Raw genomic sequence first — 57,671 nt, forward strand, 5'->3', positions numbered from 1 at the left:
TTTTTTTTTACGGACTGAATCAACCATTTTTAGGAGTGAACCGCCTGTTTTTTGGGAGTGAACTGGGGTTTTCTTTATTCAACCATCAATCAAAATTCAATGCTGAATTAAGGCTTGAAAAGAGGATGTTTTTGCAAAAAACAATAACTTATCTGGCGGAAAATAGCCGCATTTAATGACCACACAAATGGAAAGCGCATTTGAAAAATACATCCAGTCTTATTTTGGAATTCCGCCCGAAACGGTGACGGAAATCGTCTCCTATTTTCAGCCAATGACTTTAGGAAAAGGAGAATATTTTCTGAAAGAAGGGGCAAAATGTGATAAAATGGGGTTTGTGCAATCGGGCATCATGCGCGAATACCTCATCGAAGAGCAAGGTCGAGAAGTGACCAAATGGATTTCGACCTCAGGTTATTTTGTAGTTGATATTGCTGCTTTTTTGTTTCGTGCTCCCGCCCGTTGGAATCTTCAAGCCCTCTCAGATTGTGAATTATTGGTCATTCACCAGAAAGATTACGCCCAAATCGGCCAAAAAATACCTCAATGGCCCGAATTGGAGAAGCTGTTTATTGCCCGTTGCTTTACGATTCTGGAGCAACGCATCGTGACGCACCTGTCTTTGACGAGCGAAGAGCGTTACGAACTGTTTTTTACCCATCATCGTGAGTTGTTCAACCTGGTACCGTTGCAGTATTTGGCTTCGATGCTCGGCATGACCCCCGAAACTTTCAGCCGAATCAGAAATAAATTGGCCAAACGCACTTCTTGATTTTTGTCAAGAGAGATGATATGAATGGGCGCGACCTTTGTATCATCAATCAACGCAAAAAATAAGTAAGACAATGAAAATCAACCCACATGCGCCCGTCAAACAAGCAAAACAAATCATGATTTATGCCGCACCCGAAAAGGTATGGGCCGTATTGACCGACATCAATCATTGGGTAAACTGGAACGACAAAATTACCCAAGCCTATGTAGCCCAAACTCCAAGCGTGGGCGTACGGTTTGATTGGAAAGTAAATGGGGCAAAAATCAAATCGATACTGCACACCGTCGAAATCAATAAAAGCTTTGGATGGAGCGGGACCACCTTTGGCGGTGCGGCCATTCATAATTGGTATTTATCTGTTCAAACTGGCGGAACTCTGGTAAACGTTGAAGAAAGCATGGAAGGGTGGCTAGTGTTGTTATTTAAGAACAAAATGAACAAAGACCTTGAAAAAGATATGCAGTTTTGGCTAGAAATGCTGAAAAAAGAATGTGAAAAATAGTCTTTTCGTGGTAAATACCCTACCAAATGGGGAGAATTTTGGCGCAATGAGTAATTTTTGGGTTAATAATCATTATGTAAATAAACGATAACGAACCTTTTAAAGCCTACTATTGCAATGCGACTAATTCAGTTTATAAATTCGGATAACCAACCCCGTGTTGGCATTGTCGGAGAGGACAAAATTCAAGTTTTGTCGGACATACATTCCGTCTACTATTTGTTTCATGATGCTGTTAAAAACAATCTAAGCCTGGAAGAGAGAGCAACAGAATTGGCTGGAAAACAGTATGTTGATTATGAAACTTTAGTAAAGACAAATAAACTTTTGCCGCCGTTGACCCATCCAGACCCTTATCATACGTGGATTTCTGGCACGGGGTTGACGCACTTAGGTAGTGCCGCTTCCCGCAACGCGATGCACGATAAAACCAACGTGACCGAGCTTACCGATTCGATGAAAATATTTAAGATGGGAGTAGAAAACGGGAAAATGCAAGCGGGTATTCCAGCCTCTCAACCCGAATGGTTTTTCAAGGGAAATGGTCTGATGGCGGTTAATCCGGGCGAGGAGTTAACGTCACCAGCGTTTGGAATGGACGGTGGCGAAGAGCCCGAAATGGTGGGTTTGTACATTGTGGATGCGCAAGGTACTCCGCAGCGTATCGGTTTTGCGGTGGGAAATGAGTTTTCAGACCACAAAATGGAGCGTATCAACTACCTTTATTTGGCTCATTCCAAACTGAGAAATTGCTCCTACGGGCCAGAGTTGTTGTTAGGCAACCTTCCCGAATCGGTCACTGGAACCAGTCGTATTATTCGTGATGATAAAGTGTTTTGGGAAAAAGAATTTTTGACGGGCGAGGCACACATGAGCCATAATTTGGCCAATTTGGAGCACCATCATTTTAAACACAAATTGTTTAGGCAGCCTGGAGATGTGCATGTTCACTTTTTTGGAACGTCGGTGTTAAGCTTTGCTGACGCCATCGAAACCCAAGAAGGCGATATTTTTGAAATCACGGCGGAAGGTTTTGGAAAGCCTTTACGCAACCGATTGATTATCGAAAAATAATAAGAATTTATTTTACTCAATAAGCTCAGTAAAATGAATTACTGAAAAAATACACCCATCCCTGATTTTCAATCTGAAACAACAAACGCGTCAAACCAAAGAATAATTTCTTTGATTTGACGCGTTGAATAATGGCCTTAATTGCCTTAAATCTTTGGTTCCCAGCCTTTTTCGTACTCACGTCCCCAGAGTTTCATGGCGTCGCGGTCGCGGATATGGCCGTTTTGAGGGTCAACTTCAAAAGATTTGTTGGTACGATATGCAATGTTGGCTAAGTGACAAAGCAAGGTGCTTTTAGCTCCCTCGTCGATGGGTGAGGCTTGTTTTGCCTTACCCCGTACAGCGTCAAAGAAATTGACCACGTGGCGCGTGGTCATGTCGCCGCCACCGCCCAAGGCCGTGCCTGCTTCTGAGCCAGTTGACTTGCTGTCTTTGATTACTTTGCCGTCGCGACTGAATAATTTATAGCCGTCGCGGTCAACGTACACGCTTCCGTTACTTCCATAAATAACCGTTCCTCGGTCGCTGCCGTAGGTTTTGTGACCGTTGCGGCTTTTCCCATCCCATTTGATTACTTTATTTCCAGGAAAGCGGAACATTGCATCCATGGTATCATACATGGTCCAACCGTCGTCCAAGAAAGAGCGTTTGGCGGCCTCCACCATGACAAATTCTGGGAATTCTACCTGCAAAGCCCAACGCGCCACGTCTAACTCATGGGTGGCGTTGTTGCCGCTTTCGGCAGTACCATAATCCCAGCCGTACCAGTGCCAGTTATAATCCCAAGTGTCGTGCGTGTATTCTCTGCGAGGTGCTGGCCCTTGAAACAATTCCCAATCCAAACCATCGGGAACGGGTGATTTTTTAGGAACAGGAACCTCACCGCGTGAGGCGGCGTAGAAAGCCACGGCTTTGTAGGCGGTTCCGATGGCACCATTATGGATTTGGTTAATGATATCAATCGACTCCAACGACGAACGTTGCTGATTGCCCATTTGAATCACTTTACCGTATTTTTTCTGGCATTCTGCCAAAATTTCACCTTCACGAGGGTTATGGCTACAAGGTTTTTCGACATAGACGTGCTTCCCAGCCTGCACGGCCATCCACGTACCCGGGGCGTGCCAGTGGTCGGGAGTTGCGTTTATGATGGCATCTACTTGTTTATCAGCGTATATTTTGCGGAAATCATTTTCTAATTTTGGCGCATAAGTAATGTGCTTTGAAAATTTTTGGGCCGCTGATTCGCGCTGTTTTTTCATGACATCGCACAAATAAATCAACTCTACGTTGCTGCTTTTGAGGCCAATAGGCTCATAATAAGCCCCTAAACGTCGCCCTAAGCCCAAAATAGCAAGGTTGATGCGGTCGTTGGCCCCGATGATTTTGGCGTAACTTTTGGCCGACATGCCGTTTGCCAACCCGCCAAAGGTTAAGCCAGCGGTGCTGAGTGCAGCTTTCTTTATAAATTCTCTCCTCGAATTTTCCATTTTAAATTTGGTTAAATACTTGTCTGTTAGCAATATAGATTATTTGAACCCAATGATTATGTCTACACTTTGCGTTTGCCTTTTTTGGAGGCTTCACAAACCCCTTTGAAGTACCCTACCGACTCGGCAATGCCCGCCAACGGGTCTTTCATGTCTTTTTCGTATTCCAGACTGCAACAGCCGTCGTATTTTACCTTGCGAAGCATAGCCACAAACGCAGGAACATCAATTACCCCACGGCCTAATTCGCAGGTTTTCCCGTCTTTTGAAGCGGCAGTTACGTTTTTAAGGTGAATATCAAAAATCCGTTTGTTGTATTTTTCTAAATCTGCAATAGGATCATCCCCAAAGCGCATGTCGTGGCCCATGTCAAAACAAAGACCGATACGCGGATCAAGATTTTTAACGGCATCAATCACCGACGAGGCATTGGGCCAAAGTTTAATGTCGGGGCCGTGAATGTGAATCGCATAACGCATGTCATACTCTTTCACTTTTTTGTCAATGTAAGGCAAAAGGTCTTCATTGGGAACCCCAACGATGAGTTTTACTCCCACACGCCGCGCATAATCGAAGCCGTTGTCGATTTCTTGCGTTGTTTTCATATAAATGGGCCCCACGGCGTAGCCCGTTACCCCAGATTTTTTTAGGGTTTCGTGAAAAGTCGTAATCTGCTCGGCGGTGCTATTAAAGGGCAAATGGAAGTCTTTGATACACAGGTAGTGAACGTCCACTTTTTTCATCATTTCGAGGGCTTGATCCAGCTTGAAATGCACGAAACTGTAGCCAGCAATTCCCAATTTAAACAGGTCTTCGTTGGCCTGAGCGTTGGTTTGAGATGCGCCAAAGGAAGCCGCTGCTGGGCTCGCCAAAGCGATGGTTCCCACGGCATTTTTAAGGAATGATCTACGGTTGGTCATGAAAGTGGAGTATTATGTGCCTGCGCACGGTTGATGGTTTTTTGGGTTCTTTAATCAATGCTAAAGTGTACTTTTGGGAATATGCCGTTTGAGCAACTCCTTATTTTTTTAAAGAAGGGGCTTGTTTTTCTCTACTTACTGGCATTTTCTATTATGGGTTGAATGAGTGAGAGGGTGTTGCTTACGCAAACGTTTTCGTTAAAAGGTTAACGTAAGCTATTGACTATCTGCGTGATGCGTAACTTGCAGAGTATGAATGAATACCCCCAATAATCGAATAGGTCTGTAAGTCGGGAAATTTTTTCTAATAATTCAAAAATATTTTTTTAAGTAGTGCTTTGTCCCTCATGGGTAGTAAGGCCGAATGGCTACGGGGGATTTGCTAAAAATCGTGGAATTTGATTTTCAGGGTAGCTGTACCTCTATAAATCCATCCGCTGTTGAAATGGTTTGATAAAAATAGTTAATTTTCAACAATTAACGCAAAACATCGTTTGTACAACGTTGAAAATATACATATCTTTAAAATGATTGAATCAAATCCATGAAGCTTCAACAGATTTCGCCTAGGCAAGAGATAACGCCGTCAGTGGGTACAGTGGTGTTAACTGTCAGTCAATTGATTAATTATTTTGAGGCTTCTTTAAAAAAGCCCAACAACTACCCGCGCATTGCCCGTGCCTATGTTGAGTATTGCCTACACAATCACTTTGGCATGGATGCCGTCAGCCTTAGTTTTTACGCTGCTGGAAAAAAAGGGAATCTGGTTTCGCCCGTTCGTAAGTTTTTGAAGTTTTATGCCGAACAAGGCCAGCCGCAAGTTGTCTTGGACCCGCCCACTACGAGTAAAATTTCGCCGGCTGCCAACGAACTGATTTTGGGTTATCTCAACGATGCCACCCATTTGCGCGGTGACCAAAGTCGGGAAAACTATACCAAAGCCCTAAACGCTTTTTTTGAATACATCGAAACAGAAACCATGTCTGGTCGGCCTGCCTCTTTTTCCAGTCGGACCGTTGGGCAATACGTTAACTTTCTGCGGACCAAAAACTTATCTGCTTTTACCATCAATTTTTATTTATCGGTGATTAAACAATTGACGGTTTGGGTCATCAAAAATCGCTCTCGGTTGGGGCTGTCGCTGGAACAATTGGAAGACTTACACGAAATTTCGGGTATCCGTGGACTGAGAATTGAGCGGGGTTTCTACAAGGAAAGTTTGAACGAAACCGAGCGTGCGGACTTGCTTGCCTCCATCCAAAATCCCACCGACCGTGCCATTGTTGCGTTATTGGGTATCGAAGGCCTCCGAACGGTCGAGGTATGTAGGTTGCAGGTTGGTGATTTTGATTTGGAGCGCGGTCAATTGTGGGTATTAGGAAAAGGAAAACATACCAAAAAAGTCATTAAACTCTTTGAAACTTGTGCAGAGGCGCTGCGCCAATATAGTATGTATATAGGCAAACAAGCCACCAAAAATACCCCCCTTTTTCCAGATTTAAAAACTGCACAAATTCGCTATCGGGTCGATAAATACTTGAAAGCTCTGGGACTGAAAAGACCCAAAATTTCGGCTCATAGTTTGCGTCATACAGTGGGGCAATTGTTGATTGAAAAAGGTGTTGAACCGATTCACGTTCAGCGGCATTTAAGGCATGAGTTGTTTGAAACCACTCAGTTTTATATAAAAAAACAAACGGAGAAAGACTATCTAAACAAAATGCCTGACTAGATAGGTACTCACGCAAAGTCGCAAACCGTTTTATTCTTCAAATAAGATAGAAAACAGTTGTTTGATATGTTTTTAATATAAAAACGAAATAATAACGATATAAAATCAAATCATAACGAATCAACGGTGAACAAGCTCATAAGCAAAATTAGGTTCAATAAGCGGAAGTATCACCTGAAACTTGGTTTCTTCCTGAAACACCGAAACGGCGGGCTGATTCAGAAGTTGATACTTCGCCATGATATTATTGAGACCAATTTTATTTGAAGCAACAGCTAGACGCTTTTTTTGAAGGTTATTCTCAACACACAAAGTATTTTCAGCCGCATAAATCCGAATATGCAGAGGTTTGGAAGCAGAAACAATATTGTGTTTTACGGCATTTTCAAACAATAATTGAAGCGTCAAGGGTGGAATAAGAAAGTACGAATACTGTTTTGGAATATCAATACTAAGTTCAATCCCTTTTCCGTGACGGGTTTTGAGAAGATTAAAATACGCTTTTATAAACGCTATTTCTTCCTCCAAAGCACACAATTCACGGTTGTTTTCCCGCAGTAAATAGCGATAAACCGACGAAAGTTCGTCGATAAAGTCACTGGCTTTTTCTGGACTTGAATGCACCAGAGACGAAATAGAATTTAAACTGTTAAACAAAAAATGTGGGTTAATCTGGGCCTTCAACGAATCAAGTTGGCTTTGTAAATTGGCCTTTTTTAATTCCTGTGCTTCTTTGTAAGAAACCTGCCATAAACGATACAAATAAAAGCCCTCAAAAACCGTAGCAATCTGAATCGTGCCGACTAATGACACCAAAGCATTGAAAAAATAGGGCTTGAAATGGGTATAATCTACATAGTCCCACACAGCAAACAGTTGATAAAAATACGTTTGTACCACCCGAACCGCAAAAGAGCCAATGGTAAACCAAACAGCTTGATACAAAATACGTTGGCGGGTATGAATGAGTTCTGGAAATTTTCGGCGTGAATAAATAATCCCGATGCGGTTTACTTCCCACACAAAAACCGCCCCTATAACAAAGAAAAAAGGGATTTTCCAGTCATCTGCGTAAGGCACATTGGTGTAACCGTACATGACCCATTGCCCAAAAAGAGCAATAAGCGGAACACCCGCCAAACGGGTCCATTTATCGTTGAGTTTTTTCATCAATTTCCAGTTGATGCCCCTATTTGCCCATCCATTCTTTAAAATCGCCCACACGTTCACGGCTTACCGTTACTTCTTTCTCGACGGAAGGTTTTAGGTCCAGTTTAAGTTTTCCATTAAAATAATTATGAATTTGAACCACCGATTTTATTCCCAAAATATACTGACGATTGATTCTGAAATAGTATTTAGGATCGAGTTGTTGTTCGAGTTCATCAAGGGTGTAGTCAATCAAATGTTTAACCCGGTCGCGGGTCATTAAAAAAGTAATCCCTTCTTCAGTGTAAAAATAAGAAATATCCGTGATTTCAACTGGAATCAGCCGTTGTCCGAGTTTTACCAAAAACCGGGAACGATACTCACGGAGTTGGTTATGACGCTGCAACTCCGAAACCAGTTTAGAAATATCAATCGTTTGCGTTTGGGCACTGTTTATCTGCTCATATTTTCGCAACGCCCTTTCGAGTTCTTCTTTCTTTATGGGTTTAAGCAGATAATCGACGCTGTTTACCCGAAAAGCCTGAATGGCATATTCATCGTAAGATGTGGTAAAAATAACCGGACTTTTTACCTCCATTTGGTTGAAAATCTCAAAACTTTGCCCATCGCACAGTTCAATGTCCATTAAAATCAAATCAGGATTTGGGTTGGCTTGCAGCCATTCAACGGTGCTTTCAATACCGTCAGTTATACCAGAAATTCTGAGTTCAGGAGCAACTTCAAGCAGCAATTTTGATAATTTTTGTACTGCTAAGGGTTCATCTTCAACGATAAGCACGTTCATGGATTTGTTCATTTGAGAATGTAAAATGACACAAAATTACCGCAACAGTAAATAGTGGAATGATTGAAGTGTTAAAAAATGCCAGTAAAATAAATGAAAACTCACTTGAATTGAAGGACGTTTAATACTTGAGAGTCAGTAAAGTCTTAAAATTCGTTACCGAACGTTGATGCGCAGTTTATCTGGTTGCACCACCCGAAAACCCTGAGGGGTGACTTCGATAAAACCATCATGCTTGAATTCACTGAGCGTTCGAATCAGCGATTCAGACGTCGTACCAATCATCGCGGCCAGATTTTCGCGGGAAAGCTGAATTGCGCTTTCGGGTTGTTGGGCCTGTAACACCAGCAACGTATCAGCTACGCGGCGGCGCAAAGAATTGTAAGCCATTCCAAGCAGTTTTTTTTCGTGGTCACTTACGCGGCTAGACATCAACTTGATAAATTTTAGGCTTACCTCCAAATCATCAGATATCACTTTTAAGAAATCAGCTTTAGGAATATAAATTAATTCTGAGTCAACAAGGGTCACGGCCGAATCGGTGTAATCGGTGTGCATAAATAAGGAAAGATACCCAAAGAAATCGCCAGGATGATAAAGCCCCGTAATAAACTCTTTGCCGTCACCATTGATACGAACAGTTTTTACTTGCCCTGATTTGAGATAAAACAATCGAATAGGCTCATCGCCCTCCAAATAAACGTATTGCTTTTTGGGGATAACGTGCGGCTTTCTGTCGGTTATGAAGCTTTGAAATTTACCTTCATGGTATGTCTCCTGTAAAAAACGGTTTAGATTATCCTCCTGCACAGGGGGAACAGGTACGGGATTAGCCGACGGTTTGAGATGAGCAATCTTGTTCAATCGAACCTCAATAGACCGCAGTAAATCACTTTCGTCAAAGGGTTTCATCAAATAATCATCTGCCCCCAAATCCATGCCTTTGCGCAAATCAGTGCGTTCAGTTTTGGCCGTCAAAAAGATAAAAGGGGTTCCCGCCAGTTCAGGATTTTGGTTGAAAATTTGCAACACTCCGTAGCCGTCCAATACAGGCATCATAATATCACAAATCACTAAATCGGGCTTAACGGCAATGGCTTTCTCTACGCCAACTTTTCCATTCTCGGCCACATAAACCTGATAACCAGCCAATTCAAGAATATCGGCGGTATTTTCACGAATGATTTCGTTGTCTTCAATCAACAAAATGGTTTTCATAAGGTAAGGTTATGGTAACGGTCGTTCCTTGATTCAAGACACTGGTCAGTGTAATATGTCCTCCCAAAAGATTAACGTATTGATTTACAATATGTAACCCCAACCCAGTACCAGAAATATTGGCGGCGTTTTTGGCTCTGAAGAAACGTTCAAATAAATGTTTTTGGTCTTCTTCCGAAATGCCGATACCGCTATCCTGCACGGTAAGTGTCAGCAGACCGTCTTTACAAGCTCCCTCCACCGTAATGCTCGATTCAGAATCAGAGTATTTTGCGGCATTTGTCAGAAGATTCAGAATGATATTACGCAACAGCGTAGCATCAATAATGATGATATCGGTAGGAGAAAAATGAGACTTAATCGTCTGTCCTGGCTTCAATATCCCTTGCATCACCTCCATAATTTCATCCACTAGTTGGGCCAAGTTTACGCGGTCGGTATGAATTTCTACTTTTCCCTCTTCTAACCTGCCCAAGGATAAAAACTCTTCTAGGATTTCGTTGAGGTGGTTTACCGATGCACGAATTCTCACCAAATGTTTGTGGATTTTATCCTGATTAGCTCTGTCGACGTACTTTTCAACCAATGTTGTGGAGGTTAAAATCGCCGTTAATGGTGTTCTGAACTCATGGGAAGCCAATGAAACAAAACGCGATTTTAAAGCACCCAATTCACGTTCCCTGTCCAAGGCTTTTGCGAGTTCTTCTTTAGATTTTTCAAGTTGTCGGAGCGTGTTAATGAGGGCGTGGGTTCGATTGGCCACCTTTTGTTCCAGCTCAACGTTAAGTTGGTTAATCAGTTCATGTTGGGCCTTCAGTTGCAGCTTGGCTTCTTTCTTAAAGATAATGTTGTTAATAAAAGCGATGGCATACAGCTCATCATTCAGGCGAAAGTAACTTAGGCTTACCTCAACGGGGAAGTCAACGCCCTCTTTAGTGACGGCTCTCAGGTCATACCCGTTCCCCATTTCCCGCGTTTGGGGGTTGACGTTAAAGTTTTTGCGGTGTTGCCGGTGTACATCGATGCGGTCGGAGGGTATCAATTGTTCAATGTCCATTGTCGTAAATTCATCCTCCGAATAGTGGAACAGTTTTTCTGCCATTTTATTGGCCGAAATAATCTGTCCATTTTCATTACAAACGATGATTCCGATGGTCGCATTCGAAACAATGGTTTCATATTGACGGATAGATTGCAAAAGGGCAAGTTCAGCTTCATACAATCGATTCAGATTGACAATTCGAACCAAGGCGTTATTTGTACCTCGGATAAGCGTAATTGTAATACCACCCCGAAATACCTGCCCCGAAAGGCACTTTACCTCAACTTCTTCATAATGATGCTCCGATTCCATGAGCTTTGCTATTTTTGTAGCAATCTCTGTATCTTCATCATGCGCCGCACGAAACCAAGGATCCTTGAAATCTGAAAATTTTTGATTCCCCGAAAAGCCCATTAATCTTATCCCAGAATGATTAATCCGTAGAAAATGAAATCGTTGTAGATCATAAATTCCTAAGAAATCATTTTCCTGTTCAAAGAGTAAATTCGATAAGTCATTAAAAAGCATATTCCTTGATTTTCAAGTGGTATTTTTCAGAAATTTCTATCTAAAAACGATATTATAACGAAGAAGGCGCGGGTAAAACACAGGGGCAGAGTTGACCAAAATCAATTTCGAGGGGCGAGAAATCACTACCTTTGCCCAAGTTAATGATTCGTTTTTATTTTAAAAATAAGCAGGCATGGAGTTCACGGTTTCGCATCCGATTCAGATTCCCTCGCAGTCCGCTGATTTACTTATTTTTATGCCTTCAGCACCGGGAGAAAACACCTTAATTGCTTCGCTAGACTCCTTAGCCGATTTGCTACAAAATCTGCTGGGTACTAGTGTTCATGTCTTCAAAATTGATGAAATGACGTATCCTGGAATTGTTAAGAGTTTTGACATCTTCAAAACTCCCACCTTTGTACTAGTGCAGCGAGGCGTTGAAGTTTGGCGTCAAGTCGGTATGACAGATGCCCAGACAATTATCAAAGCGGTAAAAAATCAGTTGACCGACTAGAGCCTGAGACTACGGCCTGCTTTTGATTTGATATGAATTCGGTACACGATAGGGTGCACTGTTTTCTCGGTTTCAGTTGATGTTTGATTTAAAGTTCCAGGTTTTTCATTGGCAAACACTGGCACTTTTCGGTTTTTGAGCAAATAAAGGGCGGAGTCGCGCAGTTCATCATGTAATTCCTCAAACTCTCCTTCAATCAAAACACTTTGCCAAACGCCAGGGTTAATCATTTCATCAATTTCGAAAGCTACATTCGGATTTTTTTTTACCATATCAATTTTGGTTCCTGCCCGCGTAATACCGTAAATGTAAAGCCCATCGTAAAAAAACATGACTGGTTCTATCAAAATCCTATTTTCAGCCGAGCAGCCAATTCGCCCGAAATATTGATTGTGCAGCATGTGGTCTATAATTTCCGTTGAAAGTTCAGTCAGCATGGTAGATGGTTTTTTGTAATAGGTTGTATCAAATTATGACTTATAAAGTCGTTCGTAATACTCCGTCGCCAACCGAAGCGCATCAAAACGCGGGCTTATTTCATTGATTCCCGCTTTTACAATGGTCCACCAAGCATCGGGGGTTTCGTAATAAAGCGGCAAAATCTTGTTTTCAAGGTATTCAAACAGGTTTTTGGCATCAAAATCATCTTGCTCGTGGGTCGGGTTGTTTACGTCGGCTTCAGGTAATATAAATGCATTCTGGCCGTTCAAGGCAAATTCAGGTACCCAGCCATCGTTCGTTGAACACATCAACGCACCGTTCATAATGGCCGTCATGCCGCTGGTTCCTGAGGCTTCGTGAGTGATGCGCGGCGTATTCAACCACACGTCTCCTCCCCTTTTTAGCATTTTTGACAATGACAACTCGTAACCTACCAAAACAGAGCAGTTTACGTAGCGCTTTGACAAATGCACAAGTCGGTCAAATTGGCTAATGCCTACATAATCATAAGGGTAAGGCTTACCCGCCCAAATCAATTGGATGGGATAGCGGGTATTGGAAATCAAACGCTCGAAGCGCTCCAAGTCATTGAGCAATAAATCGGCTCGTTTGTATCCTGTCAGTCTTCTTGCCCAAACAATCGTCAGGATGTTGGGGTCATATATTTCGCCCGTTTGGTCGGCTACCACTTCAAACAACTCCTTTTTCCAATCCGCTTTTTTTTTCTTTAAGAATTCATCATTACCCGTTTTTGCGGCTTCAATGAAAGAATTATCCACCCAATACACCTGACTTTGGGCGTTGGTAATGTGAATAATCGGGCTTATGTCTGCCGTGTGTTGCCAAATAGATTTACTTATTTTCTCGTGCATCGCTGAGACGGCATTACTGAGTCGAGCCAGTCGTAAAGCACCCAACGCATGATTGAAAGAATCTCCCTCTACCCCCGTCAAACTCCTTACTTTGTCTAAAGGCAAATAGTAAAAAAAACCCATGCGGTCAAGTAAGCGAATATCCGACTGCGGATTGCCGGCTTCTTCGGGTGTGTGCGTGGTAAAAACAACGCGCTCTTTGACCAACTCAACGCTGCTGAATTTTGAATACAAATAAAAAGCCAACGGCAAGGGGTGGCTTTCATTCAAATGATATACCTCAGGTGTTAAATTGAGGGCATCTAGCAACTTTGCGCCCCCAATACCCAGTACCGTATAAGCCGCAATTCGGGTTTCTGGATTGGGGTCATAAAGTCGGTGCGTAATGGTTTGGGCCAAATAATCATTTTGTGGCAAGTCTGTGGTCAGCAGAAAAAGGGGGGCAGTTCCAAACACCGAAGGGGGCAAATAGTACGCCCCCACCCACACGGGTGCATTGTTAATCAGCACCTGCACCGTAACATTTAGTTTTACGAGAAAACCATAATGTTTCTCCATAAACAAAACATCCATGGTCTGGTCAGCTTTTCTGATTTGATCATAGTAGCCGTACTTCCATAAAATACCAACTCCGATAAGGTTTTGCTTAAGCGCATAGGCCCCCCGCAGGTGCGAGCCCGCCAAAAAGCCCAACCCTCCTGAGTACGTTTTTAAGGGTTGATGAATGGCAAATTCCATCGAAAAATACGCAACGCGCTTAGAATACTCGGCCGTAAAGCCAATGAAATCGTCCGCGAAACCTGATAATGAATAAGTACTCATGCTATTTTGGCACAGGTTTGAAACTGGTAAAAGTGTCCAAATTCGATTTTCAGAAAAGTAAATTACTAAAATAGAAACTTCCTTCACATGAAGCTAATCACCGAAAAAACTGATTTTTCTCACTTCTAAAAATCAGTTTTTTGAGAAGTACTAAATTCAATTTATCGTTTATTTAACAGGGCTTCGAGCTATCCATCCAAACTTTATTTGGCCTCATTCTTCTCGATATTCAGCATAAAAAAGGGGCTTAACATGGGGATTTCATTGCGCAATGAGGAATATTTTACCCACTCTCTGATGATTTAAAAACCATAAAACCAGCCAATTAAGGTTAGTTTTATGGTTTTTTGACTGAGTACGAAAATTTATGTGGGGAAATAATCTCTAATGGGAAAACCCATCTTAAATCATATTAAACATAAAACTTCAATATATATCGAACATTTTTTACGCCGCTTTTATAATGAGATAAACTGGTTATAAAAATAGATTTTTGGCCAATTGATAACTTTCAAACGGATAAAAAATGAAAAATTCGACGTTAATATATGCCCTCATCACCCGGGCTACGGGTAAAATTGGCGAATCTTTTGCGCGCATTCTGGCGCGAGAAGGATACAGTTTGGTTTTGGTAGACACCAAACCAGATTTATTAGAAAAAGCATGTAACACCATTCAAGAGGAGTTTCCTTCCACCCACACGGTTTGCATTAACAAAGATTTAACCCCCGAATCGGCCTCGTATGAGCTTTATAGGGAAGTAAAAGAACAAAATTTGACCATTGAGCTATTAATCAATAACGAAGAAATCGAACACCTAGATCAAAACCCTTCCCTAAAACATACCAGTAGTTTCTACGGAAAAGATGGCATCCCAACCACCAATGCTTTTTTAAAGCACCCCTTAACCATTCTTTTTCTGAAAGAAATGATGGCACAAAATACGGGGAAAATAATGCATTTTATCTCAACAATAAACCGCGCTCGCAACATCCGGTTTTCGACGCATAACTTCGATAAACCACTTATTTTTTCGCTCATTGAGGTATTTCAAAATACTATCCAAGAAAGTCTCATCGAGCTCAATATCCTGAATTCGCAGAAGTATTCCCTGTCTTATACGTCGTTGGATGATTTGGATTTAAGACATAATTAGGGGCCGTACTGGTATAGTATTTTAATTTCGTTTTACCCCATCCACTAAAAAACGAATTCAATGACTCGAAAAATCACGCTTAAAGGATTGTGGGAAGTCTTACTTAATTCATTCAACGGATTTTTAGACGACAATGTGACCAAACTCGGCGGCTCGCTGGCGTATTTTACCGTATTCTCGGTAGGACCGTTGTTGGTGGTTATCATTTCCTTTTCTGGAATTTTTTTGGGGCGCGAAGCCATCGAAGGGCAAATTTATGCGCAGCTAGACAGTTTTTTGGGCAAAGACACCGCCATAGAGTTACAGGAAATCATCAAGAAAGCTGCCATAAGTGGTAAAAGTACCACCGCTGCCGCCATCGGTATAGCAACTTTGTTGATAGGAACCACAGGTATTTTTGCCGAAATTCAGGACTCCATCAATAAAATATGGGGCATCAAAGCCAAACCAAAAAAAGGATGGCTCAAAATCATCCAAAACCGTTTTTTATCCTTTTCGGTCATTATCAGTCTTGGGTTTTTACTGGTGGTCTCATTGGCCGTCACTACCATCTTAGACGGATTCAACAATCGGTTGCAGGCCGCATTTCCTGAAGTCACGATTGTGGTGTTTTATATTCTTAATCAAGCGCTTACGTTCATCGTCATCAGCTTACTGTTTGCGGTTATTTTCAGGGTTTTGCCCGATGCCAAAATCAAGTGGCACGACGTATTGGCGGGCTCGATGCTCACTGCCCTTTTATTTATGCTCGGCAAGTTTGGTATTTCATTCTACATCAGTAAAACCAACATCGGCAGCATGTACGGTGCCGCTGGCTCGATGGCTATTTTGTTGGTTTGGATCTATTATTCTTCTTTGATTCTCTATTTTGGGGCCGAATTTACGAAGGCCTACGCCATGAAATTTGGCTCAGCCATTTATCCCAATGCGTACGCCATTACCGTCAAAGAAGTAGAGATTGAAAACGGCAAAGATTCTATCCAAACCAACGAAAAAAAAAAGAAAGAACTCATAGATAAGGGCTAGTAATCCAAGCATACCCTCATAACGCTCTTGCATCCCCGTGTAAAAATTCCCTCAATTTTCTTAAAACTTTCCTGACCTGTGTGACAATTATCACGGTAAGGCCCTTTTTGACCTTCTACTTTTGCAGAGTCATTCAACAACTCACTGCAAAAGAAAATGAGCTCAATTGAAATTTTTGGTTTTTCAGCCTCCATTTTTATAGGAATAAGTCTCGGGCTTATCGGTGGCGGCGGGAGCATTCTCACTTTACCCGTTTTAGTTTATTTATTGGGCATCAACCCTGTTCTTTCAACGGCGTATTCCCTTTTCGTGGTCGGTACTACTTCATTGGTTGGTTCGGTCAATTATATGCGCAAAGAATTGGTCAATTATCGCGCCGCGCTGGTCTTTGCCGTTCCTTCTTTTATCACCGTTTTTCTAACCCGCAAATACCTCGTTCCTGCCATTCCTGACTCGTTATTTTCGGTGGGTGGATTTGAAGTTACCAAAAATATCGGCATCATGATATTTTTTGCCATAGTGATGTTGGCCGCTTCGTATTCAATGATTAAAGAGAAGAAAAAGACTAAAAACAAAGAAACTGGCGAGTTGAAATTCAACTACCCTGTCATTGGGCTTGAAGGGGCCGTTGTGGGAGCATTAACGGGCCTCGTGGGGGCGGGCGGCGGTTTTTTAATTATCCCTGCCTTGGTGGTTTTAGCGCATTTGCCCATGAAAATGGCCGTAGGAACTTCACTGCTTATCATTGCCGCAAAATCACTCATCGGCTTTATCGGCGACGTATCCAACCTTCCCGTCGATTGGCCATTTCTGCTTGAATTTACCGCTTTCTCCGTCGTCGGAATCTTCGTAGGCTCTTACCTTTCAAAATTCGTCCCGAGCGAAAAACTCAAAAGAGCGTTTGGCTGGTTTGTACTCGTGATGGGCATCGGGATTATTTCAAAAGAAATTTTCTTTAAATAATCAAACAAAATGTGGGTTATGTAATAATTGTCACAGTACGGAGCATCCCCTCATTCTAACTTTGTATCATTAATTCAACAATACTAATCTTAACACAACACAACCATGTTCTTTCAACACATTTATGACAAAACCCTAGCCCAAGCGAGTTACCTTATCGGTTGCCAAAGAACGGGTGAGTCCATGGTCATTGACCCCAAAAGAGATGTAGATACGTACCTTGAAATTGCCAAACAAAACGGTTTGCGCATCACCCATATCGCCGAAACCCACATTCACGCCGATTTTCTTTCAGGAGCCCGCGAATTAGCCGCAATCACTGGCGCCAATATGTACCTTTCTGATGAAGGCGGCGAAGATTGGGAGTATGAATTTGACCACATCGGTCTGAAAAACGGGAGTGTTATTAAGGTAGGAAACCTTACATTTGAAGTCATTCACACCCCTGGCCACACCCCAGAAAGTATTAGTTTCTTACTTACCGACAACCCCGCAAGTACCAAACCAGTGATGCTGTTTACGGGCGATTTTGTTTTTGTAGGTGATATCGGTCGTCCCGATTTATTGGAAAAAGCCGCAGGCATGAAAGGAACACAAGACGCAGGTGCGCTTCAAATGTACAATTCCATCCAAAAATTTGCCGCTTTACCCGATTATTTGCAGGTATGGCCCGGCCACGGAGCGGGTTCGGCCTGTGGCAAAGCCCTCGGCGCTGTTCCTAGCTCAACGGTGGGTTACGAAAAAATCAGGAATTGGGCGTTTCAGCACGACGATGACCAAAAAGGATTTGTGGATTACCTGCTCGCCGACCAACCCGAGCCACCCAAGTACTTTGCCATGATGAAAAAACTCAACAAAGTAGCGCGACCGTTGCTTACGCAGGTACCAACACAAACAAAACTTTCAGGCGATGCTGTAAAAGCCGCCATGGAAAAAGGCATCAAATTGATTGATACCAGAAATAAAGTTGATTTTGCCCAAGGTTTTATTCCTGGAAGCATCAACATTCAGGGAAACAACGCCTTTGCTACATGGATGGGCTGGTTTGTAAATTACGAAGAGCCGTTTATTTTGGTGGCCAACGACAACCAAGTCGAAGACCTCACCCGCAAATTGATGCGCATTGGTTTAGACAACGTACTTGGTTATATTGACGACGTAAACGCTCTCGAAATCCCGCTCCAAAAAAGCGAAATCATCGAAATCGACGAATTCAAGTCTTACCTCAACCGCGAAGATACGCAGGTAATCGACCTGCGCGGGGTGTCGGAATACAATACCGAACACATCGAGGGAGCCGAGAATATTTTTATCGGCACGATTCTCTCCAATTTGGATAAAATCAGTAAAGATAAGCAAGTGGTTATCCATTGTCAGGGTGGAGACCGGGCCGCTATTGGGTATTCTCTTTTGGTCAAAAACGGATTCAAAAATGTAAAAAACTATTCGGCAGGCATGAACGAATGGATCGCGAAAGGAAATCCAACTGCAACCGAATTGGTCGAAGCTGCCGCTTGTTAACCCGCTTTATTTTCATTAAATCCCCGATGCCACCACGTCGGGGATTTTTTTGTGGGTTTTAGAGTCTATTAAATGACATAAAAGCTGACATCAATCAGTATTTCTGTGTGCTAAAAGTTACAGAAAAGGCTACCAACAGGCGGTAATTTTGTTCTATTAAATCAGCAAAATAAACTTCCTCAAAAGACATGAAAGTAGAACAAATTTACACGGGTTGTTTGGCCGAAGCCGCCTATTACATTGAATCAAACGGCGAAGCCGCCGTCATCGATCCTCTTCGTGATACCAAAGCCTACGTAGAGCGCGCCAAAAAAGAAGGCGTTGACATAAAATACGTGTTCGAAACCCACTTCCACGCCGATTTTGTCTCGGGACACATTGATTTATCCAACGCTACGGGCGCCACCATTGTTTTTGGACCCACCGCCAAGCCCGCATACACAGCCTACGTTGCCAAAGACGGGGAAGAATTTCAGTTGGGCAATGTAAAAATCAAGGCCATTCATACGCCCGGCCATACGATGGAATCAACCTGCTTTTTGTTGATTGATGAAAACGGTAAAGAAACGGCCATTTTCACGGGCGATACCCTGTTTATCGGGGATGTAGGCCGCCCCGATTTGGCGCAGCACGTCAATAGTGATTTGACGGAAGAAAAACTGGCGGGGCATCTTTACGATTCTCTCCGCACCAAAATCATTCCGTTGGCCAACGACATTATCGTCTATCCAGGCCACGGTGCAGGCAGCGCTTGCGGTAAGAAAATGAGTAAAGAAACCACCGACACCCTCGGCAACCAGAAGTTGTTTAATTATGCGCTCAATTTGAATCTGACCAAAGAACAATTCATAAAAGAAATTCTGAAGGGGTTGGTTCCTCCCCCCGCCTACTTTCCTCAAAATGTATTGATGAACATTCAAGGCTACGAATGCCTCGAAGATGTCATGCAGCGTGGAAGTCAGGCATTGACACCTGCCGCTTTTGAAGCCGCCGCCAACGAAACCGAAGCCCTGATTTTGGACGTTCGCGAAGCCCAAACTTTTGCCAAAGGATTTATTCCAAATGCCATCAATATCGGCCTTAACGGGCAGTTTGCTTCGTGGGTAGGTACGCTTATTCCCGATTTAAAACAACCGATTTTATTGGTAGCCGAAGCGGGCAAAGAGGAAGAAACCATCACGCGTTTGGCCCGGGTGGGCTACGACAACTGCATCGGCTACTTGCAGGGCGGCATGGCCGCTTGGCAAGCAGCTGGTCTGGAGTTGGACAGCGTCACATCTATTTCGGCCCAAACGTTTTCAGATTTGTTTACCGAAAACCCATCCCTGACGGTGTTTGATGTGCGTAAAAAGAGCGAATACGAGGCCGAGCACGTGGTTGGCGTTGAAAATTTACCGCTGGATTTTCTGAATGACCACATGGCCCAAATTCCAACCGACAAAACCTTTTATGTTCATTGTGCGGGTGGGTATCGCTCCATGATTGCGATTTCGATTTTAAAAGCCCGGGGCTTTGATAATTTGGTGGATGTAGCGGGTGGTTTTGCGGCCCTCCAAAGCGTGGGAAAACTACCTTTGACGGAATACGTCTGTCCTTCTACTTTATTGTAAATCAACCACTTCCTTTGCAAGAGAGAGCGATTTATTCGTTCTCTCTTTTTTGTGTAACATATATCACGATGTAAGAAAGTAATAACCCCGATTTTTGTGATAAAATCAACCTAAGAATGAAAAATATGCTCAACAATTGGCAACTTTGGCTCATGGCAAGTCTGACGTTAGGATTGGCTCCTTTTCTTCCGGAGCCGCACTTATTTGGTAAAATTCGATGGATACTCGGCGGAGCCGTGGGTATGAAACCCATGGATTGGTTTGATTTTTTTTTACATTTAACCCCTTGGCTTTTGCTCCTACGAAGTATCGCGCTAAAATGGATAAAATAGCGCAACCTTAACCACTCGTTAGGTGAAACTCCCTACATTTAACTCACTATTTTCATATTTTACATATTCATTTTTTTATTCAATTTTTTCATTGATATGTAACATATATCACATTGAAAGAAACTGAATACCGCTAATTTTGTCCCACCGCCTTTCACAACACTTTGGCAATCATGGAGTTCAACAACCTCGTAGAAACGTTACTACGCTCGCTCAAAATTCTATTAGTCTTACTACTGACCTCGGCCAGTTTAATGTTCTTTTTAGGATATATTCTGATCGTTGGTGATTCCAATTCAAACGATAATGCGCCCATTGTTGAGCAAAACAATTATGTAAAGCCCGATTCAAACTTTGTGGGTCTTTGGCCTGGCCCCGCCGATTGGCAAAAGTCAAAATTCAACCCAGAACAACAAAAGTTAATCAATTATGGCAAAGCGCTCATTGCCCACACGGCTGATTATCTGGGGCCCAAGGGCAGCGTAAAGCCTATTTCTAACGGCATGAATTGCCAAAACTGCCATTTGCAAGCGGGTGCACAGCCTTGGGGCAACAACTATTTTGCCGTGCAGTCTACCTATCCCAAATTTCGCGAACGGTCGGGAACAAGCGAAAATCAAGTAAAACGCGTTAGCGATTGCTTTGAGCGTAGCCTCAACGGAAAAGCCCCCGACTCGACCAGCCGCGAAATGAAGGCCATTTTGGCCTACATCGAATGGTTAGGGACGGGAGTTCCCAAAAATAAAGCACCCAAAGGCTCAGGAATTTATAAGCTCAAAGGACTCAAAAGAGCCACAGACCCCGTTTTGGGGAAAGTAGTGTATGAACAAAAATGCCAAAGTTGCCATCAGGCAAAAGGCGAAGGTGTATTGGCCGCCGACGGTAAAAGCTATACGTTTCCGCCGCTTTGGGGCCCCAACAGCTACAATATCGGCGCGGGTTTGTACCGCATTTCCAACTTTGCGGGCTATGTAAAATACAACATGCCTTTTGGAGTCACCTACAAAAATGCCCAACTCACCGACGAAGAAGCCTGGGACGTAGCTGCCTATGTTAATTCCATGCCCCGACCTACCAAAGACTTAAGCAAGGATTGGCCCAATATCGACGGCAAGCCCTTCGACCATCCGTTTGGCCCTTACTCCGACCCATTTACCGAAACCCAGCATAAATATGGCCCTTACAAGCCCATCAAGGATTGGAAAGAAAAACACAAAGCCAATAAATCCAAAAAGCCTAGCCTCGCCTCCCTATGAAATCACTCCTTTTTATTTTTGCCTTAACGGGTATTTTGTTTGTAAATCAGGCCATTGGACAAACACCGGAGAAAGAACATCGCATCGTATTTCACTTGGCCTCCGCTGACACCCTTGTGCATAAAGCACTCGTTAAACAACTAGGAAACGTCTTAGATTATTGGAAAACCGCCAAAATCGAAGTTGTTGTTCACAATGCTGGGGTAGGTTTTATGAAAAAAGACGAAGCCATCCTGAGCAAAGAAATTGAACTTCTGAAAGAACGTGGAATCGTCTTTGCCGTGTGTGAAAATAGCCTTAAACAACGAAAAATAGCCAAAAACCAGATTTTACCAGCGGCCATTTTTGTCCCCGTCGGGCTGGCAGAAATTGTACTCAGGCAAGAGGAAGGTTGGTCTTACATCAAAGCGGGATTTTAACTTAAACCTTTATAAACAATGCCTTCTCGCCGCAAATTCCTCCAATCAGGTTTGTTTACAGGGGCCATTTTGGGAAGTACACCTCCCCTGTCGGCTTCTGAAGAAAACACAAATTCCGAAAAAGGTAACCACCCCAAAAACGGAACAATTACATTCTTACAAACCACCGACGTCCACTGCCAGCTTCACCCCCACGATGAGCTTTTTTGGGAGAACAACCAACTTACATTTCGTAAAGCAGGAGGCTACGCACATTTGGCTACGGCCTTAGATGTATTGCGAAAACCAAACCCGTCGAATACCATCGTCATGGATACGGGCGATATGTTTCAGGGCAGTATGCTTGCCGTCAAAACTACGGGAAAAGCGTTTGTTCCGCTGTTAAATGCGCTCAATTATGACCTGTATCTTCCTGGAAACTGGGAAGTGGTGTACAACAAACAAAACATGCAGCACCTGATGGGCGGGCTACTGACGCCCAAAGTCTGCGCCAATATGTACCACGACGCAGGCGACGGCAAACGGGGAAATCTCATTTTTCAACCCTACCAGATTTTCAACCGATTGGGGATTAAAATCGGTTTTTTGGGATATACCGACCCGTTGGTTCCGATTCGTCAATCTCCCATGTACAGTAAAGGAATTATTTACACCAAACCCGAAGAAAGCCTAAAAGAATACGTGACATTGTTAAAAGAGCAAGAACAATGCGATTTTGTAATTTTACTTTCGCATTTAGGGCTTAGCCAACAAATTGCTTTGGGCAACAACACTGACTGTAAAGGAGTTGACTATATTTTTGGGGCTGATACGCACGAACGGGTACGAAAACCCATTCAGGCTGAATACACCAAAATTGTAGAACCGGGCGCTTTTGGTTCATTCATCGGAAAACTCGACTTGCGCGTTAAAGATGGAAAAATCACGGGAGATTCATACGAACTTATTGAAGTTGACCCTAAAAAATATCCCGCCAAAAAGGAAGTACAGGAGTTAATAGAACAAATTGAAAAACCGTACCGGGCCGAAATAAATCGTGTTATTGGGTACAGTACTTTACCCTTATACCGAAATTTTGTGGTCGAAAACACAATCGATACCTTAATTGTGGACGCCCTCAAATGGAAGGTTAATTCAGATATAGCCTTGTCAAACGGTTTTCGTTTTTGCCCACCCCTAACCGCGGGCAAAGATGGAAAAGTGGCCATCACCGAAGGTTATCTTTTTGACATGCTCCCCATTGATTCTAACGTCAAAACAGCCAAAGCAACGGGCCAACAACTCATAGAATGGCTCGAAAAAGAATTGCAAAACGTATTTGCCCAAGATGCATCCAAACGTTTTGGAGGCTGGTTGATACGGTTTAAAGGGATGAAGATAGAATTTAAAGCAAAGGAAAGAGTGGGTCAACGGGTGCAAAAAGTAACCATTGGCGGTGAGCCTCTCAATCTTGACAAAACCTACACCTTGTGCGCCTGCGAACGCGACGGTGACCCCGATGACATGCTTTGTCGCCTTAAAGGAGTGAAAGAAGCAAGGCTTACTTCCTATACCTTGCATACAGTGATGAAAGAATATTTGCGGGAATTTTCTCCAGTTACGCCCGCTTTACGCCACGATGCCACCATCTTAGACGCTCCTCAGAATCTTTTAAGTCAAGTTTTTGGGGTAGATTATACCTTTAGGTAACATTTGTCACGGAAGGGCCTTTTTCTTACCTGTACTTTTGTAATGTTATTTCAAAACACGAGGCAGAGAAGAAAATGAATCGCACTTTTTATATTTTAATATTGTTGTCAGGTATGTTAAGTCGTGTTTATGGACAAGGCATACATAGTCACCGAGAAATAGAAAAAGATACCAATACGTTGAACCACTTTTTTTCCAACGGACGCTTTTACGGTCATGCCCGGTCTTATTGGTCAGGCACCGTAAACGACGGCAATCTGAGTGATGCTTATGCATGGGGGGCTGGGGCTGGAATTGGCTACGAAACGCCCAAATTTTTTAAGCGTTTTCAACTCGGTTTAAGTGGTTTTTTTATGTTTAACATCAAATCCACTGACCTCGCCAAAGCCGACCCACAAACAGGACAAGTCAACCGCTACGAGATTGGCCTCTTTGACATTGAGCGCCCCAACGACCACGAAGATTTGGACCGATTGGAGGAGTTATTTATCAAAACCCACTTCGGTAAAAAATCGGTCGTTACCATCGGTCGGCAAATCCCCCTGTCGCCCTTTATCAATCCTCAAGATGGACGCATGAGACCCACCCTGACCGAAGCCGCCGTGGTAGATATCAATGAATGGTCAAACCTCAAACTCCACGGCGAATACATTTGGCGGATTTCTCCCCGCTCTACCGTTCGGTGGTTTGAAGTGGGTGAAAGTATGGGCATTTATCCCGTAGGAGTCGATATAAACGGGAAACCCTCTCAGTACAAAGGAAATACGGAATCAAAAGGAGTCGGGATTTTAGGCGCAACGTACCGTAAAAAACAATGGTCGATTGAGCTTTGGGATACCTACCTTGAAAACATAACTAACACGGGGTTTCTGAAAGCCGAATGGAAGTCAAAAACCGAAGCAGGCAAAAATTGGTTTATAGGAAGTCAATTAGTTAGGCAAAATGCATTGGGTAATGGTGGAAATCCAGACCCGTCGCAGGCTTATACTCAACCTAGAGCAACGTCAACGGTGATTTCGGGCCGAATCGGGCGGCAATCTGCCAAATTTGATTGGTACGTAAATGCCACCCGAATCACCGCCGAAGGTCGGTACCTCATGCCGCGAGAATGGGGCCGCGAACCTTTTTATACGTTTATGCCCCGCGAACGAAACGAAGGTTTTGGGGACATAACGGCTACCAGTATCAATACTTTTTATAAACCTCGGAAAAACCTAAAAATTGAAATCAGCGGCGGGTATTTCCAACTACCCGATATCAAAAATTTCGCACTTAACAAATACGGTATGCCTTCGTACTCTCAAATTAACTTAGGCATCACGTATCAATTTGAAAAATACTTGAAAGGATTAAACGCCCTACTTTTGGTTGTTCGAAAAGATGAAATTGGCGAAACATACCAAAACGACCGCTATGTATTCAACAAAGTAAATATGTCTCACTTCAACTTAATTCTCAATTATCACTATTAATTAACATTCGCATGCAACAATTCATTGAACTGATTCGTCAACCTTGGCCGTGGTACGTGGCTGGGCCGCTGATTGGGCTGACTGTCCCCACATTATTATTGATTGGAAACAAATCTTTTGGTATTTCATCCTCACTGCGTCACATTTGCGCCGCCTGTTTTCCCGCCAATATTTCCTTTTTTAAGTATGATTGGAAAAAAGAAATCTGGAATTTGGTCTTCGTACTCGGCGTATTTTTTGGAGGAATGATTGCCACCAACTTTATGGAAAACCCCAACGCTTTCCAACTTTCAACCAACACAATGGCTGATTTGCGGACGTTAGGAATTCAGGATTTTTCGGGATTGATGCCCGCCGACTTGTTTAGCATGGAAGCACTCTTCTCCCTGAAAGGATTCATTTTCTTTGTTTTAGGTGGTTTTATGGTTGGTTTTGGCACACGCTATGCGGGTGGATGTACTTCGGGTCACGCAATCATGGGGTTGTCAAATCTCCAGATTCCGTCTCTCATCGCAACCTGCTGTTTTATGATTGGCGGTTTTACCATGACTCACTTACTAATGCCCATTATTTTCAAATTATTTTAATTGAAACCCAACACATTAAAGCATACAACAATGAGTTTTCAACAAGTTTCTCCTCCCATTGAGCAAGATGAACAGCCCTTCGCCTGTGAAGCTCCCAATGACATGGCACAACCCGAAAGTTGGGTCAGTAATATCAAATACCTGATTGTCGGGGTTCTTTTTGGGATTGTTTTTGTCAAAGCCGAAATCATTTCTTGGTTCCGTATTCAGGAAATGTTCCGCTTGCAAAGTTTCCACATGTACGGCGTTATTGGTAGCGCCGTAGTGGTTGGAATGGTTTCAGTATTTTTGATTAAAAAATTCAATATCAAGACATTATCTGGCGAAACTATTCAGTTTCACCCCAAGAAATTCCAGCGAGGACAAATCTACGGTGGCCTTATTTTTGGTTTAGGCTGGGCCATTACGGGCGCTTGCCCTGGGCCTCTATTTGCTCAAATCGGCAGTGGTTATATGGCCGTGATTGTCACGTTATTGAGCGCCGTGGCAGGAACCTGGGCCTATGGGTATTTTAGGGATAAATTACCTAATTAAGCCCTAAAAAAATACCGCAAAAAAAGACAGCGAATCTACGCCAAAATGTGCGCTAGACTCGCTGTCTTTTTTCAATATTAATTAATGAAAAATTATTCTGCTTTCATCACTTTCAACGTCAGACTTTTACCATTTGACTGAACGTTGAGCAGGTACGAGCCTGCCGCCAATTGAGGAACAGAGAGGGTTTGACGATGGGCGTTACTACCGCTCACAAATCGGCTCGATACAGCCACACTTCCCTGCACATTCAGCAATTGCCACTCAACCGTTTTACCAGCCATTCCTTTCACCAAAAGGGTCAATTCTCTTCCAATCACAGGGTTGGGCGCAATCGCCGCCCACACATTAGCATCAGAAGAATCATCTGGGTCAAAGGTTTCTGCTCCTACTCTACCGTTGCAGTTTTTGGCCAAAACAACTGCTGAGCCGTTCATGTTAGCGTCACAACCCGTGGCGGCGTTGATGGCGTCAACTGTGTACGTACCAGCAAGTTGCAACCCAAAACTAATAGCGCTACCAGTTCCTGCCACCAGAATTCCCGTACTTACATTATTTTTCTTGAGCAAGTAATTGACCCCTGATTCAGAATCCTCCATACCCACTTCTACCCCCGCACTACCCACGCAGTAATTTCCACCACCCGACACCTTAAATTTATCGGGGCGACTGTTGGTGTAAATAATGGCCTCTCCCGTCATTGCCGATGTACAGCCAGTCGTTGAAGTCGCAGAAACCGTATAAGCACCCTGCTCGGTCTGCGTAAATGTCAAAGAGCTACCTGTGCCCGCTACTGCGCTGCCCACTGGCGAGCCATTGCGGAGGAGTTGATAATTTACGTTGGTTTGCGAACCGCTCAGTGTAATAGTGAATGATGGCACAACTCCATTTCCATTGTTTCCGCTGCATTTTCCACCACCGCCCGAAACGTTGAACACTGAAGGTACAAGCGGAGCAGCATTAACCACAACGGGGTTGCTTGCATAGGTTGTAGAGCAAGATGTATTGGCTTTGGAGCGCACTACAAGGGTATAATTTCCCGAAGACAAACCGCTAAAAGTATTTGATTCCTGCCAACCTATATTATTCAAATTGTACTCCAACGTACCTGTACCCGTGGCGGTAATTACAACGCTGCCCGTAGCGGTCAAACAAGTAGGTTGGGTTACTACTACGTTAGTGATTGTGGGCGGAGTGCACAAATTCAGTCCGACCAAAACAGGGTCGTGGTCGGAAGCCCGGTAAGGCTCAGTGCTGTACAATGAAGCAACAAGACCTGCTGTTTTAAATTCTGTGTTATAGTCTAAAACGGTGGGCTCGTCTGCATTGATGTGCCATTTTTCGGTCCCCGTTACCTGTGAGGCCAAGGCAGAACTTCCAAGGGCGTGGTCAAGCGAACCAAGTTGTCCGTCAAAGACGTATGAATACGAAGTCAAAGGAAGAAGATTTCCGAAACCCGCATTGGCAAAAGCAGTTAGTGGGTCTTCTTTGGCGTACGCATTCAAATCACCAAGAATAAGGTAATCAGGGTCGGTTGCGCCCGTAGGATTTGTCGATAACCACGCGGCTACATCCTGTGCCTGACGTGTACGTGTTCCGTTGGAGAAGCCTTGTCCGTCGCCAGAATCGGTATCTCCTGCACCGCCTGAACTGCTACCCTTTGATTTAAAATGGTTTACTACAGCCGTAAACACTTCTCCCGTTGAAACCTGCTGGAATGTTTGCGCCAACGACCGTCTTCCTACTACCGTGAACGAACCCGTACCAAAATCAAAAGGAATGGCTTTAGAATCGCCAACTGGGCTGACCGTAGCAGGTTTATAAATCATTGCAACGGTTATTTCGTCAGTAGAAATGTTGCCTGAATTGATAAAATTATAGGTGCCCGCACCCGCAATTCCGTTTAATCCATTCACTAAATCCTGAATAGCGCTCGTGGCTCCAAAACCGTCATTTTCAATTTCCATCAAACCAATTACATCAGCTCCTGAAGTAATAATTGCGTTCAGAATTTTATCCCGTTGACGATTAAATTCGGTAACATTGTCCGCTCCGCGTGAAGTAGGAAACCCACCGCCCGAACCGTTACCGTTGAAATAGTTGAGCACGTTAAAGCTAGCCACTTTCAATGTGCCACCCAGGGCGGGAGGCGTAGCTGGGCGGGCATTAGTCGCCACAAAATTAGGGCTGGTCAAGGTCTGGATTCGGTAGCCTTCAAAACGATGGTCTAACACCCCCACCACACTCACGACCTCGTCGCCCGTGCGGAGGGTATTGGAAGCGCTGAGGGGATTTCCACCTCGACCAAAAATGATAGGGTCAGGGTTTTGTGAACCAACGCCATCATCCAAATAAATCTTTCTTTTGGCAATCTGGGCCAGATAATCAGAATAACCTGCTACGCTTGGCGTATTAAACTGCGTGTATTGATCTAAACGGGCGTCGGTGCCAGGTTGATTGCTGTCACCGTTTGCGGAGAGCACAAGTTGTCCGAAACGGCCCAATTGAAACAGCTCTGTCACGGTAAGATTTCCCGTGGCGGCGCTCAACTCCACAAGCATTCCTTCATAGCGCTCCAAGTCGCTGACGTCAGATACAGGTAATTGTACGTTGGTAATAGCAGGTAACGTAGCCGCACCCGCATTCTGTACACTCACCAATTCGTTCAATTGGGTTAAGCTGCTTCCGCTTGAGGTAAATTCTGCCGCTTTACCCGTTACTTTTACTTTATCACCGATGTTACCGTTGAAAAGTTGGGCGGGGTCAAAAACAAAAATCCCCTCAGAAGTGGCTGGATTGCCGTCGGTATCGGCATCTTCTTCCTGTACATAAAAACCGTTCAAACGTGTTGAACCAAGAAAAGTACGCGTTACAATGCCTTCAATGGCAACCGTTGTGCCAGCAAAAGGCGTCGTTGCGCCACTTCCTTGAATTTCGTGTATTTTGGAAACTGCAATATCATCATTTTGAATGGTTCCCTGCCCTTGTGTATCACCCGCAGTTGCACCAGTTACGTTGGTTACATTAACAAAAAAAGTTTCGTTTGGCTCGGTTGTTTCGTCGCCATTTACTACCACTTCAAAACTGTAACTGTTTGAGCCTTGAGGAATGGTTTGTCCAGTCAATGATTTTGTTACATAATCACTGCTCGAACTAGCGGTATTATCGGCGGTTGCAATATCAAACGTAACTCCACCTGCTCCCGCAGCTACACTCAAACTTACGGTAAATGAATAAGTAGTGGTGCCGGTATTACCTTCCACTTTAGAAACGTCATTGATGTTGAGCGTAGGCGTCACGGGACCGCAAGTAGCGGTGTGCGTTCCTAAGCCACCAAATGTGTCGTTGGCAAAGCCATCCCATTCGGTGGCAGGGTCAAATGCATTACTTCCGTTTACTTCACCACCACAGATGGCTGCTTTCCGACGAAGGGTATTGTCGGCGGTAGAGGTTAGCCCCGATCCCCATTCGGTCCCAGGGTCATTTCCAATTATACCAATTACGTCAATAATTGTAGTGCCTTTGCGAAGCACAACCACATCGTCACCGTTGAACCAACCAGCGCCATTGGTTTGATCAGCTTGGGCCAATATAGCCGCATTAGAAGAGGCCTGAGCAATAACAAAAACATCATTACTAGCGACCGTCCCCGTTAAATTAATGGTTAGTCCCGCAGAAGCACTACCGTTAAAAAACATCTGAATATTATAACCGCCAGTCGCTAGATTTATAGAACTACCAGTACCGTTATAAATTTCAATCGCTTTGTTGTTGCTACTTCCTTCAACGTATTCAGAAATGAACAATTCGGTAGGTGCCTGCGACCGCGAAACCGTTGAAACCGTTAGCAATAAGGCTAAAAGGCAAAAAGAGCCTAAATGCTGAAGCCAACGTAAGGGATTTAAAGGGGGTAGTAAAAGTGAAGTCATAAATGGTTTTTTAGAACGTTGGATTTGAGTGAAGTAAAATTATGTATTTCGCGAAAATACGAACAGTTATATTATCAAAATATAAATTCTAAAAAATAATATACCTAATAGTCATACTTAAAAGGCTTTATCATTTCACCAAAATCCCTCCTAAGTATAAAAACTGCTTCTCGTATAACTTAGGGTTGTTTATTTTGTTATTGCGTTTTTGCAAAATCAACGCTTTATCAAGCTTTTCAGGGGAAACTTTTATGGTTACCTCATGATTTCCCTCTTTTAAACCGTTAATAATGGTATAATTCATCCGGTAGTAGGTCGCATACTCATCAAAACGATTGATGTAACGAGGCGGCTCATTGTCAATATATACTCTAATTTGCCCACTACTCGGCCCTATCACATCCACGATTCCAAAACTTGTTCCCTTAAAACGTACCTTGATGTACTCCGAAGTGTCATCAGAAGCAATAACGGAGGTCAGAAGCGAGGCGTAAGCTTTTCCCACCACGACTGAATCGACACGTGGCCAACCCGAACTTTTTTCGATTTTATCCAGCGCCAAAAGGCTTGCTTTTTCTAAATTGTTAGGCATTAACGCCTTTTTCAACTTGTGTTTGCCTTTTTTCCCAACCGATTGAAGCTGAATGAGGTGTTTTTTTACGGCGTCTGCATATACCTTATGCCCTGTTTCAGGGAAAGGATGCACTCCATCCGCCGAAAAAACCATTGGGTCAGTAGTAGAACCAGCCTTACCTTGAAGCACCATTTTTCCCTCAGCAATTAAGTTCACCGCAGGAAAAGCCATTGAAATTGAGGGGATTTGGTAATAATCGGCGACGCCTTCCATCGCTGATGCAGAAACGGGGAATGTACCCCGCTGATAAAATTCCAACTGCGGGCGGGAGAAAGTATACACAAAACAAATATCAATGGAGCGGTTTTGTTGCCAAATTTGGCGAACAATTCCTTCCATTGATTCCTTCACATCCTGCGCCGATTTTCCATTGTCATTGACGGCAAATTCCACAAAAACCAAATCAGGAGCATATTGCAGAACGTGGTTTTGCAAGCGATAAGCCCCAAAATCTGAGCCTGTTCCACCGATGGCAGCCATGATTTCCACAAATTGTGCTTGGGGATAGTTGCTTTGCAACCATTGGAATGTTTTAGTGCGCCAACCATGATCGGCCCGGGTAATACTCCCACCCAAATAGGCCACTTTTACGGCTTGGCCTTTCTGTATTTTATCAAAAAAATGAGGCAAACCTGCGCGATAGGTTGCCTCAACGGAATTGACCAAAGTTTCGGTTTGTGCAATGGTGTCTGGAGCAAAAAGTACTGAATACAGTACAAAAAGAAGTTTTCTCATTACGTTTGGGAAAATACCGATAAATAACGTGTTAATTTTTATCCCAAATGTACTTCTAACTTCTATTTCTATCCGTCTTTCTCCATTAATTGTTCCTCATTCTGGTTTATTTAATCAACAAACTTGCGTTGACTAGTGGCATTTTCGGTCGGGAAATCTCTTGGAATGGGGATATCGACCTTACCAGTAGCGGCCCACTGAGCACCGCGTTGAAGGCAAGTGATAAAACCAACGCATTCGACCGAATAATCAACGTGTCCTAGCGGCGTATGAAAAACGCGCCCTTTGCCGTATTTGATGGTCATCAACATGGGTTCGTGGCGGTCAGTTCCGCGGTTATCTTTAGGAGAAAAAGCCGTGGCCAATACTTCCATATCTTCGGCGGGCCCGCGCAGGCGGTCATACATTTCATCTTTGGTGTGCATCCATTTCAGCGGCATTCCTTTCGTAATCGGGTGTTTGGAGTTTCTGACGGTGATTAAAAACTCTTTTTGTGCTCCATGAGAGCCTGCTTTACCAGCCTGCATATCCTTAACTAACTTTCCATTTTCATCGTAGTAAACAAAAGGGCCGTCTTTTTCGCTACGGTCGCCCCAGCCTCCTACCCCAATCATTCGGTTATAGGCGGGCCATTTCGGAAATGAATTATCGGCGGCATGGACGACCACTAAACCACCGCCATTGTTCATGAATTTCTCAAAATCAGCCTGCGTTTCGTCCGACCAAGGGGCGGCGTTCCAACCAAAATTACAAACCACTAAATCATATTTAGAAAAATCGGGATGAAAAGCGGAATCCATTTTGGCATTTGCCATTGCTTTGGTGGCAGGAAGTCCTTTGATTTTGTATTTATCAACGAGATCACCACCGTTCCAAGTGTAATAAGTACGTTGCACATCCACCGAAAATTTACCCGTTTCTTCCAAGTAATCTTTCATCATGTACGTTATTTTGGGCCACTGCTCGTGGTTATTTTGCCCGTCAACAATCAAAGTTTTGATGATTTTTGGACCTTTTTCTTTTTTGGATTGGGCTTGAGCATTTCCCCACCCCAGCGTGGTCAGAAGCACTAAAAAAACGTAAGTAGGTTTCATGAAAAAAGTGAATGGTTATAATTTCTAATCGATTAAATCTTCCTAAAAAACAGTATTTTTACTCAATACCCTTTACTTTCGGCAATGGGGCCCGTGGGCGCGCTACCATCGACTAATCCAAAACGACGATAAGCATCCTCCATAATGGCCGCCGTTGCGCTGGCTCCCAAACGCGCAACGCCCATTTCCTGCACTTTCAGAAGCCCGTCAAGAGTACGCACCCCACCCGCGGCTTTGACCAAAACCCCAGGCCCCACGTGGTCGAGCATCAAACGAAGGTCATGCTCCGTAGCGCCTTCGTAGCTGTACTTTCCGTCGCTGCCCTTCACAAAACCGTAGCCCGTGGAGGTCTTCACAAATTCAGCCCCAACTGCCGTACAAATTTCACAAAGTTTGATTTTAAAGGAATCTTCGGGCAAGAAATCATTCTCAAAAATCACCTTCAGAATGGCCCCGTGCTGCTTACAAGCCGTTAAAACGGCTTGTATTTCCTCTTGCACATAAGTCCAATCATTGGCCAATACCTTTCCGATGTTGACCACCATATCAATCTCAACAGCACCGTCCTTACAGGCCTGAACAGTTTCGGCGACTTTTATAGAAACGGTACTGTTACCGTGGGGAAAACCAATCACCGTACCTACCAAAACATCAGTACCTGCCAGCAACTTCGTGGCCATTTTGACCGCATAAGGCTTGATACAAACCGAGGCAACATCGTATTTTAGGGCCAGTTTACAACCTTCCAGTAGTTCTGCATCCGTCAGGGTTGGATGCAGTAGCGAGTGGTCAATCATTTTTGCAAGGCTGCGAATCTTTGCAGTGTTCATAACAATCAAGTTTAAAGTAAAATATCATTATAATGGGTCATTTCTGCAAAACAGTTATTCATTTACCATACAAGCGCTGACTTTGTAAATTTTCCCGTCTGTTTTTGTAAAAATATACAATTCACCGTTTAGCCCCTCTCCCAATCGAGCGTCTGGTTTGGCATGGCCTGTGAGTTCTCGTAAAGTTATTAACTTCTCATCAAGCATAAGCTCCAATTCATGAATGGTGGCCTGCTGTCCGATGCGTAACTGATTATTTTCGACGTAGAAAATACGGCCATTGGCTATGTCACCGAAAACATACTTGCCTTTAAGCGACGGAATGCTGTTTGAAGAATACACATATCCCCCCGAAATGGCATTGCCTTCGTCGTGGTCGTATTGAGCTACTGGATAAGTATACTTGGTTGGAGGCTCATTTTTGGGTAACTGATACACCAAATTCATTTTTCCGCGTGCGTTCATCACAAAAGTGCCTTCCCGCTCGGGCCATCCGTAATCAGCTCCTGGTTTGCCAATATTGATTTCTTCAATCTGGGTTTGGCCAATATCAGTAATCAACATTTTACCATCTGGTGTCCAAATGATGCGATTGGGATTTCTAAAACCACGGCAATACACTTCACCAACCGCGCCTTTGACTTTAACAAATGGATTTGACGCAGGAATTCCGTAGCGCCCGTTTTTACTATTTTTCCCTAATGGATTGATGCGTAATACGGAGCTCCAAACGTGCGTTTTATCATTGCATAAAAAAGCGAAACCATTTTCTGTAGCGCCCCCATCTCCCACTCCAATGTACAATAAACCATAGTCAGCACTCCCCGCCTTGGCTAAAGGATTGAACGTAATTTCTTGTACTCCGTGGATGGGTGAAACCATGTTGACCCGCATCAGCTCACGACCTTTGCCCGAAAAAGAATTGGCATTAGGATTTTCCATTTTCCATTCTCGGAGTACCCATTGTAAGGTTACTTTTATGGAGTCGGCGTAGCCAAAATCGGGCGTAGCAGCTTTTCCTTTTTCGGTATGGGTGGTGTAAAAAAGTCCATTACGGTAGAAATCAGGATGAAAAGCAAAGTTCCCAAATCCAGTCGCCAATCCTGGAGCGTGAATAAATTCAGGAATTTCTTTGGCAATATCCATAAACTCTACGAGTTGATTTTCAATTATTTCGTAGAGTTTCCCCCGCAAATCCACGATAAACAACCGGTCTTTTGCTCCCGCCAATTTCAACATCTTATTGATTCTGGCCAAGGGCAATTTTGCCGCTGTGGGGGGAGCGGTAGTTAGGTAATCTAATTTTAAGTGTAATCCAGATTTTTCAATTTTCTTGGGGATTGGATTGCTCACAGGCGTTCCTAAATGACTCGAAACAGAAGCGGTAGTTTCAGTTTTTCGTTTGGAATTAATAAACGACATAATTGCCTTAATGTCGGCTTCTGGTAATGTTGTAAAGGCTGGCATTACCTGCTTATATTCATCAAAAAGCATAGAAGCACGGGCATCACCGCTACTAATCATCTCGGGGGCATTTTGGATAAACTTTTTTAGCCATTCTGAGGGCACTACGGTTGTTACGGTCGAAAGTTCAGGTCCGATGCCCTTCTGCAAAAAGTTATGACACGCCGAACAGTTGTTTTCAAATAAAATCTGTCCTTTGGTAATTATTTTCTTATCGGTTGAATATTCGTCTTCAACTAATCTTTTTTGGGAGCTTTTCGAGGTTGTTTTATTTTCCCCTGCGTAGGAGGTCACGCCCAATAATGCGGTAAAAAATGATATAAAAATGAGCATTTTAGCTGGGTAAACCGAAGATATGAAAGCAGTGGGGTTGATAATTTTCATTAGATAATAAAAATAGTTGATTGAAGTATGGATAAAAAAAGGACATTTCTTAATGAAAGAAGATTTAGCCAAAAATCTCCCGAAAACGATTGCAAGATATTATTGGCGGCGTACAAGAATACTTGACATCATGCTTTACATACCTTCAAAAAAACAAAAAAGCTCTCTCGTTTAGGGAGAAAGCTTTCAGTAGATGAGTGTGAAAATGAGGGGTTACGGTTTCAAATCAGTTGTTTTAGTTTCTCTGCCCATTCAATCAATTTATCAACATCTTTCATTCTAACATCCGATGAGGCTGTGATTTTCTCAAATGCTTTTCTCAGCATTTTTTTCGTTTCTTCTACCTGTGCTTTGGGCTTATTTTTTACGAATAGAGTCGTTTCTTTTTCAGTGAGTATACCCTCTAGTTTCTCCGTTGAGTCAATGAGTTGGGTTTCCTGTGTCTTGGCTAATTTCTGAATATCAGCTTTACCAATCTTGATTTCACCGCTTAAAACCGCATTTTTAAGGTCATTATCTAGCTTATCAAGCCCTGCGGCAAATTCGGCGTCTCTTAGAATTGTATTTCTGCCAACTTTATATTCTTTGGCCAACTTTTCGGAGGTTGAAAGTGAATTTTTATCATAAGTCCCATTTTGGGAATTATGCTTTTCTCCGTCATTTTCACCATAAGTCCCACTCTGGGACTTATGGTCATTTCGGTCGTATTTACCTTTTTCAGTCTTCTCTAAATTATACCTGAGACCCCTAAAATAGGAAGTTTGTTGGGGGGTTAGGTTTCGACGACCCAACTGCAAATCTATCATGTAGTCTTTTACCTCCTTAAGGGACAAAAAAGGCATCAACTGAACGTTGAAATTAATGTTTCGGGCGGTGCAAATACGATAGCGATTGTGCCCATCTACCAATATGTAGGCGGGGGCATTGGGGGTGAGAGAAGAATCGTTAACCACCCCTTGAGTAGTTTCCCATAACAGTAGCGCGTCTTTACACCCGTTTTTAATGATATTTTGTTCCAGTTGATTAAGTTCATCCTCGGTAGGAGAGGGGATGAAACTGCGAAGTTCCTCTAAAATTTGAATGTTTTGCTTTATCTGTTCAGAAGTGATATAGCTGTTATTGAGTGCTTGTTTGGTTTTTTCGCCAATGGCGTTTTTGATGTTGAGCTTAGCCATAGGGATATTATTTTACAATTTGCAGATAATCAATAAACTCATTACAAAAATCACGGTAATTTTTCGCAGCCTCGGAGTTATCGGCAAATTTGGCAATGGGACGTTGTAAAATTTGTGATTTCTGAAAGTCTACTAGGTGTTTGATCTCTGTTTTAAAGACCCGAATCGGCACGTTCTCTTTCACGTTTTCTTTGATTCCGTCATGGACGCTGTTTTTCTTCACCATTGTAAACACTATGCCATCAACCTTCAATTCTGAGTTGAGGTTCGTCTTCACCTCCATAACGCGCTGTAGAAGCGAATTAAGGCCCTTTACGGCCGACATTTCGGGTAATAGTGTAATCAAACAGCTGTTGGATGCATTCATGGCCGAAATCGTCAGTTTATTGAGGGAGGGAGGGCAATCAATCAGTACGTATTCAAATTCCGTAAGTAAAGGTTGGAGTTTGTTTTTTAGACGTAAGTCGCCACCAACACTCAAAATAAGTTGAATCTCGGCATCGGCAAGCTCAATATCAGAGGGGGATAGATAAAGATTTTCAGATATTTCAATGATGGGTAGTAGTTGAGCGTGGTTTAGCAGCGCATGGGCTACCTGCACTTCTGGATTTTCTACACCAAGAATTTGACTGAGATTACCCTGTGGGTCTAGGTCGATAAGCAAGACTTTAAAACCTCTCCTAGCTAATGCTTCCCCTAATGAGGACGTTGTGGTTGTTTTTCCCACTCCCCCTTTGTGATTAATAATGGATATGACTCGGGCTTTTTCGTAAAGGGTGGATGAATAACCGTATTTGGTTAATATGGGGAAGAGCGCAGTCAGATGTTTTTCTGCTAGATTACGTGAACCCGTGAGTGCTTGGGCAATGGTTCCCTTCGGAATTCCTGCTTCTTTCTCCAAAGCCGATACGGTGAGGGCGGGGTTATGCTTCAAAAAATTTTCTACTTCTTTTTGACTTATCATACGATTGTTGATTTTGTCATTATTTTTTTACAAAAATAGTTAAAATAATAATGGTTAGTAAAAGTGTTTTGACAAAATGCGGTAAAAAGTAGTACAAGGTTTTGGATTTAAGGTCCAAAGCAGAATGTGGAAGTGAAAAGGGGGTAAACATGTGAAATAATAAATAAAACTAATTTCTTAGTTGACGCTCCAATCCATTTTTGAATGGAGCGATTTTTTGTTTTTTGTTTTGTTTTTTCTTGTCCCTTTTTTGTTTTTCCCTAGAAGAAAACTGCATTGATTTTGATTTGAAAAATTGGTTAAATTTTTATTTAGAAATTGATGATTAAAATATTGATGATTTAAGGGGCTTGCAACAATCTGATTATGAGGTAGTTATTGGGTCTAATTCTGTCAAAATGTAGTCTAATTCTGTCAAAATGTAGTCGAACTCTGTCAAAATGTAGTCGAACTCTGTCAAAATGTAGTCGAACTCTGTCAAAATGTAGTAATCTATTCTGTCAAAATGTAGTCGAATTCTGTCAAAATGTAGTCAAACTCTGTCATTAAAAATGTCAGACAGAAATAGTTGACAGAATTAGAAGTCATTGGTTTTTTTGTTGTGTTCTCAGAATAACAATTTTAAATTTTAGGAGTGAAAAGTGATATTTTTTATTTTTTTTAAGAAGTTGTTGAATGTGCGTTAAAAAAAATGAATCACCCCAAATCTAGTTTATTGCGCAAAGTCCTAATTCTGTCAAAATGTAGTCGATAAATAACTAGAATTTTATATAAAACTTTGATTATCAAACAATTATATATGGTATTGATTTTGAGAAGATGATTTTTATCCTAAAAAGTATAAAAAATGAAGGTTTTATGCGGGCAATTGTTCGCTAAAATGCGCTTTACAGTGAATAGAACGCGTTTTTTAGAGCTTTACTGCCTATATTTTAGTTCTAATTCTGTCAAAATGTAGCCCAATTCTGTCAAAAAAACGCAAATTCTGACACAGTTTTGTTTTGACATAAAAGATTTTTACCTTAGCTACCAGTAAGTAAAAAAGCAGTCAGCTTGTCCAAAAGAATGAAATTAAAGCACTACAATCGACAGCCTAATGGGGCAATCATGACTCGTCAAAACTTTTCACTATTGGAAAAGCGCGTTTTTTACATCGTGATGAACCAAATAACGGAAACGGATGCCGAATTAAAGCAGAATAAATATTTCAAAATACCCGCAAAACTCATCACTAATAATTATCGTCAGATGCTTGCAATGACGCAATCATTGATGCGAAATTGTCAGATTTGGCTCCGAAATGATGATGAAAAAGAATTTAGCGCCTATAATGTTTTTTCATCCGCGAAGTACAGTGCCAAGGAAGGCGTGTTTGAAATTGGCGTTTCGTACGAAGTACTTCCTCACATTGCAAAAATAAAAAGTGGCTACACCGAATACGAGCTGGCGATTGCTTTGTCGCTCAACAAAACGTATTCTCAGCGATTGTACGAGATTCTTTCCCGCTGGAAAAACTTTAACGGTGGGGCTTGGTCTGAAATCGCGGTGGATGACCTTAGAGAGTTGATTTCTGCCACCGAAGAAACATACGATGATTTCGGACAATTTAAGCGGCGAGTGCTAGACCCAAGTCAGGAAGAAATCTCCGCCAAAACTGACCTCGCGTTTACTTACCAAATCCACAAAACAGGCCGCAAAGTCACCCATATATCTTTTTTGATTGTAACGCAAGAATCAAAAGCATTGGCCGAGTTGCAAGAAATACGGGATGAATTGGGGCAAATGTCGATGGACGACCGATGGAAATATTTTCAGGAACGCCTCGGGGCGTATGATTTTACCAAGTCACAGCAAAATAAAATTGTGCAGGACGAAGAACTTGCCAACCGTTTTATCAACGCTGACATAGAAATACAAGCGGGCAAACGAAGTCCCAATAATCCAACCGCCTACATGGCGGTGGTGCTGGGATTTAGTGAAAACGGTAGGGTAAAAAAGACAAAATTGGGTTAGTATAAATGCTAAAATACAAGGTTTTTAAAATTGTTTTCTTTCAGATGGTTACGTTCTAAATATAGTACATAATCATCTGAAAGAGAGTAGCTTTTAATCAAATTCAACAACCGCTTTTATCACGCGTTCTTCGGGTGAATACAGTTTTGTAAAGGTTTCGTGCAGTGTGTCAAAGGCTAATCGGTGAGTGATGTACCCGTCGATGTTAACCAAGCCCGCCTTCAATAAGCGAATCAATTTTGTAAAATCTGTAGCCACTGCATTTCTGGAAGATTTAAGGGTAATTTCTTTGCGGTGAAAGAGCGGGTCGTGGAAAACAACGTCACCGATAAAAAGGCCGATGTATACAATTGTTCCGCCCTGTGCAACGTATTCGAAGCACTTTTGCATTGATTCTTTGTTGCCAGTGGCATCCAAAATCACCGTTGGTAAATCACCATTTAACAGTTCTTTAAGCGAATTTTCAACAACATCACTGAGTTTGATGCAGGAGACCGACGGAAACTTTTCGGCGATGTAATCCAATCGGTTTTGGTTCATATCCAACACCAGCACTTTGGCGGCTTTGAGCAAAGCCATCGCTACCGTTCCGATACCAATGGGGCCTGCACCCACTACCAGCACAATATCATCGGGTTGGATGTCGGCGCGCTCAACGGCATGACTGCCAATGGCCAAAGGCTCAATCATGGCAATCTGGTCGAGAGAGAGTTCATTGGCTGGAAAAACATGCTGGGCAGGGTAGCTGATGTATTCTTGCATGGCACCGTCTTCGTGGACCCCCAAAACACTCAGGGTACTGCCGCAATTGGTTTTGCCGCGTCGTACGGCCTGATCTATTTCCTTATTGCGGTACGGCATCACGGCACACCTATCGCCTATTTTTAAGTGGGACACATTTTCTCCCAGGGCAATCACCTCGGCGGCGATTTCGTGCCCCAAAATTCTCGGATACGAAAAAAAAGGCTGGTTGCCTTTGTAGGCGTGGAGGTCGGTACCGCAAACTCCCAAGCGTTTCATTTTCAGCAAAACATCGTTTGGTGCAGGAGGTTGGGGTGCTTCTAATTCAATTTTTTTGAGAACTTCGGGTTGCTCTAATACAATTGCTTGCATACGGATGAATGATAAACAGAAAGACCCTAAAAGAGCCTATCAGGGTTTGAAAAATGAATTTTGATTTTGGGTGTATTGAATTAGGGGCTTTAAATCTGCCGTAAATTACGGGCATTTTAATCATTTCAACAGCCTGTGATGAGTTCCTTTTTGTGAAATGGTTATTGGCTAAACAATCCTGATTGGCGATAAAAATTACTTCTATGATTCTTATAATTGGTTAGAAGTAGGTAACTAATCCCTTTTCCAATTAAAAATCCGAAAGAATGAACCAACCTAAAATGAAAAACTTCGCTTTTTTATCTCTTTTGTTGCTGGCGTTTAACGTAAGTTTTGGGCAACAAGCCCCTAATACACTCTCCAAAAATGAGAAAAAGCAAGGGGTAAAACTGCTCTGGGATGGTAAAACTACCAACGGATGGAGGGGCGCGGCTTTGGATAAATTTCCCGAAAAAGGATGGAAAATAAGCGATGGCGTCCTGAGCGTGGAGCCCTCCGAAGGCAAAGGTGGCGATATAGTGACCACCGAAGCCTATAGCAATTTTGAGTTAAGCGTTGATTTCAAACTCACCGAAGGCGGCAATAGCGGGATTAAATACTTCGTTGACCCCAATCTGCCCAAGTCGGGGCTGGGGCTGGAATTTCAGCTACTGGATGATGACAAACACCCCGACGCCAAAAAAGGCCGCGACGGAAACCGAACCACCGCTTCTCTCTATGACATGATTCCTGCGGCAAAAGATAAGCCAGCCAGAAAAATAGGGGAGTGGAATACGGCAAAAATTGTGTCGAAAGGAAATCATACTGAGCACTGGCTCAACGGTGTCAAAGTACTTGAATATGAGCGAAACAGCGATGATTACCGTCGGTTGATTGCGATGAGCAAATACAAAGATTTGCCTAATTTCGGTACGGGTGAGCGGGGCAGGATTTTGTTGCAATACCACGGCGATCAGGCGTTTTTTAGAAACATTAAAATTCGTCCTTTGTAACATACCAAGCCGTAATAAAAAAGACGATTATTCCTTTTAACATTGAGGCATTGACTAACAGAAGATATGAATAAGTTAACGAATTCTACCCGACGTGAATTTCTCCAATCAACCCCCGGGCTAGTGGGTTTAGCCTTTGCGGGCTTTTCATTTGAGATCAAAAAAGCAAATCCTCTATTTTCGTTTTCGACTTTGGGGTGTCCAAAATGGTCTTTTGATACCATTCTTAACTTCGCGGCGGAGCATAAATACAAAGGAATTGAAATTCGGGGGATTCTTAACGAAATGGATTTAACGAAGTGTCCAGAGTTTAGCAGCGCGGCTCAAATCCAAGAATCGTTGAAAAAAGCCAATGACAAAGGGATAAAAATAGTGGGTTTGGGAGCATCTGCCAATATGCACATTGCTGAGCCAGTTCTTCGTAAAACCAACCTCGACGAAGCCAAACGTTTCATTGATTTGGCCCAGCAATTAAACTGCCCCAACGTACGCGTATTTCCCAACGACTTGCCCAAAGAACAGGATAGAGACAAAACCATTGAGTTGATTATCAATGGCTTGTTGGAATTAGGAAAATATGCCGAAGGAAAAAATGTGAATGTATTGCTTGAATCGCACGGTAAAGTAGTCGGCAAAGAAATTTTATTTCAAATCATGCAGGCTGCCAAACACCCGCAGATTGGGCTTATCTGGGACGTGGTCAATATGTGGACGGTTACGAAAGAAACACCGACCGAAGTACATGATAAATTGAAACAATACATCCGTCACGTGCACATTAAAGATGTTAAGGTGGTAGATGGGAAATTGCACTATGTCAGGATTGGCCAAGGTGAAGCTCCGTTGACGGAGGCGATAACGGCACTGGAAAAGAATGGTTACAAAGGTTATTACAGCTTTGAATGGGAAAAACGTTGGCATCCTGAAATTGAAGAACCCGAAGCGGTTTTCCCAGACTACCCAAAAGCAATGAAAAAATATTTTTAGCCGTCAAAAGCACCCCAGAAATTGAATTGGGGCTGATTAAGTAAAACAGATAACCCATCTCTGTTCGCCATGAATAGTGCCCCTGATTATAAAGCCCACAAGATTTTAACGTCCATCGCAATCGACGGAAACGTGACTAAGGATGTTTGGAAAAATGCCCAATGGAGCAAAAGATTTGTGGATATGGTGACGGGTGCCCCAGGAATGTACAACACCCAAACGGCGGTTCTTTGGAACGAGACCCATTTGTACATTGCCTTTGTCGCGGAGGAGCCTTTTGTAGAGGCTTACCAAACCGAGCGAGATAGCATTGTTTTTTTGGAAAATGACTTAGAAGTATTTATCGATGGCGGTGATTGTTATTATGAGCTGGAAATCAACGCCGCAAACACCATTTACGAAGTATTTTTTATTTGGAAAGATGCCTACAACAAAGGCAGCAAATTTGATATTCCATCTTTTGATGTCCATCAGCCGCAGGCGTACACTTTTGGCGGAGATTACGATAGGAGCGGGGCTTCGTTTTGGAAAGGCACTAACCCGCGTGGGATTCGCTGGGCGTTTACCAATTTTGACCTGTCAGGGTTGGAAACGGCGGTGCAAATTGACGGAACATTGAACGATAACTCCGACGTTGACAAAGGCTGGAGCCTGGAGATTTCAATTCCTTGGAGCAGTTTGCATCTTTTGGCCAATGGGCGTTCTCTTCCGCCCACCAACGGGGATATTTGGACGATGTTTTTGGGTAGATTTCAAAAATTGACGGTCGGGGGAAAAGAGGTGCAGCCCCACCCCGCAATGTCGCTCACCCCGCATGGTATCTACGATACCCATTTACCCGAAAAATGGAGCCGAATTGCGTTTGTAGAATAGAAGTTCTGGGTAAAATAGGCTCTTAATAGCTTAAAGAGCCCTTTTGATATTGCTTATTGATATTAATGGGTTAACTCAATAACTCTTCTGCGCTTGGGTAATCCGACGGATTTGGTACCTGCTACCACCAATTTTTGTTGGGTTTTCTATCCATCATTTTTATCCAAATTATCAGACTATTCAAACACTTTTACGGATGAAAATCAAAACTATCACCACCATTTTCCTTTGTTTATTTACCATTGTTTCATTGGCTCAAAGCGATTGGAAAAAGCTTACTACCGTAGAAGAAGTATGTGCGGCCTATCCCGAACAAATTAACTTTATTTTTCAAAACCTGAATCTGGAGTATCCGGGGTTAGAGGAGGTAAAAAAAGCCTATGTGTCAAATAACTTACCTTTGGCAGGTCGCCATTTATTAGCGTATTATGCCAAATCGAAGCGCGTAGTTCCACGCCAAAAACTACCACTTAAATCATTGAAAACGAGGGCAGATGCCGACTCCATCGTGAAGGATGTTTTTACCTTTCAGGAGGTGAAGGGTAAGACTCCGCGCCTACCCGATGGACATTTAAAATGGGCGCATACTGGCCCCGAAAATGATTTGGAATGGGCGTGGGCGCTCAACCGCCATTACCCCATACGGGACGTGATTGAGGCATATTTTGAAACGGGTAACCTTCAGTATCTGCAATATGTAGATTCATTTGTAAAAAGTTGGGTCATTAGTAGTTGGCCTTATCCTGCCAAAAACAGCCGAACAGCCATGTGGCGTGGCCTGGAAGTAAGCTTTCGGGAAAAAGTATGGGAGAAAGTTTTTTATGAATTATGGAATACGGAGCAAATCAGCTCTGCCACTCAATTGTTGATACTGAGCAGCTTGCCACATCATGCGCACTACGCCCGAAATTTTCACGCGCAGGGAAACTGGCTCACCATGGAAATGTCGGGTCTTGCGGTTGTGGCAACGGCGTGGCCTGAGTGGAAAGAATCCCCCTCGTGGCTCGACTACTCCATCAAAGCAATGACCGCAAGCATGAAAGAACAAATATATCCTGATGGCACCCAAACGGAATTATCCTCAAGTTATCATTATGTAGCGCTTTTGAATTTTAACCAGTTTGCCGAAACCTGCCAAAAAGCGGGGGTGGTACTTTCTGAATATTACAATAAAACCTTGCAGGATATGTGGAACTACCTCGCCATGACAATCCGACCTGATGGTTTTGGGGTATTGAACAACGATTCAGACTTGAACAACAATCGCCAAAATGTGTTAGAGGCAGCTCAAAAATACGAACGTGCTGATTGGACATACGTCGTATCTAACGGTGCCAAAGGGGCAAAGCCCAACGCCGCGCCTTCGGTATTTTTCCCTTGGGCGGGGCAGTTGATTTCCCGAAGTGGGTATGGCGAAAAAGCGCATTGGTCGTTTTTGGACGTGGGCCCCTGGGGAAGCGGGCATCAGCACAATGACAAGCTCCATTTATCAGTGGTAGCCTACGGCCGTGATTTGTTGGTAGATGCGGGTAGATTTGCGTATACAGGAAGTGTGGCGCAGAAATTCAGAAAATATGCCTTGGGTAGTCAAGGGCACAATTTGGTTTTGGTGGATGGAAAAGGGCAGGCCGCAGGCCCCAAAGTAACAACTGAACCAACTCCTGAAAATCATTTTTTTGTCGGAAAAGACCACGATTATGGCTCTGGAAAGATGAGCGCATTTACGGATTTGGAAGGTACATTTGAACATACCCGCTCGGTGGTGTACCTGCGAGATAAGTTTTGGGTAGTGGCCGACCAGTTAAAAACAGACCGCCCCCGCACCATCGAAACCCTTTGGCATTGGCACCCTGATTGTACCGTTGAAATCGATGCCAATGGAAATATGTTCACAAAAAACGACTATGGTAATCTCCAAATAACCCCCGTTGATACGCAAGGGTGGCAGATGACTCTGGTCAAAGGACAGGAGAGCCCCACGATTCAGGGGTGGTATAGCCGAGTTTACAACGCGTATGTGCCCAATCCTACGGGTATTTATTCGCGTAAACTACCCGCCGATGACACTTTCGTTTGGATTTTGTGGCCGTCCGAGGGAAAAGGGCCCAAGTTACAAACCTCCATTTTATCAAAAACCGATGACCATGTCATGGTGAAGGTGACCGAGTCTGGCAAAGGTTCGTGGGTGGTGCGCGTGCCGTTTCTGAACCGCAACGGTGTGGTGATAAAATCAGAAAAAGAGTAAGTGCTTCCGACAAAAACAGAATAGTAATGAGAAACCTCGTCGTATTGTGCTTCATGATAAGCACTGGGCTGATGGCTCAAGGAGTAAATACTTGCCAGGCCGAACTCAAAAATGATACGTTAATTATTGAAAATCAATTAATTGCACGTAAATATTTTTGGAATGGAGGAAACTTAATCACCTGCTCTTTGACCGATAAAACCAGCGGGAAGGTCTGGAAAATGAATACAAAAAAAGCAGACTTGGACTTTCCAGGACAGTCTGAAGTAGGTGAAAAAGCCCAATTTTCTGCCAAAATAGTCCCTGAAAATGCCGTGGCACCTACGCATTTGGAAGCTGAAATTACCTATACCTTGGATAGATTAGAGATAAAACGGGTGTTGCGGGTGTATCCCAACTGCGCGGTCATTGCCTGCGATTTGTACTATCGAGGCTCCACCATTGCGTTTTGGCTGCAACCCGGCATTAATTTGGCAGATATGGCCAATCTCGAACAACTCGTCTTGAACAACACCGTCACTAATGCGCCCGTCATTGAAAAGCTAGAACTTCCTGGCAAACATTGGCAACTCAATACTGTCGAGTTTTCGGACATCACCGACCGCTTCAATAATCTGGTCCATACGGAAGAATCAATTTCGTACCGCCCCAATCTGTACCGAGGCAATCTGCTTTTTGCCCACGACAAAGTGGGCGATGAAGGGATATTTATCCTAAAAGAAGCGCCGACTTCCAACGTCCAGTTGGCGTATCCTGGGGGTGATTTTCTTACTGAATTTGGCACATTCCGAGTCATTGGGGCAGGGCTAAATCCCACTGATTTGCACCCCACCGAATGGCGACGCGGCTATGGTTTTGTCACGGGTGTTTACTCGGGCGACGAGTCAAACCGCTACAAAACCCTGCGTTTGTACCAACGTAATCTCCGTACGCACAAGGCTGGTCGGGATGAAATGGTGCTGATGAATACTTGGGGGGATCGGGGGCAGGATACACGCGTTCGTGAACAATTTGCTTTGGCTGAAGTGGAAGCGGGGGCTAAGTTAGGCATTACCCATTTTCAGCTGGACGACGGCTGGCAATCGGGTCGTTCTTCCAATTCGGCGCTTAAAGGTGGCTCGTTAAACAATATTTGGGACAATAAAAATTATTGGGAGCCTCACCCTGAAAAGTTTCCCAACGGGCTTACACCCGTTCTAAAAAGAGCCAAAGAGCTGGGAATTGAAGTATGCCTTTGGTTCAATCCAAGTAAAGACAACAGCAATGAATACTGGGAAAAAGACGCTGATGCGCTGATTGGGTTGTATCAAAAATACGGAATTCGGACGTTCAAAATTGACGGGGTAAACTTGCCCGAAAAATTGGCCGAGGTAAATTTTAGGAAGTTTTTGGATAAAGTAAGCCTTAATACAAATCATAATGTAGTGTTTAACCTTGACGTGACGGCGGGGCGGCGCGGTGGGTATCATTATTTTAATGAATATGGAAATATCTTTCTCGAAAACCGATATACCGATTGGACCAACTATTATCCCTATACAACCCTTCGTAATTTATGGATGCTTTCTAAATACGTTCCTGCTCAAAATCTCCAAATTGAGTTTTTGAATAAATGGCGAAACGTGGATAAATATCCAACGAATGACCCCTTTGCTCCTAAAAATTATTCGTTTGATTACCTTTTTGCCATCACTATGTTTGCGCAGCCACTGGCGTGGTTTGAAGGAACAGGCTTGCCAGAGGAGGCATTTGCTACACGCAAACTAATCAAGACATACCTTCAGCATAACACTAAAATTCATGCAGGGCAAATCTTTCCAATCGGCAACGAACCCAATGGAAAGCAATGGACAGGTTTTCAGTCTATTGGAAATATGAAAGAAGGTTATATCTTAGTGTTTAGAGAAGACAATGGCGCTGTAAAATCGTCGGTAAAAACGTGGTTTTCGGCGGGGCAGCGCGTCACGTTTACATCGGTGGCGGGTAGCGGAAAATCATTTGATGGACAAGTACTCAACGGGGGGCATGTTGATTTTGAATTGCCCCTCAAAAATAGTTTTGCCTTATATAAGTACGCGGTAAAATGAAAAAACATGTCATTTCAACCTGCAGATTGAGAAGGTTTTAAATGATAAAAATGGATGTTTTTGGGGTGGGTTTCTAAAACTTTTGCCCTTGAAGTATGTTTATTGCTAGGGTTTATCCGCAATATTGTCTCAATTGAGGTTGAATGAGAATGAAATTATGGTATAGTACTGTAAATGAGATAATTGTAAGGCTAAGATTTAAAAAAACACTATAATAATATAAAAAGCTATGAGACAATATGTTATTTTATTCCTCTTGTTTTTTAGCTTCATTATAAAAACCCATTCTCAGGAGGTCTTGATTGTAGCCGACGAAATTCCTGCCATGCAGGTGTTGGCAAAATCTTTGAAAGCACAAGAGGGAATTACGACCAAAATTGTTTTTCAAACCAACTTGCCGCGCTCGTTGGAAGGCTTTAGGGCGGTGATTGTGTACATCCACAAAGACCTAGATTCAGGACCAGAAAAAGCGTTTATCCAATACGCAAAAAATGGTGGGAAACTTATTGTACTACACCATTCTATCAGCTCGGCAAAACGAAAAAACAACGAATGGTTTACGTTTTTAGGCGTAGATTTACCAAAAAAAGAAGCGGGGGAGGGCGCCTATAAATTCGTTGGCGACATAGCAATGGAGGTGGTCAATCTGGCTCCCAATCATTTTATTACTACCCATAAAATCACCTACGACACTCAAATCCTTTACACTCCCGAAGGTCAGGCACAAGAAAATACACTATCAGGGTTTGTATTACAAAATACAGAAGCTTTTCTAAACCATAATTTTCAAACTCCGCGCACTGTTTTAATGGGTTTTAAAATGAAAGATACCACGGGTAAAGTATGGATGCAAGACCGCTCGGCGTGGTGTATGCCAGTAGAAAAAGGCTGGGTTTTTTACAGTCAACCGGGGCATTCTTACACCGATTTTGAAAACCAAATTTATGCCCGTATCATTGCCAATGCCGTGATTTATAAGCTGTAAAGTAAAATTTCCTTAATTCTATCCACCAAACGCCGCTCGATACGACGTTGGGTTCTGATTTTTAAGCATTTTGAAGGCGCGGTTGAAATTAGAGAGATTATGAAAACCGCAATCGAAGGCAATTTGCTGAATGCTTTTTTTATTTTCAATCAACATCCGACAGGCGTAACCGATACGTACTTCGGTCAGGAATTGTACGTAGGTTTTTTGGGTGCGGTTTTTGAAATACCGACAAAAATTAGCCACCGACATGTGCGCCAGGGCGGCGGCTTCTTCAATCAAAATTTTGCGATTAAACTGGGAAAGCGTAAATTCATACACACGGTTGATGGTGTCGGTATCAAACCGGTGGTAAGAATCAAGAAAACCTTCGCTGCTCAAGAAGGCCACTTCTTCCGATTCGGCCAAGGCTTCGAGAATGTTTAAAAATAGCCCTATTCGCTGTATTCCGCTGGGATTTTCTACGAGTTGGGCCATCAACGCACCTACTTTTTCTTTCGTTTTTCCCGTTATCCTAAGTCCCCTTTTGGCTTTTTCAAACAGGCGCCGGATATTCTCCATTTCTTTTAATTTTAGAAAATCTGGGCCAAAACAATCTGGCAAAAACTGAACCACCCGGGCTTTGGCCCGCAGGGTGGAATCGGGTAAAAAATAGTTATTATCGTTTTTCCAAACGTGGGGTAAATTGCTCCCCACAAAGGTTAAATCACCTTCTTCAAATTCCTCGATACTATCACCCACAAACCGCGTTCCTCGACTTTCAAGAATATGATTTAACTCAAATTCAGGATGAAAATGCCATTTCTCGTACAAAAAAGGAAGATTATCAATTCGAGCAATGAACGAATAATCGGCCGAAGGATTTACTTTTCGAAGGATTGCCTGCATGAAACTGTATGATATAATTGTATTATTAAATCAATGTAGATGTAAAATTGCTATTATTTCACCGGAAGTAAATAATATTTCACAACTAATGTATTGACTAATCTATTTTCTTTGCATACGATTATTCAACTTAATTGGAATTCTTTTTTTACGAAATATATCCCAATTATAACTCATAAGAATCCCTTACCAATCAACCAAAAAAACTGACCATGAAGCTGTATCCAACGTCGCAGGGTATTGTCATCGAAGCTGACGCCAATTACTACCTTTCGCCCCAAAAAAACTGGGACGTTTATATTAATCGCGACGATTTATTTGACGCCATAACGGCCGAAATCAGTACCCTTTCTCCCGATGCGTCGTTGTCTGAAACCATCAAAACGGATATTTTGCCGCCCATTCGCCAACAGGAAGTATGGGCTTCTGGGGTTACGTACATGAAAAGTCGCGAAGCGCGCATGGAAGAATCCAAAGATGCGGGTGGCGGTGATTTCTACGCCCGGGTTTACGACGCCGACCGGCCAGAGCTTTTTTTCAAAGCTACCGCTGCCCGAACCGTGGGCACGGGTGCCGAAGTGCTGATTAGACGTGATTCAAAATGGAATGTTCCCGAACCAGAGCTGACGCTTTTTGCCACTTCGAATGGGAAAATTGTAGGTTATACCTGCGGCAATGACATGAGCTCGCGCGATATTGAAGGCGAAAACCCGTTGTATTTGCCCCAAGCCAAAAGCTACGATGGTGCCGCAGCCATTGGGCCGTGTTTGTACGTACCCGCCCAACCCATCAACCCAGACGCCCAAATTAGCATTGCCATTATACGAAACGGAGCCAACGTTTTTGAAGGAAATATTTCTATCAATCGCATGAAACGTACTCATACTGAGCTGATTGGTTATTTGTTCCGTGAAACCTCTTTTCCGCATGGGGTGTTCTTGATGACGGGCACCGGCTTGGTTCCACCCAACGAATTTACGTTGAACGTGGGTGACGAAGTCAGAATAACCATTGAACATATTGGGACTTTGGTCAACAAAGTCTCACAAAAACCACTTTAAGATGATTTTAGAAGGAAAACAATTGATTGGGTTTGCCGTTTCGGCCGAAGGCGGAAGCGTATTTCAAGCCCCAAATCCTACGACGGGCGAAACGCTTCCTACCCAATACCATAAGGCAACCAAAGCAGAATTGGAGTTGGCAGCCCAAAAAGCCTACGACGCTTTTAAAGTTTACCGTAAAAAATCAGGCGTTGAAAAAGCCTTGTTTCTCGAGACCATTGCCCAAGAAATTGAGCACATTGGTGATGCTTTGGTAGAAATTGCCACCGCCGAAACGGGTCTACCCGCGGGGCGGATTCAAGGCGAGCGCGGTCGCACCACGGGGCAGTTGCGCTTGTTTGCGCAATTATTGCGGGAGGGTTCATGGGTAAATGCCCGCATCGAAACGGCCATTCCCGACCGTCAGCCATTGCCAAAAGTTGATTTACGTATGATGCAGCGTCCTTTAGGACCCGTGGGCGTATTTGGCGCGAGCAATTTTCCGTTGGCATTTTCGGTAGCAGGCGGAGATACGGCTTCCGCGTTGGCGGCGGGGTGTCCTGTGATTGTCAAAGCACACTCGGCACATCCGGGCACTTCTGAATTGGTCGGAAAAGCCATTCAACAGGCGGCGATTAAATCGGGTATGCCCGACGGCGTATTTTCGTTGTTGCACGGAAGCGGTACCGAAGTGGGCGCCGCTTTGGTCCAACATCCTTATATTAAGGCTATTGGCTTCACAGGTTCGTATCAGGGTGGCATGGCGCTGGTCCAATTGGCGGCCAATCGCCCCGAGCCGATTCCCGTTTATGCCGAGATGGGAAGCACAAATCCCGTGTTTATCTTACCCCAAATCATGAAAGAGAAAGGGGCACAGATTGCGCAGCAATTTGCCGCTTCGGTGACCTTGGGTGTGGGGCAGTTTTGCACCAATCCAGGCATGATTATTGCCAATAAAACGGAAGACTATCAGCCCTTTTTGGCGGATTTGGAAACCCAATTTCAAAATGTTTCGGGTGGGGTGATGCTCACAGGTGGAATCCAAAAGGCTTATACACAAGGAATTGCAAAACACCTTGAAAATGAAAGTGTATCCATCGTAGCAAAGGGAGTAGAGGCCAAAGGATTCACAGCGGTTCAACCGATTTTGTTTAAAACCGACGCCAACGCCCTTGCCCAAGACCATACGCTTTCGGAAGAAATATTCGGTCCAACCAGCGTGTTGGTAGAAGCCGAAAGCAAAGAAGAAATGTTGCGCATTGCCGAAACCATGGAAGGCCACCTCACGGCTACCGTTCATGGTACACCCGAAGAATTGGCAGAGTATGCGGATTTAATCGACTTATTGGAGCAAAAGGTGGGACGTTTACTCATCAACGGTTTCCCAACGGGCGTGGAAGTTTGCCACGCGATGATGCACGGTGGCCCGTTCCCTGCTTCTTCAGATTCTCGGAGTACATCGGTCGGAACGGCTGCTATTTACCGTTTTACCCGTCCCGTCAGTTACCAGAATTTCCCTGAAAATCTGTTGCCTGATGAATTGAAAAATGCCAATCCGTTGGCTATCTGGCGTTTGGTAAATGGTGATTTTCAAAAAGCTTAAAATTTTAATAGGTTAAAAATGAGTAGTTAAAGGGCTTCTACATTGTAGAAGCCCTTACTTAACTTCCTCAAAATCATTCACTCAACTTTTTTTACAATGCACACCTATTTGAGTGTACATCCCAAAGACAACGTTTTAGTTGCACTGCAAAATCTGCCGAAAGGCACTAAAATTGATTTCAATGGTCGGTCGTTTGAATTGGTCATGGATATTCCCGCCAAGCATAAATTTGTGACCGAAGACTTGCCAACGGGCGGCCATGTAACTATGTATGGCGTGTTGGTAGGCAAAGCGACCCAGCCCATTCAAACGGGTGAGCAGGTGACTACCTTCAACCTTAAACATGATTCAGACGAATATTCGGTAAAGAAACGCAAACCACAATTGGAGTGGCACATTCCTGATGTTTCAAAGTGGGAAAACCGAACTTTCATGGGCTATCATCGGTCGGATGGGCAAGTTGGAACGGCCAATTATTGGCTGGTATTACCTTTGGTTTTTTGCGAAAATCGGAATATCCTGAAGCTCAAAGATGCGTTTGACAAAGCCCTTGGCTATGCTTTCCCTGATATTTATCTCCAGCAAACGCAGGAGCTAGTCCAACTGTTCAAGGCCCAAGGTTCAGAAGGTTTGAGCGAATATACACCAGGTTATAATTCAGAAAAACCAACGATTCAACCGCTTTTTCCTAATTTGGACGGGATTAAATTCTTGACGCACGAGTCGGGTTGTGGCGAAAACAACCAAGATTCGGCGCTCTTGGCGGCGTTGTTTGGGGCGTATGCCAACAATGCCAACGTGGCAGGAATTACGGTGTTGAGCTTGGGTTGTCAGAAAACCCAGTTTGAAGATTTAACGCAGGAAATCAAGAGTCGAAATCCGCAGTTTGATAAACCCATTTTGTTTTACGAACAGCAATCCTACGGGACGGAATTCGAGATGCTTTCGGCGGCTATCAAGGGTACTTTTCAAGGATTGATTGAAGCCAATAAATCAGAAAGACGGCCCGCCCCGCTTTCTAAACTCAACATCGGACTCAAATGCGGCGGCTCCGACGGTTTTTCGGGGATTTCGGCCAACCCCGTTTTAGGGCATTTGTCCGACATTGTCGTGGCGCTGGGCGGCAGAACTTATCTGGCCGAATTTCCTGAATTGTGCGGCGTGGAGCAGGAACTGATTGACCGTTGCGTGGATGAAGAAAAAGCGCAAAAATTTGAAACCCTCATGCGCGACTACGCCGCCAAAGCCGAAGCCGTGGGCGCAGGTTTTGACATGAACCCGTCGGCGGGAAACATAAAAGATGGCTTGATTACCGACGCCATCAAATCGGCAGGAGCGGCCAAAAAAGGCGGTACGGCGCCCATCGCTGATGTATTGAATTATACTGAGGTTTCAAAAGTGCCTGGTTTACATTTGGTTTGTACGCCGGGCAACGACGTACTGGCCACTACTGGACAGGCGGCTTCGGGCGCTACGATTACGCTCTTTACGACGGGATTGGGAACGCCTACTGGAAACCCCATTTGTCCAATGGTGAAGGTAGCAACCAACACAAAATTGGCCCAGAAAATGTCAGATATAATTGATTTTGATTGCGGACCGATTATCATCGGTGAAAAAACCATTGAACAAACCGCCGAAGATTTATTGGATTATTGTATTGATTTGGCAAGCGGAAAGTTTAAAACCAAAGCGCAACTGCTTGGCCAAGATGACTTTATGCCGTGGAAACGAGGCGTAAGTTTATAAGATTTTCAATTAGTAACTTTCAAAAAGAGGCTGCTTTGAATATTCGAAGCGGCCTCTTTTTTTGCGTAAGAAATATGCTATAACTTAAAAAATCCCTGCGAAAATTCAGATTCAAAATCCAAGTCTTGCGCGCAGTTTGCGCCGAGTCGACCCATGGCATCTGAGCACATGGCCCCGTAGCCATTGCCACCCGTGCAGATGTATTGTTCACGTCCGATTTGGGCAATCAGCGGGCGACGAGATTGGATGTATTCAATGATGCAGTGTTTGATTTGAAAGGATAAGAAATCAATCGTAGGACATAAATCAATCACCATTTGCTTCAACACCTCAAATTGATCGGGTAACGGCCCTTGGCAAAACCAACTTTTTATATCTTCCAAATTTGTTAAAAAACGGTCGTCGTTTAGATTGGCACCGAGTTTTAAATAGTATTTTCCATCGGGATAAAGTACGGGTTGTATGCCGTAAATTTCGTCATAAGTATCTGTTTTACAGGTGTATAATATAGAAGGCATCTGCCGTAGTTTTTCGGCCTGTATTTTTGAAACTTCAGCCAAAATGATGGTTTCCGTTTTTATTTCCAGCGGAATGGCAGGCGTATTAAATTGAAAAAAAGGATGAAAAACGCCTGTAGCGTACAGTACTTTTTTTGCTCGAAAGGTTTGCGCTTTTCCCGTTGTTACTTCATAAAAATCGGTTTTGTCAATAACGGTTTCTACCACATCGTCGACCCATTTTCCGCCTGCTTTGGCAAAAATAGCCAACTGGGCTTCAATTAATAAACGCGGATTCAAATGCCCCGATAATGCTTTTTCAAAGTACGCAACCGACGGTTTTTGAAAAGAAAAGTAGGGGAAAAGTTGTTCAAGTTGAGATTCATTCAAGACCTGAAAATCGTTGTCTTCTTTTGCTAATAGTTGATAATCAATTGCTTTTGCGTAATGGTCGTCGGGCAGTAGATCGCTTACGTAAAGGCATCCTTCATTGCCGTAAAAGTTGATGCCTGATTGGTCAACGATGGATTTAAACGCCGCTTGGGTTTGGGCGTTTAGCTTACTCCAATCTTTGGTTTTACCGATTTTGCGGGTTACTCTTCCCGAATCATAGTGGCTCGAAAATACTTTAGCCTCCTTAAAATCAGCGGGTTGTGGTTCTAAAGGTCCAATCAAAAGCGTTTTTAAACCATCCTTTTGCAGGTACTTGGCAGCTGGGCTGCCAAACAAACCGCGTCCAATCACAATCACATCGTATATTTCTGACATAGCATATATTAAAACTGCCCAATAAAGCAGCAAAATAAGCCCTTTTGACCGAAGATGTGCAACTTGTTTTGTTGGGAAATAATGAAGGCAATTAAAACGAGAAACCTGCGCGGAGGGTTAAGCGGTTAAAATCTTCGGTTTTTTCAATGTTTAATTGTGTCACCGACGACCGTTGAAACCGATACCCTGCCCCGATGACAAAACCCGTATTGTTGGTAAATAATATTTTTAAGCCGATACCTCCCGCAAAGGTAGTGCCACCACCGAAGCGGAGATTGTCGACGTCGTTTGAGGTAGCATTGAAACCATAGCCGCCTTCCAAAAAATAGAAAGGTATTTTATCGCCAGTGTTGCTAAAATCTCCCCGGAGGCTAAGCACAACTGGCACAAAGGTTTGGACGGCGTACAAATCTGCGCCCACCCCCAAGCCAGTGTAAAACCACTGGTTAAACTTGTAACCGTTGGTGGTTTGAAATGAAAATGCCGAAGTAGTGACCCCATTGGAGGCGCGGTTGCTCATCGCCAGCGGCCCTAATTCGGTGTAATGCACAAAGCCTTTTTCTTTGTACTTTATATTCGGGTTGGGCGATTTTAAAGGGATTGCTTTTTCAATTTCAGAAGACTGAAAAACCCATTGGCTTTGGTCGTAGGTTTCAATTCTGTAAACGGGGCTTTCTTGCAAAATTTTACCGCGAATGATAGAGCCATTTTTGAGGTAAAGACTCACGCTTTGGGGAGATTGGCCAAAAGTTAACGTGCTGTAAAAGAGAGTTATAACGAAAAATAATTTTTGAGGAAAAGGTTTCATTGCAATAACTGAATTAAATGGGTCTTAATTATCCAGCCAGACTTTAAACTCTGGACTTCTTTCTTTGCTGACGTATGTGTCTTGTTCAAAAGTAGGTTTAAGATAGACCTGAAGGCGGCTGTTGAGAAGGGTTTTTACCTTTTGTACGGCGTCTATCCCCACAATCAATTTTCGGTTGATTCTAAAAAACAACTGTGGGTCAAGGATTTCTTCCAAGCTCTCCAAATTATAATCAATCAGGTACTTTCGGCCTTCGTTGGTGACCAAGTAAACCACTTTGTCGTCGGCAAAAAAATACGCTACTTCGTTGATGTTTTTAAACTGAATGGTATCCCCAAATTTAACCAAAAATCGATTCTTATATTTTTTGCTCAGGGATTGGATTGTTTGCTTAATACGCTGAATATCAAAGGAAGAAATGCTTTTTCGGTCTTGCATCAGGGTGTGATACTTGGCGAGCGCATTGTTCAATTCGTGCTTATCGATGGGTTTTAATAGATAGTCAATGCTGTTGATTTTGAAAGCCTGCAAGGTGTATTGGTCATAGGCAGTCGTAAAAATGACTGGGCTTTTGACCGATACGCGCTCAAACAAGTTGAAGCATAAACCATCCGATAAATGAATATCGAGCAGCATCAAGTCGGGTTCGGGATTGTGTCGGAGCCAGGCGGCGGCATCTTCAACCGATTCTAGCGTTTCAACCACCTCAATAGAAGGGTCAAATTCGTTGAGGAGTTGTGAAGCTCTTTTAGCAGAGAGCGCTTCATCTTCTAAAATCAATACTTTCATGGCTTGTCAATGGCTAAAAGTGGAAAGAAGCTAGTCAATACGTTCAATTTCGGACGAAAAAGCGGGTTTTTTTAGGCGTATCAGCGGAATCGTGACGCTGAATTGTTCGTCGTTTTCCTCAATTAGAATGCCTTTTTGCCCCAAAAATTCGTAACGTTTTGAAATATTGCTTAATCCCAATTTTGTGGATTCTTCTTCATCAACTATTTTCCGTTGCAAATTGTTTTTGACGGTCACTGAAGCGCCATCAACGCTGAAGATGTCAATGTGCAATGGTTTACTCTTTGCAATTACGTTGTGTTTGATGGCGTTTTCAACCAGCATTTGCAGCGACACTGGTACGATGTACGCTGAGAGGCCCGACGGTGAAATTTGAATATTTATTACTAAACCCGTTTGAAAACGGGTTTTGAGTAAATAGAGATACGATTCGATAAAATTGAGCTCTTCACTCAATTCGATAATTTCCTTTTCATGGCTCTTCAACAAGTACCGATACACCCTCGAAAACTGCCGCACAAATTCCACGGAAGCATTGGCGTCGGTCGGAATTAAAGCACTTAAAACGCTCAGGTTGTTAAATAAAAAGTGGGG

The 57,671-nt window shown here is 43.3% G+C and carries 48 protein-coding genes (1 of these 48 running past the window's edge); 27 read left to right on the top strand and 21 right to left on the bottom strand.

Features of this window, described 5'->3' with window-relative positions; translation table 11 throughout:
* Positions 1 to 187 precede the first annotated feature (187 nt).
* The 3 genes from GVN20_RS27620 (at position 188) to araD1 (ending at position 2,351) form a co-directional block, all read left to right on the top strand.
* On the top strand, positions 188 to 772 hold the full coding sequence (locus GVN20_RS27620) for a Crp/Fnr family transcriptional regulator (protein ID WP_166561441.1): 585 nt from the start codon (positions 188 to 190) through the stop codon (positions 770 to 772).
* A gap of 73 nt (positions 773 to 845) precedes the next feature.
* Positions 846 to 1,277, top strand: a complete 432-nt coding sequence (locus tag GVN20_RS27625) for an SRPBCC family protein (protein WP_166561442.1) — start codon at positions 846 to 848, stop codon at positions 1,275 to 1,277.
* Positions 1,278 to 1,394: 117 nt separating this feature from the next.
* The gene (araD1, locus tag GVN20_RS27630; protein WP_166561443.1) at positions 1,395 to 2,351 is read left to right on the top strand and encodes an AraD1 family protein; all 957 of its coding nucleotides are present in this window, start codon (positions 1,395 to 1,397) and stop codon (positions 2,349 to 2,351) included.
* A 146-nt stretch (positions 2,352 to 2,497) separates the two neighbouring features.
* On the opposite strand, the gene GVN20_RS27635 is transcribed toward araD1, so the two are convergent.
* A complete protein-coding gene (locus GVN20_RS27635) occupies positions 2,498 to 3,841 on the bottom strand; it encodes a Gfo/Idh/MocA family protein (RefSeq protein ID WP_114464396.1) in 1,344 nt (447 codons plus the stop codon).
* A gap of 62 nt (positions 3,842 to 3,903) precedes the next feature.
* Positions 3,904 to 4,761 (bottom strand): sugar phosphate isomerase/epimerase, encoded by an 858-nt coding sequence (locus tag GVN20_RS27640; RefSeq protein ID WP_166561444.1) that lies wholly within the window; start codon positions 4,759 to 4,761, stop codon positions 3,904 to 3,906.
* 544 nt (positions 4,762 to 5,305) lie between these two features.
* Between GVN20_RS27640 and GVN20_RS27645 the strand changes: the two genes are divergently transcribed.
* Complete coding sequence (locus GVN20_RS27645; RefSeq protein ID WP_166561445.1) at positions 5,306 to 6,493, top strand: tyrosine-type recombinase/integrase; 1,188 nt, start codon at positions 5,306 to 5,308, stop codon at positions 6,491 to 6,493.
* Positions 6,494 to 6,613: 120 nt separating this feature from the next.
* On the opposite strand, the gene GVN20_RS27650 is transcribed toward GVN20_RS27645, so the two are convergent.
* The 4 genes from GVN20_RS27650 to GVN20_RS27665 form a co-directional block, all read right to left on the bottom strand.
* Positions 6,614 to 7,663 carry a sensor histidine kinase gene (locus GVN20_RS27650; protein WP_166561446.1) on the bottom strand — a complete coding sequence of 350 codons (1,050 nt, stop codon included), beginning with the start codon at positions 7,661 to 7,663 and terminating at the stop codon, positions 6,614 to 6,616.
* Between the two features lie 19 nt (positions 7,664 to 7,682).
* Positions 7,683 to 8,447, bottom strand: a complete 765-nt coding sequence (locus GVN20_RS27655) for a LytTR family DNA-binding domain-containing protein (RefSeq protein ID WP_166561486.1) — start codon at positions 8,445 to 8,447, stop codon at positions 7,683 to 7,685.
* A 156-nt stretch (positions 8,448 to 8,603) separates the two neighbouring features.
* Positions 8,604 to 9,665 (bottom strand): response regulator, encoded by a 1,062-nt coding sequence (locus tag GVN20_RS27660; protein ID WP_166561447.1) that lies wholly within the window; start codon positions 9,663 to 9,665, stop codon positions 8,604 to 8,606.
* Entirely contained in the window at positions 9,643 to 11,019 is a 1,377-nt protein-coding gene (locus GVN20_RS27665; protein WP_229599214.1) for a PAS domain-containing sensor histidine kinase, read from the bottom strand. The genes GVN20_RS27660 and GVN20_RS27665 overlap by 23 nt, the downstream gene beginning before the upstream one ends.
* A gap of 391 nt (positions 11,020 to 11,410) precedes the next feature.
* Between GVN20_RS27665 and GVN20_RS27670 the strand changes: the two genes are divergently transcribed.
* Entirely contained in the window at positions 11,411 to 11,731 is a 321-nt protein-coding gene (locus GVN20_RS27670; protein ID WP_166561449.1) for a thioredoxin family protein, read from the top strand.
* Here GVN20_RS27670 and GVN20_RS27675 read toward each other — a convergent pair.
* Positions 11,728 to 12,168: a pyridoxamine 5'-phosphate oxidase family protein gene (locus tag GVN20_RS27675; protein ID WP_166561450.1), complete on the bottom strand. Its 441-nt coding sequence runs from the start codon at positions 12,166 to 12,168 to the stop codon at positions 11,728 to 11,730. The genes GVN20_RS27670 and GVN20_RS27675 overlap by 4 nt on opposite strands.
* 33 nt (positions 12,169 to 12,201) lie before the next feature.
* Positions 12,202 to 13,866 carry an alpha-glucan family phosphorylase gene (gene glgP, locus GVN20_RS27680; protein ID WP_166561451.1) on the bottom strand — a complete coding sequence of 555 codons (1,665 nt, stop codon included), beginning with the start codon at positions 13,864 to 13,866 and terminating at the stop codon, positions 12,202 to 12,204.
* Positions 13,867 to 14,392: 526 nt separating this feature from the next.
* Here glgP and GVN20_RS27685 point away from each other — a divergent pair.
* The 12 genes from GVN20_RS27685 (at position 14,393) to GVN20_RS27740 (ending at position 26,431) form a co-directional block, all read left to right on the top strand.
* Positions 14,393 to 15,022 carry an SDR family NAD(P)-dependent oxidoreductase gene (locus tag GVN20_RS27685; protein ID WP_166561452.1) on the top strand — a complete coding sequence of 210 codons (630 nt, stop codon included), beginning with the start codon at positions 14,393 to 14,395 and terminating at the stop codon, positions 15,020 to 15,022.
* A 60-nt stretch (positions 15,023 to 15,082) separates the two neighbouring features.
* A complete protein-coding gene (locus tag GVN20_RS27690; protein ID WP_166561453.1) occupies positions 15,083 to 16,048 on the top strand; it encodes a YihY/virulence factor BrkB family protein in 966 nt (321 codons plus the stop codon).
* Between the two features lie 156 nt (positions 16,049 to 16,204).
* Positions 16,205 to 17,011 carry a sulfite exporter TauE/SafE family protein gene (locus GVN20_RS27695; RefSeq protein ID WP_166561454.1) on the top strand — a complete coding sequence of 269 codons (807 nt, stop codon included), beginning with the start codon at positions 16,205 to 16,207 and terminating at the stop codon, positions 17,009 to 17,011.
* Positions 17,012 to 17,116: 105 nt separating this feature from the next.
* Positions 17,117 to 18,532, top strand: a complete 1,416-nt coding sequence (locus GVN20_RS27700; protein WP_166561455.1) for a rhodanese-like domain-containing protein — start codon at positions 17,117 to 17,119, stop codon at positions 18,530 to 18,532.
* A gap of 188 nt (positions 18,533 to 18,720) precedes the next feature.
* Entirely contained in the window at positions 18,721 to 20,142 is a 1,422-nt protein-coding gene (locus GVN20_RS27705; protein WP_166561456.1) for a rhodanese-like domain-containing protein, read from the top strand.
* A 116-nt stretch (positions 20,143 to 20,258) separates the two neighbouring features.
* The gene (locus GVN20_RS27710) at positions 20,259 to 20,474 is read left to right on the top strand and encodes a hypothetical protein (RefSeq protein ID WP_166561457.1); all 216 of its coding nucleotides are present in this window, start codon (positions 20,259 to 20,261) and stop codon (positions 20,472 to 20,474) included.
* 173 nt (positions 20,475 to 20,647) lie between these two features.
* The gene (locus GVN20_RS27715) at positions 20,648 to 21,730 is read left to right on the top strand and encodes a c-type cytochrome (RefSeq protein WP_166561458.1); all 1,083 of its coding nucleotides are present in this window, start codon (positions 20,648 to 20,650) and stop codon (positions 21,728 to 21,730) included.
* Positions 21,727 to 22,149 carry a DsrE family protein gene (locus tag GVN20_RS27720; RefSeq protein WP_166561459.1) on the top strand — a complete coding sequence of 141 codons (423 nt, stop codon included), beginning with the start codon at positions 21,727 to 21,729 and terminating at the stop codon, positions 22,147 to 22,149. The genes GVN20_RS27715 and GVN20_RS27720 overlap by 4 nt, the downstream gene beginning before the upstream one ends.
* An 18-nt stretch (positions 22,150 to 22,167) precedes the next feature.
* On the top strand, positions 22,168 to 23,838 hold the full coding sequence (locus GVN20_RS27725) for a bifunctional UDP-sugar hydrolase/5'-nucleotidase (RefSeq protein WP_166561460.1): 1,671 nt from the start codon (positions 22,168 to 22,170) through the stop codon (positions 23,836 to 23,838).
* A gap of 113 nt (positions 23,839 to 23,951) precedes the next feature.
* A complete protein-coding gene (locus tag GVN20_RS27730) occupies positions 23,952 to 25,310 on the top strand; it encodes an OprD family outer membrane porin (protein ID WP_229599215.1) in 1,359 nt (452 codons plus the stop codon).
* An 11-nt stretch (positions 25,311 to 25,321) separates the two neighbouring features.
* A complete protein-coding gene (locus GVN20_RS27735; protein WP_166561462.1) occupies positions 25,322 to 25,897 on the top strand; it encodes a YeeE/YedE family protein in 576 nt (191 codons plus the stop codon).
* 30 nt (positions 25,898 to 25,927) lie between these two features.
* Positions 25,928 to 26,431, top strand: coding sequence for a DUF6691 family protein (locus GVN20_RS27740; protein ID WP_166561463.1), 504 nt, complete (start codon positions 25,928 to 25,930; stop codon positions 26,429 to 26,431).
* 92 nt (positions 26,432 to 26,523) lie between these two features.
* Here GVN20_RS27740 and GVN20_RS27745 read toward each other — a convergent pair whose 3' ends face one another.
* The 7 genes from GVN20_RS27745 to GVN20_RS27775 all read right to left on the bottom strand — a co-directional run bounded on the left by GVN20_RS27745 (position 26,524) and on the right by GVN20_RS27775 (position 37,640).
* Positions 26,524 to 30,360, bottom strand: coding sequence for an ExeM/NucH family extracellular endonuclease (locus GVN20_RS27745; RefSeq protein ID WP_166561464.1), 3,837 nt, complete (start codon positions 30,358 to 30,360; stop codon positions 26,524 to 26,526).
* 130 nt (positions 30,361 to 30,490) lie between these two features.
* The gene (locus GVN20_RS27750; protein WP_166561465.1) at positions 30,491 to 31,729 is read right to left on the bottom strand and encodes an SGNH/GDSL hydrolase family protein; all 1,239 of its coding nucleotides are present in this window, start codon (positions 31,727 to 31,729) and stop codon (positions 30,491 to 30,493) included.
* 110 nt (positions 31,730 to 31,839) lie between these two features.
* On the bottom strand, positions 31,840 to 32,823 hold the full coding sequence (locus GVN20_RS27755) for a ThuA domain-containing protein (RefSeq protein WP_166561466.1): 984 nt from the start codon (positions 32,821 to 32,823) through the stop codon (positions 31,840 to 31,842).
* Between the two features lie 62 nt (positions 32,824 to 32,885).
* Complete coding sequence (gene deoC, locus GVN20_RS27760) at positions 32,886 to 33,653, bottom strand: deoxyribose-phosphate aldolase (protein ID WP_166561467.1); 768 nt, start codon at positions 33,651 to 33,653, stop codon at positions 32,886 to 32,888.
* A gap of 54 nt (positions 33,654 to 33,707) precedes the next feature.
* The gene (locus GVN20_RS27765) at positions 33,708 to 35,501 is read right to left on the bottom strand and encodes a PQQ-dependent sugar dehydrogenase (protein ID WP_206023390.1); all 1,794 of its coding nucleotides are present in this window, start codon (positions 35,499 to 35,501) and stop codon (positions 33,708 to 33,710) included.
* A 221-nt stretch (positions 35,502 to 35,722) separates the two neighbouring features.
* The gene (locus GVN20_RS27770) at positions 35,723 to 36,676 is read right to left on the bottom strand and encodes a hypothetical protein (RefSeq protein WP_166561468.1); all 954 of its coding nucleotides are present in this window, start codon (positions 36,674 to 36,676) and stop codon (positions 35,723 to 35,725) included.
* A gap of 7 nt (positions 36,677 to 36,683) precedes the next feature.
* Positions 36,684 to 37,640, bottom strand: a complete 957-nt coding sequence (locus tag GVN20_RS27775; protein WP_166561469.1) for a ParA family protein — start codon at positions 37,638 to 37,640, stop codon at positions 36,684 to 36,686.
* A gap of 1,065 nt (positions 37,641 to 38,705) precedes the next feature.
* On the opposite strand from GVN20_RS27775, the gene GVN20_RS27780 reads away from it, so the two are divergent.
* Positions 38,706 to 39,653, top strand: a complete 948-nt coding sequence (locus tag GVN20_RS27780; protein WP_166561470.1) for a replication initiation protein — start codon at positions 38,706 to 38,708, stop codon at positions 39,651 to 39,653.
* 93 nt (positions 39,654 to 39,746) lie between these two features.
* Here GVN20_RS27780 and GVN20_RS27785 read toward each other — a convergent pair whose 3' ends face one another.
* The gene (locus tag GVN20_RS27785) at positions 39,747 to 40,766 is read right to left on the bottom strand and encodes a zinc-binding alcohol dehydrogenase family protein (protein WP_166561471.1); all 1,020 of its coding nucleotides are present in this window, start codon (positions 40,764 to 40,766) and stop codon (positions 39,747 to 39,749) included.
* 266 nt (positions 40,767 to 41,032) lie between these two features.
* Between GVN20_RS27785 and GVN20_RS27790 the strand changes: the two genes are divergently transcribed.
* The 6 genes from GVN20_RS27790 to GVN20_RS27815 all read left to right on the top strand — a co-directional run bounded on the left by GVN20_RS27790 (position 41,033) and on the right by GVN20_RS27815 (position 48,935).
* Positions 41,033 to 41,758, top strand: a complete 726-nt coding sequence (locus GVN20_RS27790) for a DUF1080 domain-containing protein (protein ID WP_229599216.1) — start codon at positions 41,033 to 41,035, stop codon at positions 41,756 to 41,758.
* Positions 41,759 to 41,824: 66 nt separating this feature from the next.
* Complete coding sequence (locus tag GVN20_RS27795) at positions 41,825 to 42,745, top strand: sugar phosphate isomerase/epimerase (RefSeq protein ID WP_166561472.1); 921 nt, start codon at positions 41,825 to 41,827, stop codon at positions 42,743 to 42,745.
* A gap of 69 nt (positions 42,746 to 42,814) precedes the next feature.
* Complete coding sequence (locus GVN20_RS27800) at positions 42,815 to 43,618, top strand: carbohydrate-binding family 9-like protein (protein ID WP_166561473.1); 804 nt, start codon at positions 42,815 to 42,817, stop codon at positions 43,616 to 43,618.
* A gap of 196 nt (positions 43,619 to 43,814) precedes the next feature.
* Positions 43,815 to 45,863 carry an alginate lyase family protein gene (locus tag GVN20_RS27805; RefSeq protein WP_166561474.1) on the top strand — a complete coding sequence of 683 codons (2,049 nt, stop codon included), beginning with the start codon at positions 43,815 to 43,817 and terminating at the stop codon, positions 45,861 to 45,863.
* Between the two features lie 26 nt (positions 45,864 to 45,889).
* A complete protein-coding gene (locus GVN20_RS27810) occupies positions 45,890 to 47,950 on the top strand; it encodes an alpha-galactosidase (protein ID WP_166561475.1) in 2,061 nt (686 codons plus the stop codon).
* A 229-nt stretch (positions 47,951 to 48,179) separates the two neighbouring features.
* Positions 48,180 to 48,935: a ThuA domain-containing protein gene (locus GVN20_RS27815; RefSeq protein ID WP_166561476.1), complete on the top strand. Its 756-nt coding sequence runs from the start codon at positions 48,180 to 48,182 to the stop codon at positions 48,933 to 48,935.
* Between the two features lie 18 nt (positions 48,936 to 48,953).
* Here GVN20_RS27815 and GVN20_RS27820 read toward each other — a convergent pair whose 3' ends face one another.
* Positions 48,954 to 49,823, bottom strand: coding sequence for an AraC family transcriptional regulator (locus GVN20_RS27820; protein WP_166561477.1), 870 nt, complete (start codon positions 49,821 to 49,823; stop codon positions 48,954 to 48,956).
* A 212-nt stretch (positions 49,824 to 50,035) separates the two neighbouring features.
* Between GVN20_RS27820 and GVN20_RS27825 the strand changes: the two genes are divergently transcribed.
* The 3 genes from GVN20_RS27825 (at position 50,036) to GVN20_RS27835 (ending at position 54,215) form a co-directional block, all read left to right on the top strand.
* Entirely contained in the window at positions 50,036 to 50,884 is an 849-nt protein-coding gene (locus GVN20_RS27825) for a fumarylacetoacetate hydrolase family protein (protein ID WP_166561478.1), read from the top strand.
* 1 nt (position 50,885) lies between these two features.
* Positions 50,886 to 52,466 (top strand): aldehyde dehydrogenase (NADP(+)), encoded by a 1,581-nt coding sequence (locus GVN20_RS27830; protein ID WP_166561479.1) that lies wholly within the window; start codon positions 50,886 to 50,888, stop codon positions 52,464 to 52,466.
* 96 nt (positions 52,467 to 52,562) lie between these two features.
* Positions 52,563 to 54,215, top strand: coding sequence for a UxaA family hydrolase (locus GVN20_RS27835; protein WP_166561480.1), 1,653 nt, complete (start codon positions 52,563 to 52,565; stop codon positions 54,213 to 54,215).
* A 77-nt stretch (positions 54,216 to 54,292) separates the two neighbouring features.
* On the opposite strand, the gene GVN20_RS27840 is transcribed toward GVN20_RS27835, so the two are convergent.
* The 4 genes from GVN20_RS27840 to GVN20_RS27855 all read right to left on the bottom strand — a co-directional run.
* On the bottom strand, positions 54,293 to 55,480 hold the full coding sequence (locus GVN20_RS27840; protein WP_166561481.1) for an FAD-binding oxidoreductase: 1,188 nt from the start codon (positions 55,478 to 55,480) through the stop codon (positions 54,293 to 54,295).
* 91 nt (positions 55,481 to 55,571) lie between these two features.
* The gene (locus GVN20_RS27845) at positions 55,572 to 56,288 is read right to left on the bottom strand and encodes a hypothetical protein (RefSeq protein ID WP_166561482.1); all 717 of its coding nucleotides are present in this window, start codon (positions 56,286 to 56,288) and stop codon (positions 55,572 to 55,574) included.
* 24 nt (positions 56,289 to 56,312) lie between these two features.
* On the bottom strand, positions 56,313 to 57,077 hold the full coding sequence (locus tag GVN20_RS27850) for a LytTR family DNA-binding domain-containing protein (protein WP_166561483.1): 765 nt from the start codon (positions 57,075 to 57,077) through the stop codon (positions 56,313 to 56,315).
* A gap of 30 nt (positions 57,078 to 57,107) precedes the next feature.
* Positions 57,108 to 57,671, bottom strand: partial view of a sensor histidine kinase gene (locus GVN20_RS27855; RefSeq protein ID WP_166561484.1) — the 3' portion only. The gene runs 498 nt beyond the window's last position; 564 of the gene's 1,062 nt are visible here — the last part of the coding sequence; the start codon falls outside the window, past its right edge — the gene reads right to left on this strand; the stop codon is at positions 57,108 to 57,110.

The organism is Runella sp. CRIBMP (genome assembly GCF_009905605.1).
In the GTDB taxonomy this organism is placed as follows: domain Bacteria; phylum Bacteroidota; class Bacteroidia; order Cytophagales; family Spirosomataceae; genus Runella.

What these genes read in the sequence shown, in the direction of transcription:
- GVN20_RS27850 (WP_166561483.1), bottom strand. Translation starts at nt 57,077, where the DNA reads ATGAAAGTATTGATTTTAGAAGATGAAGCGCTCTCTGCTAAAAGAGCT.
- GVN20_RS27765 (WP_206023390.1), bottom strand. Translation starts at nt 35,501, where the DNA reads ATGAAAATTATCAACCCCACTGCTTTCATATCTTCGGTTTACCCAGCT.
- GVN20_RS27780 (WP_166561470.1), top strand. Translation starts at nt 38,706, where the DNA reads ATGAAATTAAAGCACTACAATCGACAGCCTAATGGGGCAATCATGACT.
- GVN20_RS27650 (WP_166561446.1), bottom strand. Translation starts at nt 7,663, where the DNA reads ATGAAAAAACTCAACGATAAATGGACCCGTTTGGCGGGTGTTCCGCTT.
- GVN20_RS27800 (WP_166561473.1), top strand. Translation starts at nt 42,815, where the DNA reads ATGAATAGTGCCCCTGATTATAAAGCCCACAAGATTTTAACGTCCATC.
- GVN20_RS27740 (WP_166561463.1), top strand. Translation starts at nt 25,928, where the DNA reads ATGAGTTTTCAACAAGTTTCTCCTCCCATTGAGCAAGATGAACAGCCC.
- GVN20_RS27700 (WP_166561455.1), top strand. Translation starts at nt 17,117, where the DNA reads ATGTTCTTTCAACACATTTATGACAAAACCCTAGCCCAAGCGAGTTAC.
- GVN20_RS27675 (WP_166561450.1), bottom strand. Translation starts at nt 12,168, where the DNA reads ATGCTGACTGAACTTTCAACGGAAATTATAGACCACATGCTGCACAAT.
- GVN20_RS27715 (WP_166561458.1), top strand. Translation starts at nt 20,648, where the DNA reads ATGGAGTTCAACAACCTCGTAGAAACGTTACTACGCTCGCTCAAAATT.
- GVN20_RS27625 (WP_166561442.1), top strand. Translation starts at nt 846, where the DNA reads ATGAAAATCAACCCACATGCGCCCGTCAAACAAGCAAAACAAATCATG.
- GVN20_RS27805 (WP_166561474.1), top strand. Translation starts at nt 43,815, where the DNA reads ATGAAAATCAAAACTATCACCACCATTTTCCTTTGTTTATTTACCATT.
- GVN20_RS27690 (WP_166561453.1), top strand. Translation starts at nt 15,083, where the DNA reads ATGACTCGAAAAATCACGCTTAAAGGATTGTGGGAAGTCTTACTTAAT.
- GVN20_RS27635 (WP_114464396.1), bottom strand. Translation starts at nt 3,841, where the DNA reads ATGGAAAATTCGAGGAGAGAATTTATAAAGAAAGCTGCACTCAGCACC.
- GVN20_RS27790 (WP_229599216.1), top strand. Translation starts at nt 41,033, where the DNA reads ATGAACCAACCTAAAATGAAAAACTTCGCTTTTTTATCTCTTTTGTTG.
- GVN20_RS27665 (WP_229599214.1), bottom strand. Translation starts at nt 11,019, where the DNA reads ATGGAATCGGAGCATCATTATGAAGAAGTTGAGGTAAAGTGCCTTTCG.
- GVN20_RS27620 (WP_166561441.1), top strand. Translation starts at nt 188, where the DNA reads ATGGAAAGCGCATTTGAAAAATACATCCAGTCTTATTTTGGAATTCCG.
- GVN20_RS27750 (WP_166561465.1), bottom strand. Translation starts at nt 31,729, where the DNA reads ATGAGAAAACTTCTTTTTGTACTGTATTCAGTACTTTTTGCTCCAGAC.
- GVN20_RS27840 (WP_166561481.1), bottom strand. Translation starts at nt 55,480, where the DNA reads ATGTCAGAAATATACGATGTGATTGTGATTGGACGCGGTTTGTTTGGC.
- GVN20_RS27705 (WP_166561456.1), top strand. Translation starts at nt 18,721, where the DNA reads ATGAAAGTAGAACAAATTTACACGGGTTGTTTGGCCGAAGCCGCCTAT.
- GVN20_RS27695 (WP_166561454.1), top strand. Translation starts at nt 16,205, where the DNA reads ATGAGCTCAATTGAAATTTTTGGTTTTTCAGCCTCCATTTTTATAGGA.
- GVN20_RS27720 (WP_166561459.1), top strand. Translation starts at nt 21,727, where the DNA reads ATGAAATCACTCCTTTTTATTTTTGCCTTAACGGGTATTTTGTTTGTA.
- GVN20_RS27815 (WP_166561476.1), top strand. Translation starts at nt 48,180, where the DNA reads ATGAGACAATATGTTATTTTATTCCTCTTGTTTTTTAGCTTCATTATA.
- GVN20_RS27735 (WP_166561462.1), top strand. Translation starts at nt 25,322, where the DNA reads ATGCAACAATTCATTGAACTGATTCGTCAACCTTGGCCGTGGTACGTG.
- GVN20_RS27660 (WP_166561447.1), bottom strand. Translation starts at nt 9,665, where the DNA reads ATGAAAACCATTTTGTTGATTGAAGACAACGAAATCATTCGTGAAAAT.
- GVN20_RS27640 (WP_166561444.1), bottom strand. Translation starts at nt 4,761, where the DNA reads ATGACCAACCGTAGATCATTCCTTAAAAATGCCGTGGGAACCATCGCT.
- GVN20_RS27835 (WP_166561480.1), top strand. Translation starts at nt 52,563, where the DNA reads ATGCACACCTATTTGAGTGTACATCCCAAAGACAACGTTTTAGTTGCA.
- GVN20_RS27820 (WP_166561477.1), bottom strand. Translation starts at nt 49,823, where the DNA reads ATGCAGGCAATCCTTCGAAAAGTAAATCCTTCGGCCGATTATTCGTTC.
- deoC (WP_166561467.1), bottom strand. Translation starts at nt 33,653, where the DNA reads ATGAACACTGCAAAGATTCGCAGCCTTGCAAAAATGATTGACCACTCG.
- GVN20_RS27725 (WP_166561460.1), top strand. Translation starts at nt 22,168, where the DNA reads ATGCCTTCTCGCCGCAAATTCCTCCAATCAGGTTTGTTTACAGGGGCC.
- GVN20_RS27845 (WP_166561482.1), bottom strand. Translation starts at nt 56,288, where the DNA reads ATGAAACCTTTTCCTCAAAAATTATTTTTCGTTATAACTCTCTTTTAC.
- glgP (WP_166561451.1), bottom strand. Translation starts at nt 13,866, where the DNA reads ATGAGTACTTATTCATTATCAGGTTTCGCGGACGATTTCATTGGCTTT.
- GVN20_RS27825 (WP_166561478.1), top strand. Translation starts at nt 50,036, where the DNA reads ATGAAGCTGTATCCAACGTCGCAGGGTATTGTCATCGAAGCTGACGCC.
- GVN20_RS27645 (WP_166561445.1), top strand. Translation starts at nt 5,306, where the DNA reads ATGAAGCTTCAACAGATTTCGCCTAGGCAAGAGATAACGCCGTCAGTG.
- GVN20_RS27795 (WP_166561472.1), top strand. Translation starts at nt 41,825, where the DNA reads ATGAATAAGTTAACGAATTCTACCCGACGTGAATTTCTCCAATCAACC.
- GVN20_RS27785 (WP_166561471.1), bottom strand. Translation starts at nt 40,766, where the DNA reads ATGCAAGCAATTGTATTAGAGCAACCCGAAGTTCTCAAAAAAATTGAA.
- GVN20_RS27710 (WP_166561457.1), top strand. Translation starts at nt 20,259, where the DNA reads ATGAAAAATATGCTCAACAATTGGCAACTTTGGCTCATGGCAAGTCTG.
- GVN20_RS27775 (WP_166561469.1), bottom strand. Translation starts at nt 37,640, where the DNA reads ATGATAAGTCAAAAAGAAGTAGAAAATTTTTTGAAGCATAACCCCGCC.
- GVN20_RS27755 (WP_166561466.1), bottom strand. Translation starts at nt 32,823, where the DNA reads ATGAAACCTACTTACGTTTTTTTAGTGCTTCTGACCACGCTGGGGTGG.
- GVN20_RS27655 (WP_166561486.1), bottom strand. Translation starts at nt 8,447, where the DNA reads ATGAACGTGCTTATCGTTGAAGATGAACCCTTAGCAGTACAAAAATTA.
- GVN20_RS27745 (WP_166561464.1), bottom strand. Translation starts at nt 30,360, where the DNA reads ATGACTTCACTTTTACTACCCCCTTTAAATCCCTTACGTTGGCTTCAG.
- GVN20_RS27730 (WP_229599215.1), top strand. Translation starts at nt 23,952, where the DNA reads ATGTTAAGTCGTGTTTATGGACAAGGCATACATAGTCACCGAGAAATA.
- GVN20_RS27770 (WP_166561468.1), bottom strand. Translation starts at nt 36,676, where the DNA reads ATGGCTAAGCTCAACATCAAAAACGCCATTGGCGAAAAAACCAAACAA.
- GVN20_RS27670 (WP_166561449.1), top strand. Translation starts at nt 11,411, where the DNA reads ATGGAGTTCACGGTTTCGCATCCGATTCAGATTCCCTCGCAGTCCGCT.
- GVN20_RS27810 (WP_166561475.1), top strand. Translation starts at nt 45,890, where the DNA reads ATGAGAAACCTCGTCGTATTGTGCTTCATGATAAGCACTGGGCTGATG.
- GVN20_RS27830 (WP_166561479.1), top strand. Translation starts at nt 50,886, where the DNA reads ATGATTTTAGAAGGAAAACAATTGATTGGGTTTGCCGTTTCGGCCGAA.
- GVN20_RS27685 (WP_166561452.1), top strand. Translation starts at nt 14,393, where the DNA reads ATGAAAAATTCGACGTTAATATATGCCCTCATCACCCGGGCTACGGGT.
- araD1 (WP_166561443.1), top strand. Translation starts at nt 1,395, where the DNA reads ATGCGACTAATTCAGTTTATAAATTCGGATAACCAACCCCGTGTTGGC.